This is a genomic window from Streptomyces barkulensis (genome assembly GCF_002843305.1).
Taxonomy (GTDB): Bacteria; Actinomycetota; Actinomycetes; order Streptomycetales; family Streptomycetaceae; genus Streptomyces; species Streptomyces barkulensis.
This window is the reverse complement of sequence record NZ_PGSG01000102.1, coordinates 1-52,691: the sequence shown is the minus strand read 5'-3', so window position 1 is coordinate 52,691 and position 52,691 is coordinate 1. Positions and strand designations below refer to the sequence as shown.

Annotated in this window: 44 protein-coding genes and 1 pseudogene; 12 read left to right on the top strand and 33 right to left on the bottom strand. The window is 73.2% G+C overall.

Annotated elements, in window-relative coordinates:
- Window positions 1-13: 13 nt before the first annotated feature.
- Complete coding sequence (locus CUT83_RS20735; RefSeq protein WP_439144991.1) at window positions 14-829, bottom strand: transposase family protein; 816 nt, start codon at window positions 827-829, stop codon at window positions 14-16.
- 178 nt (window positions 830-1,007) lie between these two features.
- Between CUT83_RS20735 and CUT83_RS20730 the strand changes: the two genes are divergently transcribed.
- The gene (locus CUT83_RS20730; RefSeq protein ID WP_338104271.1) at window positions 1,008-3,818 is read left to right on the top strand and encodes an RNaseH domain-containing protein; all 2,811 of its coding nucleotides are present in this window, start codon (window positions 1,008-1,010) and stop codon (window positions 3,816-3,818) included.
- 398 nt (window positions 3,819-4,216) lie between these two features.
- On the opposite strand, the gene CUT83_RS31095 is transcribed toward CUT83_RS20730, so the two are convergent.
- A complete protein-coding gene (locus CUT83_RS31095; protein ID WP_101257341.1) occupies window positions 4,217-4,453 on the bottom strand; it encodes a hypothetical protein in 237 nt (78 codons plus the stop codon).
- A gap of 252 nt (window positions 4,454-4,705) precedes the next feature.
- Here CUT83_RS31095 and CUT83_RS20720 point away from each other — a divergent pair, with 252 nt between their 5' ends.
- Window positions 4,706-5,884: a Cmx/CmrA family chloramphenicol efflux MFS transporter gene (locus CUT83_RS20720; protein WP_101257340.1), complete on the top strand. Its 1,179-nt coding sequence runs from the start codon at window positions 4,706-4,708 to the stop codon at window positions 5,882-5,884.
- Between the two features lie 477 nt (window positions 5,885-6,361).
- Window positions 6,362-8,257: an ATP-binding cassette domain-containing protein gene (locus tag CUT83_RS20715; RefSeq protein ID WP_101257339.1), complete on the top strand. Its 1,896-nt coding sequence runs from the start codon at window positions 6,362-6,364 to the stop codon at window positions 8,255-8,257.
- 92 nt (window positions 8,258-8,349) lie between these two features.
- Here CUT83_RS20715 and CUT83_RS30155 read toward each other — a convergent pair whose 3' ends face one another.
- The 5 genes and pseudogenes from CUT83_RS30155 to CUT83_RS20690 all read right to left on the bottom strand — a co-directional run bounded on the left by CUT83_RS30155 (window position 8,350) and on the right by CUT83_RS20690 (window position 11,453).
- Entirely contained in the window at window positions 8,350-8,490 is a 141-nt protein-coding gene (locus CUT83_RS30155; RefSeq protein WP_158239039.1) for a hypothetical protein, read from the bottom strand.
- A gap of 249 nt (window positions 8,491-8,739) precedes the next feature.
- Window positions 8,740-9,432, bottom strand: coding sequence for an SMI1/KNR4 family protein (locus tag CUT83_RS20710; protein WP_101257338.1), 693 nt, complete (start codon window positions 9,430-9,432; stop codon window positions 8,740-8,742).
- Between the two features lie 593 nt (window positions 9,433-10,025).
- The gene (locus CUT83_RS20700; RefSeq protein ID WP_101257337.1) at window positions 10,026-10,589 is read right to left on the bottom strand and encodes a dihydrofolate reductase family protein; all 564 of its coding nucleotides are present in this window, start codon (window positions 10,587-10,589) and stop codon (window positions 10,026-10,028) included.
- A 171-nt stretch (window positions 10,590-10,760) separates the two neighbouring features.
- Window positions 10,761-10,996: pseudogene (locus tag CUT83_RS20695) on the bottom strand (thioredoxin-disulfide reductase); the annotation flags it as partial.
- Window positions 10,997-11,027: 31 nt separating this feature from the next.
- On the bottom strand, window positions 11,028-11,453 hold the full coding sequence (locus CUT83_RS20690; RefSeq protein ID WP_101257336.1) for an arsenate reductase ArsC: 426 nt from the start codon (window positions 11,451-11,453) through the stop codon (window positions 11,028-11,030).
- A 72-nt stretch (window positions 11,454-11,525) separates the two neighbouring features.
- On the opposite strand from CUT83_RS20690, the gene CUT83_RS20685 reads away from it, so the two are divergent.
- Genes CUT83_RS20685 through CUT83_RS20675 form a run of 3 tightly spaced genes read left to right on the top strand, consistent with a single transcriptional unit; the run spans window position 11,526 to window position 14,016 of the window.
- Complete coding sequence (locus CUT83_RS20685; RefSeq protein ID WP_093852454.1) at window positions 11,526-11,840, top strand: ArsR/SmtB family transcription factor; 315 nt, start codon at window positions 11,526-11,528, stop codon at window positions 11,838-11,840.
- On the top strand, window positions 11,837-12,961 hold the full coding sequence (gene arsB, locus CUT83_RS20680; protein WP_101257335.1) for an ACR3 family arsenite efflux transporter: 1,125 nt from the start codon (window positions 11,837-11,839) through the stop codon (window positions 12,959-12,961). The genes CUT83_RS20685 and arsB overlap by 4 nt, the downstream gene beginning before the upstream one ends.
- On the top strand, window positions 12,958-14,016 hold the full coding sequence (locus CUT83_RS20675; protein WP_101257334.1) for an ArsO family NAD(P)H-dependent flavin-containing monooxygenase: 1,059 nt from the start codon (window positions 12,958-12,960) through the stop codon (window positions 14,014-14,016). Before arsB ends, CUT83_RS20675 begins: the two co-directional genes overlap by 4 nt.
- Before the next feature lie 87 nt (window positions 14,017-14,103).
- Here CUT83_RS20675 and CUT83_RS20670 read toward each other — a convergent pair whose 3' ends face one another.
- Complete coding sequence (locus CUT83_RS20670; protein WP_101257333.1) at window positions 14,104-14,472, bottom strand: ArsR/SmtB family transcription factor; 369 nt, start codon at window positions 14,470-14,472, stop codon at window positions 14,104-14,106.
- Between the two features lie 225 nt (window positions 14,473-14,697).
- On the opposite strand from CUT83_RS20670, the gene CUT83_RS20665 reads away from it, so the two are divergent.
- Complete coding sequence (locus tag CUT83_RS20665; protein WP_101257332.1) at window positions 14,698-16,188, top strand: NAD(P)-binding domain-containing protein; 1,491 nt, start codon at window positions 14,698-14,700, stop codon at window positions 16,186-16,188.
- A gap of 261 nt (window positions 16,189-16,449) precedes the next feature.
- Here the strand turns inward: CUT83_RS20665 and CUT83_RS20660 are convergent, their stop codons facing one another.
- Complete coding sequence (locus tag CUT83_RS20660; RefSeq protein ID WP_101257331.1) at window positions 16,450-17,748, bottom strand: zinc-dependent alcohol dehydrogenase; 1,299 nt, start codon at window positions 17,746-17,748, stop codon at window positions 16,450-16,452.
- Window positions 17,749-18,057: 309 nt separating this feature from the next.
- Between CUT83_RS20660 and ctaD the strand changes: the two genes are divergently transcribed.
- Both ctaD and ctaF read left to right on the top strand, forming a co-directional pair.
- Window positions 18,058-19,758 (top strand): aa3-type cytochrome oxidase subunit I, encoded by a 1,701-nt coding sequence (gene ctaD, locus CUT83_RS20655; protein WP_101257330.1) that lies wholly within the window; start codon window positions 18,058-18,060, stop codon window positions 19,756-19,758.
- Complete coding sequence (gene ctaF / locus CUT83_RS20650) at window positions 19,755-20,141, top strand: aa3-type cytochrome oxidase subunit IV (protein WP_101257329.1); 387 nt, start codon at window positions 19,755-19,757, stop codon at window positions 20,139-20,141. Before ctaD ends, ctaF begins: the two co-directional genes overlap by 4 nt.
- A 5-nt stretch (window positions 20,142-20,146) precedes the next feature.
- Here the strand turns inward: ctaF and qcrB are convergent, their stop codons facing one another.
- Both qcrB and CUT83_RS20640 read right to left on the bottom strand, forming a co-directional pair.
- Window positions 20,147-21,778, bottom strand: a complete 1,632-nt coding sequence (gene qcrB / locus CUT83_RS20645) for a cytochrome bc1 complex cytochrome b subunit (protein ID WP_101257328.1) — start codon at window positions 21,776-21,778, stop codon at window positions 20,147-20,149.
- Between the two features lie 217 nt (window positions 21,779-21,995).
- Window positions 21,996-23,000, bottom strand: a complete 1,005-nt coding sequence (locus tag CUT83_RS20640) for an SDR family oxidoreductase (RefSeq protein ID WP_101257327.1) — start codon at window positions 22,998-23,000, stop codon at window positions 21,996-21,998.
- Between the two features lie 314 nt (window positions 23,001-23,314).
- Between CUT83_RS20640 and CUT83_RS20635 the strand changes: the two genes are divergently transcribed.
- The gene (locus tag CUT83_RS20635; protein ID WP_101257326.1) at window positions 23,315-26,368 is read left to right on the top strand and encodes an FAD-binding and (Fe-S)-binding domain-containing protein; all 3,054 of its coding nucleotides are present in this window, start codon (window positions 23,315-23,317) and stop codon (window positions 26,366-26,368) included.
- Window positions 26,369-26,514: 146 nt separating this feature from the next.
- On the opposite strand, the gene CUT83_RS20630 is transcribed toward CUT83_RS20635, so the two are convergent.
- The 22 genes from CUT83_RS20630 to CUT83_RS20520 form a co-directional block, all read right to left on the bottom strand.
- On the bottom strand, window positions 26,515-27,654 hold the full coding sequence (locus CUT83_RS20630) for an enolase C-terminal domain-like protein (RefSeq protein WP_240958392.1): 1,140 nt from the start codon (window positions 27,652-27,654) through the stop codon (window positions 26,515-26,517).
- Window positions 27,651-29,456 carry a thiamine pyrophosphate-requiring protein gene (locus CUT83_RS20625; RefSeq protein ID WP_101257345.1) on the bottom strand — a complete coding sequence of 602 codons (1,806 nt, stop codon included), beginning with the start codon at window positions 29,454-29,456 and terminating at the stop codon, window positions 27,651-27,653. The genes CUT83_RS20630 and CUT83_RS20625 overlap by 4 nt, the downstream gene beginning before the upstream one ends.
- A gap of 225 nt (window positions 29,457-29,681) precedes the next feature.
- Window positions 29,682-31,475, bottom strand: coding sequence for a glycoside hydrolase family 15 protein (locus tag CUT83_RS20620; RefSeq protein WP_101257344.1), 1,794 nt, complete (start codon window positions 31,473-31,475; stop codon window positions 29,682-29,684).
- Between the two features lie 153 nt (window positions 31,476-31,628).
- Window positions 31,629-32,468: a hypothetical protein gene (locus CUT83_RS20615; protein ID WP_101257325.1), complete on the bottom strand. Its 840-nt coding sequence runs from the start codon at window positions 32,466-32,468 to the stop codon at window positions 31,629-31,631.
- Window positions 32,468-33,757, bottom strand: a complete 1,290-nt coding sequence (locus CUT83_RS20610; protein ID WP_101257324.1) for a VWA domain-containing protein — start codon at window positions 33,755-33,757, stop codon at window positions 32,468-32,470. Before CUT83_RS20610 ends, CUT83_RS20615 begins: the two co-directional genes overlap by 1 nt.
- Before the next feature lie 58 nt (window positions 33,758-33,815).
- The gene (locus tag CUT83_RS20605; RefSeq protein ID WP_420882493.1) at window positions 33,816-34,181 is read right to left on the bottom strand and encodes a nitroreductase family protein; all 366 of its coding nucleotides are present in this window, start codon (window positions 34,179-34,181) and stop codon (window positions 33,816-33,818) included.
- A gap of 219 nt (window positions 34,182-34,400) precedes the next feature.
- A complete protein-coding gene (locus CUT83_RS30150) occupies window positions 34,401-34,562 on the bottom strand; it encodes a hypothetical protein (RefSeq protein WP_158239038.1) in 162 nt (53 codons plus the stop codon).
- A complete protein-coding gene (locus tag CUT83_RS20600; RefSeq protein WP_093852437.1) occupies window positions 34,559-34,831 on the bottom strand; it encodes a glutaredoxin family protein in 273 nt (90 codons plus the stop codon). The genes CUT83_RS30150 and CUT83_RS20600 overlap by 4 nt, the downstream gene beginning before the upstream one ends.
- 88 nt (window positions 34,832-34,919) lie before the next feature.
- Window positions 34,920-36,383 carry an MFS transporter gene (locus tag CUT83_RS20595; RefSeq protein ID WP_101257323.1) on the bottom strand — a complete coding sequence of 488 codons (1,464 nt, stop codon included), beginning with the start codon at window positions 36,381-36,383 and terminating at the stop codon, window positions 34,920-34,922.
- 254 nt (window positions 36,384-36,637) lie between these two features.
- Window positions 36,638-38,107: an NADH-quinone oxidoreductase subunit N gene (locus tag CUT83_RS20590; protein ID WP_101257322.1), complete on the bottom strand. Its 1,470-nt coding sequence runs from the start codon at window positions 38,105-38,107 to the stop codon at window positions 36,638-36,640.
- 60 nt (window positions 38,108-38,167) lie between these two features.
- Window positions 38,168-39,664, bottom strand: coding sequence for a complex I subunit 4 family protein (locus CUT83_RS20585; protein ID WP_101257321.1), 1,497 nt, complete (start codon window positions 39,662-39,664; stop codon window positions 38,168-38,170).
- A 2-nt stretch (window positions 39,665-39,666) separates the two neighbouring features.
- A complete protein-coding gene (locus CUT83_RS20580) occupies window positions 39,667-41,568 on the bottom strand; it encodes a proton-conducting transporter transmembrane domain-containing protein (RefSeq protein ID WP_101257320.1) in 1,902 nt (633 codons plus the stop codon).
- Entirely contained in the window at window positions 41,565-41,870 is a 306-nt protein-coding gene (locus CUT83_RS20575; protein ID WP_093852432.1) for an NADH-quinone oxidoreductase subunit NuoK, read from the bottom strand. The genes CUT83_RS20580 and CUT83_RS20575 overlap by 4 nt, the downstream gene beginning before the upstream one ends.
- On the bottom strand, window positions 41,867-42,517 hold the full coding sequence (locus CUT83_RS20570; protein ID WP_101257319.1) for an NADH-quinone oxidoreductase subunit J: 651 nt from the start codon (window positions 42,515-42,517) through the stop codon (window positions 41,867-41,869). The genes CUT83_RS20575 and CUT83_RS20570 overlap by 4 nt, the downstream gene beginning before the upstream one ends.
- A gap of 6 nt (window positions 42,518-42,523) precedes the next feature.
- Entirely contained in the window at window positions 42,524-43,477 is a 954-nt protein-coding gene (locus CUT83_RS20565; RefSeq protein ID WP_240958390.1) for a complex I subunit 1 family protein, read from the bottom strand.
- A complete protein-coding gene (locus CUT83_RS20560) occupies window positions 43,474-44,895 on the bottom strand; it encodes a hypothetical protein (protein ID WP_194074721.1) in 1,422 nt (473 codons plus the stop codon). The genes CUT83_RS20565 and CUT83_RS20560 overlap by 4 nt, the downstream gene beginning before the upstream one ends.
- Entirely contained in the window at window positions 44,886-45,236 is a 351-nt protein-coding gene (locus tag CUT83_RS20555; RefSeq protein WP_412719150.1) for an NADH-quinone oxidoreductase subunit A, read from the bottom strand. Before CUT83_RS20555 ends, CUT83_RS20560 begins: the two co-directional genes overlap by 10 nt.
- Before the next feature lie 322 nt (window positions 45,237-45,558).
- Complete coding sequence (locus tag CUT83_RS20550) at window positions 45,559-45,843, bottom strand: SHOCT domain-containing protein (RefSeq protein ID WP_101257318.1); 285 nt, start codon at window positions 45,841-45,843, stop codon at window positions 45,559-45,561.
- A 492-nt stretch (window positions 45,844-46,335) separates the two neighbouring features.
- Complete coding sequence (locus tag CUT83_RS20540; RefSeq protein WP_101257316.1) at window positions 46,336-47,625, bottom strand: MFS transporter; 1,290 nt, start codon at window positions 47,623-47,625, stop codon at window positions 46,336-46,338.
- Window positions 47,622-48,821: a PLP-dependent cysteine synthase family protein gene (locus CUT83_RS20535; protein ID WP_101257315.1), complete on the bottom strand. Its 1,200-nt coding sequence runs from the start codon at window positions 48,819-48,821 to the stop codon at window positions 47,622-47,624. Before CUT83_RS20535 ends, CUT83_RS20540 begins: the two co-directional genes overlap by 4 nt.
- A 133-nt stretch (window positions 48,822-48,954) precedes the next feature.
- Window positions 48,955-49,392 carry a hypothetical protein gene (locus tag CUT83_RS20530; RefSeq protein WP_101257314.1) on the bottom strand — a complete coding sequence of 146 codons (438 nt, stop codon included), beginning with the start codon at window positions 49,390-49,392 and terminating at the stop codon, window positions 48,955-48,957.
- A 336-nt stretch (window positions 49,393-49,728) separates the two neighbouring features.
- Window positions 49,729-50,712, bottom strand: a complete 984-nt coding sequence (locus CUT83_RS20520) for a DUF8832 domain-containing protein (protein ID WP_240958389.1) — start codon at window positions 50,710-50,712, stop codon at window positions 49,729-49,731.
- Window positions 50,713-50,892: 180 nt separating this feature from the next.
- Here CUT83_RS20520 and CUT83_RS20515 point away from each other — a divergent pair, with 180 nt between their 5' ends.
- Together CUT83_RS20515 and CUT83_RS20510 are read left to right on the top strand one after the other, a co-directional pair.
- On the top strand, window positions 50,893-51,174 hold the full coding sequence (locus CUT83_RS20515) for a heavy-metal-associated domain-containing protein (RefSeq protein ID WP_093852456.1): 282 nt from the start codon (window positions 50,893-50,895) through the stop codon (window positions 51,172-51,174).
- 196 nt (window positions 51,175-51,370) lie between these two features.
- Window positions 51,371-52,691, top strand: a 1,321-nt coding sequence (locus tag CUT83_RS20510; RefSeq protein ID WP_173915118.1) for a heavy metal translocating P-type ATPase, incomplete at its 3' end; no start/stop codon positions are given.

Genomic DNA, 52,691 nt, shown 5'->3' with positions numbered 1-52,691 from the left:
CACTGAGGTTTTCTCAACGCCTTTCGTGCCATGCATTGTTGAGGACGAGGGCGGCCTGGGCGATGGCTCCGATCCGGCTGGGGCTGACCGTCACATGCTGCAGCGTGCGCCAGCGCTGTTTGAGCTCGGCCGCCGCACGCTCGCCGATCGCGCGGATGCCGCGCAGCAGCCGGTTGTGGGCGCGGGTGTCTGCCGCCAGGGGTGAGGCGATGTCGGGATGCGGGCGGAAGGGGGTGTGCACGCCGCTGCCGGCGCCGGTGTAACCCGCGTCAGCCAGGGTCGGCAGCCCGTGGCGGGCCGCGGCGTACAGCGCCGGCAGCACATGGGTCCGCGCGGCGCGCAGGTCGTGCACCGAGCCGGGCTCGATGTCGGAGACCCACAGCAGCGAGCCGTCGGAAGCGGCGAGGAACTGCAGGTTTCCGGCGAAGCGTCGTCCCTTGCCGGAGTACCACAGGTCGTTGCCCCGCTCGGTGGTGCCGGCCACCCGGTCGCAGGCGATGAGCGTGCCGTCCAGGACCACATGGCTCAGGCCCTGCTCACGGCAGCGCTCCAGCACTTGGTGCAGGTCCGGGGCGCGCTCGGCGAGGACGTCGATGCCCTCGTGCAGATACCGGTAGCCGGTGGCCTGGGAGATCCCGGCGTCGCGGGCCAGGCAGTGCACGCAGGTGCGGTGGCGGAACCAGCGCAGCACCAGGACCGCCTGGCGGAACGGGCCCAGCGCCCGCGAGCCGCGCGGAGTGCCGATCTTCCGCCGGTGGGCGGCCAGCAGGCGGGCGAGGAAGGCCACCACCGGGCGGGGGATGTCGAGCATGGCAACATAGGGGACCAACGTGAAGCCTCTGGTGTCGCAGGACGATCTTGTGAGAGAGAACCGTCCTACCAGGGGCTTTACGTCTGCCCGCCACCGGGGCAGGGCTGCCCGAATCGTCCGGACACCAGAGCCTCATCCGGCTTCGCGTAGATCATTTCGCTGAGAAAACCTCACTGCCTCACAGAACGGAAAATGGATCAGGGGTGTCCAGGAATCCGACCCCTTCCTGGTCCCCTACTCCATCGCTGTCACCGTGCTCCAACAGATCACCGATGGCTACGTCTACCTGGACAAGAACCTGGCCTTCATGGTGACGCTCAACCCTGTGGAGCCCGACACCCTCAGGACGGTCTTCACCTACCTGGAAGGCATCGTCCGACGCGTCCCTCTGGACGAGATCCCCTTCATGGATCCACCCACCTTGGCCCGACTGGTCACGGACGTCGCTCCTGAGCACCGCAGCCTTGCGAAGAACATCCTCCAGGAGGAAGACGGCAAGCCCGCCAGCCCGGACAGCTGGGCCTATGAGGCGGTGAAGTGGCACATCGCCAAGAAGCTGGCGTCAAAGCCCTTCCTGGACCGGGAAGTCGAGCCGGTCCGTGAGGCGTACGAGGCGGCGAACGGCCAGGTGAAACACAGGACCATCGCCTGGCAGCCCTCCGACAACGTCGCGGCCGTGCAGTACCGGCCCATCAGTAATGGCGATCTGATCGCCTGGGAACAGCCCATCGGCCCGGTCTTCGCCACCCTCGCTCACCCGGTCGACCTCGCCGAAGCGATCAAGGCCCGTCCCGAGAACCCCACCCGCAGTGAAGCCCAGTACGCGCTGTCCCGCCTGTCGGTGAAGATGGCCACCTACACGGCCGAGCCGAACCCCGTCCTGAACCTTGACACCCACATCCGGCGCATCAACAACACGGTGATCCACGCCAGCACCGTTCTCGTCGACCAGGGAACAGACCGGCCGATCATGTCTGTGACCTTGAATGGGCGCGGTCTGCGACAGACGAACAAGCATGCGCTGGAAATCCTGGCGAAGATGGACGCCGACCGGTCATCGCTCAACGCCATCGAAGAACGCGTCGCTGATGAGCGCAGCCGCCTGAACGCCAGGGACGAGAATGGCAAGAAGATCGACACCCTGACTCCTCCTCCTGGAGCGATCAGGCCGACCATGCCGAAGGCGGACTCCTTCGCTGTGGGTACCGGCGCCGGTATCTACCATCTCTCGCTGCTGCGGGAACATATCCAGCGAGTCTTCGGTGAGGCCGCCTCTCTGCTCGACCTGAAGTCGAAGGGAAATGTCTTCGGTAAGCGTTCCCACGAGCCCGCCACCGCCGCCCAGGAGAAAGAGAAGAAACAGAAGAAACAGGATGGCGAATATGTCGATCTCATCGGCAAGCCCTCCCCTGAGGGTATCCGCCGTTCCATCGAAGCGGCCGGATACAAGAAACTCCGCATCCTGTGCCTGTGGTACCGCGACGCGACCCTCACGCGAATGATCCACGGCCTCGCCCACCCCTACGGACTCGACCCGGAAGATATCGATCCCGACCCCGACGGAAAGCAATCATTCCCACTCACGGACGGCATCGAAGCTGTCTTCTGCAACGCCGAATCCCTACTGGAGCACGGCCCCGGAACTCAGCGCGCCACCGACGTCCAAAGGATCATCGGCACGTTCGCAGAACCCGGCGTTCTGCTCGCCGCCTGGTGCGAAACAGAGATCCCAGTGCGCGGCGAGGAACACCAGGGCATGAAGCCCGCCGAAGTGAAGAGCGCCCTCGCAGAGAACGACGCCAAGCATCAAGTCGTACGGGAACTCGCCAAGGCCGCGGTGCCGTCCCAATTCCTCATTGGTCGCGAGTACGATCCGTTCACCAAGACCTTCAGCATCATCAAGAAACCCGCGAAAGCCTTCGAAGACCACCGCGTCTACATGGGGCTGCTCGACCTCTACCGCTCTTGCGGGGTCGTGGACGACCGCTTCGAGCGTGCCCTCTACCCCGACGACAACCCCTACCCGCTGCCCCGCATGGCCTTCTGCGGCATCCACATCCGCAAGCAGGCCACGGACCGCAAGTACAAAGGCCAGCCCAAAAGGATCATCACCGCCAGCGTGATCATCCCCTCCCCCGAACCCGGCGATCCGTGGCGCATGATCGGCTGGAGCAACATCCACCCGCAGTGGGAGCACTACGCCCTCGCACAGAGCAACTTCCACGCCGCCAACTACCCGCTTCACACTGAAAACGGCGACGGCGAAATCCAGCGCTGGGCGCAGGCAGGCGAGGACGTCCGCACCGCCCTCCAAGACCTCCACGACGAACTCGACGGTCTGCCCTACGTCTTGATGATCGACGGCCACGCCAGCCGCCGCGTATGGCCTGGCCTTCACAACAACAAGCAGGGCCTCGGAAAAGATCCCGACGACCCGCGCCTCTGGCTCCCCGCAAGCGGACTACCCCCGTCCTGGAACCCGGTCAGCATCATCCGCATGAACTGCGCGCAGGCGGAAATGCCCCGCCTGGTCGCCGTCACCGAGAAACAAAAGAACGGCAAGACCGTCCCGCTCAAGACCTCCAGCGACCTCTACTACCCGGAAGCCCGGCCCGAAGGCCACCCCTGGTTCCTGTTCACCGAACCTCGCAACTACGGCAAGAAACGCCACGGGCAGTGGAAGACCCGCTGGCGCGCCGACCCCGGGAAGGCATCGAAGAATGCCGACGAACGTAAGGAGAACGAGCTGAACGCACCGTGGTACAGCATGACCACACGCGAGATCACCCCCATGCACACGCAGGACGGCTACGATCGAGAGACTCTCGCGGTCGCTGCAGCCCGGCTCAGCCACCAAGCCCTGTCCTGGTCAGACCGAACCCGGTACCCTGCCCCGCTCCACGCCGCGCTCCAGATGGACCTCGGCCATCCCCAGTACCGACGCTCCGCCCCAAAGGACACAGAAAGCGTCGGCATCTTGAAAGAAGCCAGCGGCACCGATCTGTAGACACGGGGATACCGCTCCCGAGCTGCAGAGGCCATTTGTGGAATCCACGCAGGTGGATGCATGCTGGGGATGTGGCCCCGACCGCCCCACAGGCCGGTTTCTTGGGGACCACCTGGGGACCACACGGTGTGCGCGCACCCGAACGGCCGGGGCGTTCTTCACGCGGCACCGGGTCGGTAAGCACCGATTGCCCCGAGAACGGCTGCCTTCGGCTGGACTGGGGGTCAAGGGGTCGCAGGTTCAAATCCTGTCGTCCCGACAGTGCCGGAAGGCGCTTCGGCCGGGGAGAAATCCCAGGTCGGAGCGCCTTTCGTCGTCTGACGGCACACCAGACCGACCGATGCGCCGCCGCCCCCTCGGGGACCACCTGGGGACCACTCGCGGGAAGAAACCGCAGATCAGAGCACGTCTCCTTGGGGACCAAGATCGCCGGGGTTCTCCAGCCGATTGTGGGATGCCTGCAACACCCGGCGCACCGCCTCCGGCGGCTTCGGCGGGCCGGCCGCCACCGACAGGTGGGCGCTGAGCGAGCGGCCCGCCTCGGTGATCGACCGCGGATCCGGGTGCGGACAGCGCTGGGTGGTGGCCAGTGATCCGGACTTGGAGCAGACCCTGGTTGTCGCAGGCCATGACATCGGTGGCACGGGCCTGCGGCGGTGAAACCGGGGTGCTCCGGCGGGCGCCGACCGGGTAACGTGCGGGCCATGTCGAGTCCTGAGTCGGACAGGGTGGGGGCTTTCGGTCACGCCGTCAGCCCCCTGCACCACTGAGTCCGCAGCTCTCCGCCGTCCCGCCGCGTTCCGCGGCCGGGCGCGCGCGTGCCTTGGGGGCGGCCGCGGTGACGAGATGACCTCCTCTCGTACCTCTCCTCACCCCGGAGCCACTCGATGCCTCTCGCGCTGTATCTGCTCGCCCTGGCCGTCTTCGCCATGGGCACCTCCGAATTCATGCTCGTCGGCCTCCTGCCGGACCTCGCCGCCGATCTCGGCGTCACGGTCGGGGCGGCGGGCACGCTCACCTCGGCCTTCGCGGTCGGCATGGCCGTCGGCGCCCCCCTGATGGCCGCGCTGGCCCGCGCCTGGCCCCGGCGCGCCACCCTGCTCGGGTTCACCCTCACCTTCGCGGCGGCCCACGCCGTGGGCGCCGTCACCGCCAGCTTCCCGGTGCTGTTCGCCACCCGGATCGTCGCCGCGCTGGCGAACGCCGGATTCCTGGCCGTTGCCCTGACGGCCGCCGCCGCACTGGTCCCGGCCGACCGGAAGGGGCGGGCGCTGGCCGTGCTGCTGTCCGGCACCACGCTGGCCACCGTCGCCGGTGTCCCCGGCGGATCGGTGCTGGGCACGCTGCTGGGCTGGCGGGCCGCGTTCTGGGCCGTGGCCGTGCTCTGCCTGCCCGCGGCCCTCGGTATCCTCACCGGCGTCCCGGCCGGCCACGGACGGCGGCAGACCGGTGACGGCCCGGCACTGCGGGTGGAGTTCGCCCAGCTCACCGGGGTGCCGCTGCTGCGGGCGATGCTGCTGGGCGCGCTGGTCAACGCCGCCACGTTCGCCGGTTTCACCTTCCTCGCCCCGGTGGTGACCGGTCCCGCCGGGCTGGGCGAGTGGTGGGTAACGGTCGCCCTGGTGCTCTTCGGCGCCGGCTCCTTCGCCGGGGTCACCGTCGCCGGACGGCTGGCCGACCGGCGCCCCGGCCCGGTCCTCGCCGTCGGCGGCCCACTGCTGATGCTCGGCTGGCCGACCCTGGCGCTGCTGGCCGAGCGGCCGGCCGTGCTGCTCGCCCTGGTGTTCGTGCAGGGCGCGCTGTCGTTCACGCTGGGCGCCACCTTGATCACCCGGGTTCTGTACGAGGCCGCGGCCGCTCCCACCCTGGCCGGGGCGTACGCCACCGCCGCCCTCAACGCCGGCGCCGTCGTCGGGCCTCTGATCGCCGCGGTCGCCCTCACCACCGCCGCCGGGGTCCTCGGACCGCTGTGGACGAGCGGGCTGCTGGTCGCGGTCGCGCTGCTCATCGCCCTCCCCGCGCGGGCCGCGACCACGCCCGGCCGAAACGCCGAAGTGGCCCGCTGAGCGGCACACGCACACGCGTCCTCGCCGAGGGACCGAAAAGGCCGGGGGCGTGGTCAGCGGTGGGCAGCCACACACTTCCGGACCGGAACCGTGCCCACCCGGTCCGAAGGCACCCGTGTCATCCGAATCGGACCGGCGCCCGACGGCCGAGCACGGAAGCACGCGGCGAGCACCAGAGCCCGCCACGCGCACCCGGAACGGTCCCGTGAGGAGCATGAGTGGCTCGGCCCGGGCCGCCGACGCGCTCCGCCGGCCATCGGGGACCTCATCGGCCTCTTGCGTTTCGGGTACCGGCGATTCGGCCAACTCCCGCCGCAAGGCGAGGGCTTCTGCACGGCGGTCGCATGGCCGCACCCCTTGCCGCACAAGGGGTGCGGCACGTCCGGAATCGAGCGCGTTCGGTTCCGTCGCCGCGTCGTTATGCCGTACATCGCCGAGCCACCCGGGTGCGGTGCCGACCCGCAAGGAGAGACGCAGATGACGGTGACCAACGCCCCGACCGCGCACACGGATACGGATACGCCTCCTCCGCCACCACCGGCCACCATCACCTTCGAGGGCAAGCACGGCAAGAACCCCCTGGCCCAGGCCAGTTTCGGGGCGATGTGCCGGCGTCTGCCCGCCGTGCTCGGACACACCGCGCGCATGGCCTGGGCCGTCGACAGATCCTGCGTCGCACTCCTGCTGGCCTGCCAGCTGCTGGCCGGCGCCACGGCCGCGACCGTCCTGGCGTTCACCGCGCAGGCCATGACCCATCTCCTGGGTACCGGCACCGCGTCCGAACGCCTGCACGGCGCGCTGCCCGCCCTGGCCGTGGTCACGGCCGCCGCGGGACTCGGCCGGGTCAGCGGCGCCCTGGCCTCCTACGCCGACGGACGGATCACCCCGCGGCTGATGACCGAGGCGGACATCGCGCTGGTGGCCGCCGTATGCCGCGTGGAGGCCTCCGCGTACGGCGAGGACGGGTTCGCCGACCGGCAGGAGGCCGCCGAGGTCGGAGTCACCCGCACCCGGCTGATGGTGCAGGACGGCCAGCGGTTCATGGCCGCCCTCATCCGCATGACCGCCGCCGGCGGCGTCATCACCGCCCTGCACCCGATGATGCTGCCCCTGCTCCTGCTGGCCGTGGTCCCCGCCGGCGTCGGCGCCGTGCTGTCCGCCCGCGTCGACTACGAGACCCACTACCTCAACGTCGGCGACCGCAACGTGCGCTCCATGATGCGCTGGTGGGCCACCTACCCCCGCCACGGCGACGAGGTCCGCGCCAACGGCATGACCGGCTACCTCGTCTACTGGTACCGCGCCCTGTCGGACCGCATCGACCGACGCACCCTGACCGCCGCGCCCCGCATGCTGCGCATCACCCTGGCCAGCAGCGCCCTGGGCGGCGTGTTCCTGTTGGGCACCTGGGCCGCCCTCGCCTGGCTGGCCACCACCGGACGGGTGGCCCTGCCCGTCGCCGCCACCGCGGTCGTCGCCGTCCAGACCACCCTGGCCGCGCTCTCCCAGTTCGTCGTCCACGGCGCCGCGATGTTCCACACCTCGCTCTACCTGGCCGACATGCGCTCCTTCCTCGATCTGGCCGCCGACCGCGCACCCCGGCGCGGCCGGGCAACCATCCCCGACCGGGTGGAGGAGATCCGGCTGGAGGAGGTCCGCTACCAGTACCCCGGCAAGGACGAGCCGGCCGTCGCCGGCGTCTCCCTCACCCTGCGCCGCGGCGAGATCCTGGCCGTCGTCGGCGAGAACGGCTCGGGCAAGTCCACCCTGGCCAAGCTCATCACCGGCATCCTCCTGCCCGACGAGGGACACGTCCGGTGGGACGGCACCGACCTCGCCGCCGCCGACCCCGACGCGGTGTGGAAACGCACCGCCCTCGTCCCGCAGAACTTCGCCTGCTGGCCCCTGCGCACCCGCGAGAACATCACCCTCGGCCAGCCCAGGACGTACGACGACGCCCCCGTGTGGAAGGCCGTCGACGCCGTCGGCATGCGCGAGACGGTCGAGAAACTGCCCCGCCGGCTCGACACCCTCCTGGCCAGGGAGCTGTGGGGCGGCGCCGAACTGTCCGGTGGCCAGTGGCAGCGCCTGGCCTGCGGCCGGGCCCTGTACCGGCAGACCCCCCTGCTGATCCTGGACGAACCGACCTCCCAGATGGACGCGCGCGGCGAGCACCGGATCTTCCTGGAGATCAAACGCATCGCCGCCGAGCGCATGACCATCGTCGTCACCCACCAACTGGAGAACACCCGCCTGGCCGACCGCATCATCGTCATGCGCGAGGGGCGCGTGATCGAGCAGGGCCGGTACGAGGAACTGGTCGGCTCCGGCGGCCTGTTCGCCGAACTCGTCGCCCTCTCCCAGGACCGGTGAGGAACACGGCACCCCCGGCCTGACCTCCACCGGACCACCGCGGCCGGGGGAGACACCACCGCTCCCCTGGCCGCACCACCCGGACCGCCCGGTCACGGCCCGGCGGACGGCCCGCCCTCCGTCTCCCATGTCCGGCCCAGCTGGGTGTCGATGAACGTCTCCAGGGCGCGAACATCTTCGTGCGTGAGGTCGGCGGCGTAGACGAAGGCACGCTCGGGCTGCGGGCTCGTCACACGAACGGGTCCTCCCCTTCAGGCGGAGTCGGCTCAACTGGTCGGCTCCACCTCGACGTTTCAACGATCAGCACCAGGGGCCGCCGCTGAAGTCACGCCAGGGGGCCGAGGTGGCCCTCCAGGACGGTCCGTGTGATCGGGGGGCGGTCCCAGGTGATCGTGCAGAGCGTTTCGGAAGCGGCCGGACCCGTCGGCCGGCGCACCGCCGGGACGCCGGTGCCGGCGCTCGCGCGGGAGCGGGAACCGGTGTCAGGCATTCGAGGACACCCGGTGTACCGCGAGTTCGGCCTTCTCCAGCCAGTCGAGGTACCAGCGGGCGAACGTCACCGGCTGCCCGTCGGCACCGAGGAGCGGCGCCAGATCGGCGTCGTCCGCCCGCTCGTCCGACCAGACCGTGCCGCGGTGTTCGCCGCTGACGACCAGCCACTGCCGCAGGGCACAGCCCAGATGGCAGATCACGATCGCGCCGGCGGTGCGCTCGGGAGCGAACATGACGGCGCCCCACCGCTCGTCCCACGCCTCGAACGCGTCGTCGAACTCCTCGATCTCCTCGAAGTCCTCCTCCTCGGGACGCTCGGCGAGGAGAGCCTCGACGATCTCGGGATCCGGCCCCTGCTCGGGAAACGGCCGGGCGAGCCCGGACAGGTCCGCCAGATCGGCGCCGTCGCCCTCCCAGCACCACCGCCCCTGCACGCGCCGCACCGGGAACAGGCCGTACGCGGGGCCCGCACCGCCCGCGCCGACACAGGTCAGGAACGTGCGGTACTCCTCCGGCAGCCGCACACCCAGCTGCGCCTCGACCTCGGCGAGCTCGTCCTCACGCAGCGGCTCCTCCAAGGCCCATCCATGCCCGTGCGCCCCGAACACCTCGCTGCCGGCCGCCGGGTGGGCGCCCAACGCCATGACGCGCCGACGTACACCCGTCCACCTCTGATCCACCATGCGCAGACCGTACGCGGCGCCACTGACACCGAGCCCACCCGGTACGCCCCCTCCGCACCGACAAATCGGCAACACTCGGTCAGGACAGCCGACGCCTCGGTGACGCAACGCCGTCCGCGGCCGTGGCCGACGTCAGGACACGGGGTTGCCGGAGCGACCCTTGTTCGCCGACGAACACCGTGGGCGTGGAGAGGAACACATCGGCCTCGACCGGGCCGTGGGCGATGGTGAACGTGTCCAGCCAGTACGACCAGCCCCGGATACCCGTCGCACCGCTGAAGCGGTGGTTGAGCTGCCGGCGCACCCACCGGCCGGGACCGAGCCGCACCGCCGGGGGACGCCGCGGCCGAGGCGGCAGGGCGAACAGAGGCCGCACCCGCGGGAAGACCCGCAGCCTTCCGCCGGCCTCCCGAAACCGGACACCGCCCCTGCCCCGGTCTTCCCACGTGGCATGGGGGCGTGAAGCCGTCACGCTCAGGCATGCGCACCACGTGTGCGCAGGCGCCGGCCTCAGCGGAAGGGGGAGCGAAGCCGACCGGGGCCGCGTTCCCGCGCGAGGCGACCCGTGGTTTCCAGAGCGGCGGACGAACCGGCTAACGCACCACGCGATAGCGGAGGTGGACGACTCCCGAGTCGAAGGTGCGGGTCTCGACGAGTTGGAGGTCCACCCGGCGCTCGCGTCGGGGAAAGAACGGAATGCCACCGCCGACCAGCACCGGGTAGACCACGGTCCGGTACTCGTCGATCAGACCCGACGCGGCCGCCTCGGCGGCGAGAGTCGCGCCGCCGATCGCGATGTCACCCTCCCCCGGCTCGGCGCGCAACCGCTCGATCTCCCCCGCCAGGCCGCCGGAGGCCAGGCGGGCGTTGCCCTGCACCGCCGACAGCGTGGTCGAGAACACCACCTTCGGGAGCGGCTTCCAGAGCGCGGCCCACTCGAGCATTGAGTCGTCCAGCGACGGGTCCTGGTCGGCGGTCTCCCAGTACAGCATCGTCTCGTACAGTCGCCGCCCCAACAGGTGAACGCCGACCTCTCGGATCTCGTCGATCCAGAAGCGGAAGACCTCCTCGTCGGGTGCCGCCCAGTCGAAGTCGCCGTCCGGCCCGACGATGTAGCCGTCAAGTGAGACGCTCATCGAATAGGTCACGCTGCGCATCGGAAGCCCTCCTCGGTAACGGGTTCGACAGTACGACCGCCGAACGCCGCAGGACTCATCGCGGCTCGCAAAATCCCCTGGGCCGAGTCACCCAACGAGGACATTTCGCCGGGAGAACCTCCGTGCCGTCGGCGGCGGTGTCGCGCAGGGTCAGCCGGACGGCTTGCCGCCGTCGGCGAGCGGTTCGGCGCCGGACCGCTCGGCCTGGGCGCGCATGTCGTCCATCAGGTCCGGGCCCATGACGCCGTCGCAGAAGCCGGGGAAGTTCTCCACCTCGGTGGTGTTCATCAGCGCGCCGCCGGCGGTCACCGAGCCTTCGAAGACCAGCGGACCAGCGGCTGCAGGGCGGCGCGGGCGGTATGGAGCGCCGCGGTGTATCCCGCCGGCCCGGAGCCGTCGACGATCATATTGCGGACGCCGGTGTCCGTCGTGGGGCGTTCACGCCTTCCGCCCGGTGTCGGTTCCGGCGTCGATCTCGGTGATCAGGGCCTCGATCCGGGCGCGGATCTCGTCGCGGATGGGGCGGACGGCGTCCACGCCCTGCCCGGCCGGGTCGTCCAGCTTCCAGTCGAGGTACTTCTTGCCGGGGAAGACCGGGCAGGTGTCGCCGCAGCCCATGGTGATGACGTAGTCGGCAGTCCGGACGGCCTCGACGGTGAGCACCTTGGGCACCTCGGCGGACATGTCGACGCCGGCCTCCCGCATGGCCTCGACGGCGGCGGGGTTGATCCGGTCGGCGGGTGCGGATCCGGCGGAGCGGACCTCCACGCGGTCGCCGGCCAGGTGGGTCAGCCAGGCGGCGGCCATCTGGGAGCGGCCGGCGTTGTGGACGCAGACGAACAGCACGGACGGCTTGTCGGACATGAGGGCTCTCTCTTCGGCTCGTCGAAGGGGGCCGGGTGGTACCACCCCGGGCCGATGTGACAGTATCAGCGCATGCTGACGTCAGTCGACACTGACCTGATCCGGGTGCTCGCCGATCCGCTCAGGATGCGCATCGTGACCCTGCTGGCCACCGAGACCCTGTGCACCACCCACCTGGTGGCCGAGACCGGGGCCAAGCAGACCAATCTCTCCAACCACCTGCGCGTGCTGCGCGAGGCCGGCGTCGTGGAGACCGAACCGTGCGGCCGGTACACCTACTACCGGCTGCGCCCCGACGTCATCGAGTGTCTGGGACGCTCCTTCACCGAGCTGGCCCGCACCGCCCGCACCACCCGCGCCGCCGAGACGAAAAGGGCCTGCCCGTGACCGCGACCGACCCCACCCCCCGGCCCCCCGCCGCGGGGCCCGCCGCAGGATCCGCCGCCACAGACGACTCGATCGCCGGAAGACTCTCCACACTCGACCGTTTCCTGGCGGTGTGGATCCTGGCCGCCATGGCCGCCGGCCTGGGTCTGGGCCGGCTGGTCCCCGGCCTGAACGACACTCTGAGCAAGGTCGAGATCGGCGGCATCTCCCTGCCCATCGCCCTCGGTCTGCTGATCATGATGTACCCGGTGCTGGCCAAGGTCCGCTACGACCGCCTGGACGCCGTCACCGGCGACCGCCGTCTGATGGTCTCCTCCCTGGTGGTCAACTGGATCGTCGGTCCGGCGGTGATGTTCGCCCTGGCCTGGATCTTCCTGCCCGACCTGCCCGAGTACCGCACCGGCCTGATCATCGTCGGCCTGGCCCGCTGCATCGCCATGGTCATCATCTGGAACGACCTGGCCTGCGGCGACCGCGAGGCCGCCGCCGTCCTGGTCGCGCTGAACTCCGTCTTCCAGGTCCTGGCCTTCGGCCTGCTGGGCTGGTTCTACCTCGATCTGCTGCCCGGCTGGCTCGGCCTGGGCGACGGCGCGGCCCTGGACGTCTCCGCCTGGGAGATCGCCGCCAACGTCGCCGTCTTCCTCGGCGTCCCCCTGCTGGCCGGCTACCTCACCCGCCGCCTGGGCGAGCGGAGGACGGGCCGCGAGAACTACGAGCGGCGCTTCCTGCCGAAGATCGGTCCCTGGGCGCTGTACGGGCTGCTGTTCACCATCGTCGTCCTCTTCGCCCTCCAGGGGAGGACGATCACCTCCCAGCCGCTCGACGTCGCCCGCATCGCGCTGCCGCTACTGGTCTACTTCGCGCTGATGTTCTTCGGCACCTTCGCCCTGGGCAAGGCCATCGGCCTGGCCTACGAGCGCACCACCACCCTGGCCTTCACCGCCGCCGGCAACAACTTCGAGCTGGCCATCGCGGTGGCCATCGCCACCTTCGGCGTCACCTCCGGCCAGGCCCTGGCCGGCGTCGTCGGCCCGCTCATCGAGGTCCCCGTCCTCATCGCCCTGGTCTACGTCGCCCTCGCCTGGCGCAGGAAGTTCACCGCGGCACGGCCGGGGTCATGACGGAGCGCACGGATGTGGTGGTGGTCGGCGGCGGCCAGGCAGGGCTCGCCGTCGGCTACCACCTGCGCCGCCAGGGCCTGGACTTCACCGTCCTCGACGCCCAGGAGGCGCCCGGTGGCGCCTGGCGGCACACCTGGGACTCCCTGCGCCTGTTCTCCCCCGCCGCGTACTCCTCGCTGCCCGGGTGGCCCATGCCCGCACAGCCCGGCGAGGCATACCCGGAGGCCGCCCACGTCGTGGGCTACCTCGCCGACTACGAGAAGCGCTACAGCCTGCCCGTGCTGCGGGGCGTCCGCGTTCGCGCCGTCCGCCGCGACGGGGAGCGACTGCGGGTGGAGACCGACTCCGGTGCCTGGTCGGCGCGGGCCGTGGTCTCGGCCACCGGCACCTGGTGGCGCCCCTTCCTCCCGGCCGTCCCCGGACACGAGGCGTTCCGGGGCGGGCAGTTGCACACCACCGGCTACCGGAACCCCGGACAGTTCGCCGGCCGGCGCGTCATCGTGGTCGGCGGCGGCAACTCCGGCGCCCAGATCGCCGCCGACCTCGCACTGGCCGGCGTGGAGGTGACGTGGGTGACCGCTCGCCCGCCGAGGTTCCTGGCCGACGACATCGACGGCCGGGCCCTGTTCGACACCGCCACCGCGCGGCGCCGCGCTCTGGACGAGGGCCGCGCCGACACCGGCGGTGTGGCCTCCCTGGGCGACATCGTCGCCGTGCCGCCCGTGCGCGAGGCCAGGGACGCCGGGCTGCTCAAGGCGTCCCCGATGTTCGCCCGCCTCACCGCCGGCGGTGTCGCCTGGGCCGACGGCACCACCGCCGGCGCGGACGCGGTCGTCTGGTGCACCGGCTTCCGCCCCGCCCTGTCCCACCTCTCCCCGCTCGCCCTGCGCGGAACACGCGGCCGCATCGCCGCCGACGGCACCCGGGCGGCGGCGGAACCACGCCTGCACCTGCTCGGCTACGGCGACTGGACCGGGCCCGCCTCGGCCACCCTCATCGGCGTCGGGCGCCCCGCACGGGAAGCGGCGCGGCAGATCTCGGACCTGCTGCGCTGACCTTCCTCGCCGGTCCTCACCCGCGCTTTCCGGTCCTCGCCGGTGCCTTCCGGCGGGCCGCCGGGACCTCACCGGCGTCCGCGGCGGTCAGGCCACCGCGGACGCGCTCGTCAGGAGCCGGCTCATCGCGGCGAGCACGGACGGCTCGACGCGGTAGTACACCCAGGTGCCGCGCCGCTCGGAGGTGAGCAGACCGGCTTCCCTGAGCTTCTTCAGGTGGTGGGAGACGGTCGGCTGCGAGACGCCGACATCGGAGATGTCGCACACGCACGCCTCCCCGCCCGGGTGGGAGGCGACCGCGGAGAACAGTCGCAGCCGGACCGGGTCGCCCAGCGCCTTGAACATCCTGGCCGCGCGCTCGGCCTCCTCGGCGGTGAAGGGGCGTTCGGTCAGCGGCGGGCAGCACGGCTCCACGGAACCGGTCTCCAGCAGCGGCAGCACCTTCGCATTCGACATACATCTATGTTGACACATGTCGAACCAGAGGGCGAGGGGCTGCCGGAGCAGCCTCTCGCCCGGCAGCTCGGAGCCCGGCCGCGGAAGAGGCCCTGCGGACGTGTGCGACCGGTGGCGGGATGACGCGACCCGCTTCGACAATCGTCTATGTTGACGGACGTCGAAGCAGGTGTCATGCTGGCCGCGCAAGCCATCGACAGATGTCGAAACACCCGAGGAGCCGCCGTGAACGCGCCCGCCACCGCCGAACCGCCCGTCGTCGTCATCGGAGCCGGCCCCGTCGGCCTGGCCGCCGCCGCCCATCTGACCGAACGCGGCATCGAACCGCTGGTCCTGGAGGCCGGGCTGGCCGCGGGCAGCGCGGTACGCCAGTGGGCCCACGTGCGGCTGTTCTCCCCCTGGGGCGAGGTCGTCGACCCGGCCGCCGAGAAGCTGCTCGCCCCCACCGGCTGGGTCCGGCCCGACGCCTCGGCCTACCCCTCCGGCGGCGACTGGGCCGAGCACTACCTGAAGCCGCTGGCCGACGCCCTCGGCCAGCGGGTGCGCTACGGCGCCACCGTCACCGGCGTCTCCCGGACGGGGCGCGACCGCGTCGTGGACGCCGACCGCGAGAACCAGCCCTTCACCGTCCACATCCGGTACGCCGACGGCCGCGAGGAGCGCACCCCGGCCCGCGCGGTCATCGACGCCTCCGGCACCTGGACCGCCCCGGGCCCGGCCGGCGGCGACGGCCTGCCCGCGCTCGGCGAGCACGCCGCGGCCGACCGCATCGCCTACCGCGTCCCCGACCTCGCCGACCCGGACGTGCGCGCCCGCTACGCGGGCAGGCGCACGGCCGTGATCGGCTCGGGCGCCTCCGCCTTCACCGCGCTGGCCTACCTGGCCGACCTCGCCCGCACCGACGACGGCGAGGGCACCCACGCCACCTGGATCCTGCGCCGGGGCATCTCCGGCTCCACCTTCGGCGGCGGCCAGGCCGACCAGCTCCCCGCCCGCGGCGCCCTCGGGCTCGCCGCCAAGGCCGCCGTGGACGACGGTTACGCCGACGCCGTCACCGGCTTCCGCACCCAGGCCATCGAACGCGACGGCGACGGGCGCCTGGTACTGGTCGGCGAGGACGGGCGGCGGCTGGAACCGGTCGACCAGCTCATCGTCCTCACCGGCTTCCGCCCCGACCTGTCCTTCCTGTCCGAACTGCGCCTGGGCCTGGACGAGCGCCTCCAGGCACCGGTGGAGCTGGCCCCGCTGATCGATCCCAACGTCCACTCCTGCGGCACCGTCTACCCCCACGGCCACCGCCAGCTGTCCCACCCCGAGCGGGGCGTGTACCTGGTGGGCATGAAGTCCTACGGCCGCGCCCCGACCTTCCTGGCCATGACCGGCTACGAGCAGGTCCGCTCGGTCGTCGCCGCCCTCGCCGGGGACCTGGAGTCGGCCGACCGGGTGGAACTGACGCTGCCGGAGACCGGGGTGTGCGGCGGCGCCGGACTCTTCGACGCTCCCGAGGCGACCGAAGACGACCAGGCCGGCGGAGGCTGCTGCGGTGCCCCCGCACCCGAACCGCAGCCCGTCCGGCTCGCCACCGCCGCAACGGCCACCGCGGCGGCCGCCACCCCGGCCACGGCTCCGGCTCCGGCTCCGGCTCCGGCCGCGCAGACCGAACAGGCCGCACCGGCCGACCAGACCCAGACCGGCGGAGGCTGCTGCGGCGCATGACCGCCCCTCCCGGCAGCGGGGCCGCGACCGGATCGGGGGACCGGTCGCGGCCCCGCACTTCCCGCCCTCTGCATCACCCGGATCACCGGCTGGGGGGCGTCTACTACGCCCTGTGAAACGGCGGCCTTCGGCTGGACCGGGGGGCGAGGGGCGCACCTTCCGGCCCTGTCGTCCCGGCAGGGCCGGAAGGTGCTTCGGCCGGGAGAAAACCCAGTTCGGAGCGTCTTCCGTCGTCTGGCGGCACGCCCGCCGCCAGGGCGGTCACCTCCTCCCGGTCCCACCGCTCCCCGCAGTGGTGGCCGCCCCGGTACCGGCCGCCTCGCCGAGGCCGGGGGCGACCGAGCCGCGGCCTTCCACGCCGAGGGCCGCCTTCGTCCAACCCGACTCCCGGCGGTCGAACGTCCGGTACGCCTCCACCGCGTCCGGCACCTCGGCCCAGCGGGTGAGCAGCGGGGTCGGGTCCAGCTCGCCGGAGGCGACCATGGACACCAGTCGGGGCAGGTAGCGGCGGTGGTTGCAGTTGCCCATCCGCAGGGTGAGGTTCTTCATGAACGCCTCGCCGAACGGATAGTGCTCCACCTGCGGCGGATAGACCCCGATGGTTCCCACCGTGCCGGCCTTCGCCGCCATCCGCACCGCCCAGCGGGCCGCCAGCGACGGCGCGTCGCCGGGGACCCAGGTGTCGCCGTCGGGCCGCTGCTCGGGGGCGGCCTCGTCGCGCTCGCGGTCGAACTCCTCCGCCCGCCCGGCCAGGGATTCGGCGGCCGGGCCGTGGGCGGGGCGCTGCGCGTCGACGCCGACGGCGTCGATCACCCGGTCCACGCCGATCCCGCCGGTCAGGTCCAGGATCGCCTCGACGGGTTCCTCGGCGTTGAAGTCGACCGTCTCGGCGTGCTGGTCGCGGGCCAGGTCCAGACGGTCGGAGACGCCGTCCACCACGATGATCCGCCCGGCGCCCTGGAGCCGGGCACAGGCGATCGCGGACTGGCCCACGGGGCCGGCGCCGAGGACCGCGACCGTGTCGCCGGAGCCGATCTCCGCCAGCCGCGCGCCGAACCACGCCGTGGGGTAGATGTCGGACAGCAGGATCGCCTGCGCGTCGTCGACGGTGTCCGGCAGCGGCACCAGCCCGACGTGCGCGTACGGGATCCGGGCGTACTCCGCCTGCAGCCCGTCCAGGCCGCCGGCCGCCTCGGGGCCGCCGAAGAACACCGTGCCCGCCCGGCGTCCGCCGGGGTTGGCGTTGTCGCACTGGGCGTAGTAGCCGGCCCGGCAGTAGCTGCACGTCCCGCAGGCGACCGTGGAGGGCACCACCACCCGGTCACCCGGGCGGAAGTTCCGCACGCCCGCGCCGACCTCCTCCACGACCCCGACGGCCTCGTGGCCCAGGATCCGGCCCTCCTTCATGCCCGGCATCGTGCCGCGTACGAAGTGCAGGTCGGTCCCGCAGATCGCCGAGGAGGTGATCCGCACGATCGCGTCGTACGGTTCGTGGATCTTCGGTTCCGGCACCTCGTCCACCCTGATGTCGCCGACGCCGTGCCACACCACAGCCTTCATGAGCCCTCCTCGTCCTCGATCGGCTCGTGTACGCCGAACGGGTCGCGGGTGCCCTGGGCCGCACCGCCGAAACAGCCGTGCGTGTCCCCTCGAAACGGTCCGGCGTTGCGGCGCCTCGCTCCGGCCGGACCGCTCCCGGGCACCGGGCACCAGGCACCGGCGTGGACGCCGGAGCGCCGCTCTCCGCGCGGCTCCGCCGTACGTACCCGTTTCACCGCCCGCACGCGCGGTTACGCGGTATCAGGCCGCCTGTGTCCCACATGCGCGGCCGTGCGGGTGACGAGAGTGGGCAGGAGGGCGCCTGGCGCCATGACCGATGTGAACGAGGAGTCGCACGCCCATCGCGCGCCCCCGCCCGCGGGAGGCGGGGCGGGGCTGGGCCGGCCGCTGCTGCGCTGGCTGACCACCACCGACCACAAGGTGATCGGCAATCTGTACATCGCCACCGCCTTCGGATTCTTCCTGGCCGCCGGGGCGCTGGCCCTGGTGATGCGGGCCGAACTGGCCGCACCGGGGCTGCAGCTGGTGAACAACCACCAGTACAACCAGCTCGTCACCATCCACGGCACGATCATGATGCTGCTGTTCGCGACCCCGATGTTCGCCGGGTTCGCCAACGCGGTGATGCCGCTGCAGATCGGCGCGCCCGACGTGGCGTTCCCCCGGCTGAACGCCTTCACCTACTGGGTGTTCCTGCTCGGCGGTCTGATGGTGGTCTCCGGCTTCCTCACCCCCACCGGCGCCGCGTCCTTCGGCTGGTTCGCCTACGCCCCCCTCAACAACGAGGCGTACTCACCCGGTCTGGGCGCCGATCTGTGGACGATGGGTCTGGTGGTGGCGGGGCTCGGCACGATCCTGGGCGCGGTCAACTTCATCGCCACGATCATCTGTCTGCGCGCACCCGGTATGACGATGTTCCGGATGCCGATCTTCACCTGGAACGTCCTGTTCACCTCGATCCTGGTGCTGATCGCCTTCCCGCCGCTGAGCGCCGCGCTGCTGGCCCTCCAGTCCGACCGCACCTTCGGCTCCCACATCTTCGACGCCTCCAACGGCGGCGCGCTGCTGTGGCAGCACCTGTTCTGGTTCTTCGGCCATCCGGAGGTCTACATCGTCGCGCTGCCGTTCTTCGGCATCATCACGGAGATCATCCCGGTCTTCAGCCGCAAACCGGTCTTCGGCTACATCGGCCTGATCGGCGCCACCATCGCCATCACCGTGCTGTCGGCGGTGGTCTGGGCGCACCACATGTTCGCCACCGGGGCGGTGCTGCTGCCGTTCTTCTCCCTGATGTCGTTCCTGATCGCGGTGCCCACCGGGGTGAAGTTCTTCAACTGGATCGGCACGATGTGGAAGGGCTCGCTGAGCTTCGAGACGCCGATGCTGTGGGCGATCGGCTTCCTGGTCACCTTCCTGCTCGGCGGTCTGACCGGTGTCGTCCTGGCCTCCCCGCCGCTGGACTGGCATGTGACCGACTCCTACTTCGTGGTGGCGCATCTGCACTACGTGCTGTTCGGCACGGTCGTCTTCGCGATGTTCGGCGGTTTCTACTTCTGGTGGCCGAAGTTCACCGGGAAGATGCTCGACGAGCGGCTGGGGAGGATCCACTTCGCGCTGACCCTGGTCGGGTTCCAGGTCACCTTCCTGGTCCAGCACTGGCTCGGCCAGTTCGGCATGCCGCGCCGCTACGCCGACTACCTGGAGGCCGACGGCTTCACCGCCCTCCACCTCGTCTCCACGGCAGGCTCGATGATCCTGGGGATCTCGACGCTGGTGTTCCTGTACAACCTCTGGTGGACCGCCCGGTACGGGAAGAGGGCGGAGGGGAACGACCCGTGGGGTTACGGCCGTTCGCTGGAGTGGGCGACCTCCTGCCCGCCGCCGCGGCACAACTTCACCGCCCTGCCGCGCATCCGCAACGAGGGCCCGGCCTTCCGCCTGCACCACCCGGAGATCACGCCGCACGAGCAGCGCAAGCCGCTGGAGCCACCGGAGCCGGAGAAGCGATGAAGGTCGAGACCTACCTGTTCGGCGGGGTGGCGCTGTTCTTCGCGCTGACCGGCAGCGTGTACGCCGTCTTCGCCGACGACCCGGCCGGAACCGCCGCCCTGCTCGTCGCCTTCCTGATGGCCTCGCTGATCGCCTTCTTCCTCGCGGTGCAGCACCGCAGGGCGGGCGGCAGGCCGGAGGACCGGCGCGACGGCGAGATCGCCGACCGCGCCGGCCCGGTGGACTTCTTCCCGGACGGCAGCCCGTGGCCCCCCGTCACCGCGCTCGGCGTGACCCTGACGGCGGCCGGGGTGGTGCTGGGTATGTGGTTGTTCCTGATCGGCTTCGGCGTCCTGGCGGCGGGGGTGTCCGGCTTCGTCCTCCAGTACGCCCGGAGGGGCTGAACCGGTCACTCCCGGGTGCCGGCGTGCTCCAGTTCACCGGGGTCGCCGGGCTCGCCGGAGCGTTCGGGCATGGGCATCCGCGCCGCGTCCCGGTAGTACCAGCGGCTCAGCGCCGCCCGTACGCGCCGCGCCCGCCTTCCTTGCGGACCGGGCTCCAGCGGGCGCGGCACCTGCCGTGCCCGGGCCCGCAGCACACCGCGCTCGTGCGGGGACAGCTCCCGGTGGGAGGGCTGGAAGCCGCCCTCCACCGACTGCCGCACCTCTCCCGTCGGCTCGCCCTCGGCCAGGCGTTCGGTGTCCCGCTCCCGCAGGGCCAGGCACAGCCGCTTGGTGAGGGCGAAGACCAGCACGGGCGCGAGGAACAGGGCCGTCCGGAAGAACCAGAGCAGTGTGTTCAGCGGGATGTGCAGAACGTGGGAGAGCACGTCCTGGCCGCCCGCCGCCAGCAGGACCGCGTAGAAGGTGACGCCGGCCGCCCCCAGTCCGGTGCGGACCGGGTGGTCGCGGGGCCGGTCGCACAGGTGGTGTTCGCCGGGGTCGTGGGTGATCCACCGCTCGAAGAACGGATAGGCGTACAGCACCAGGAACATGGCCGCGGGCAGCAGCAGCGCGGGGACCAGGGGGTTCCACGCCACGGTGTGGCCGGCGACCGTCGTCTCCGCCCCGGGCATCAGCCGCAGCGAGCCCTCCAGGAAACCCACGTACCAGTCCGGCTGGGATCCGAAGGAGACCTTGTCGGGGCGGTAGGGGCCGTACGCCCAGACGGGGTTGATCTGGACCAGGCCGCCGGCGAGCACCAGGACGCCGGCGACCGCGAAGAACAGGCCGACCGACTTGGCGGTGTACTGGGGGAACAGCGGCTTCCCCGCCACGTTGCGGTTGGTGCGTCCCGGCGAGGCCCACTGGGTGTGCTTGTGGTAGACGATCAGGAACAGGTGGAGCACGATCAGGCCGACCAGCAGCCCCGGCACCAGCAGGATGTGCAGCGAGTACAGACGGGGGACGATGTCCTCACCGGGGTACTCGCCGCCGAAGACGAAGAAGGCGAGATAGGAACCGATCACCGGGACGGACAGCATGATGCCCTCGGTGATCCGCAGTCCCGTCCCCGACAGCAGGTCGTCGGGGAGGGAGTAGCCGCTGAACCCCTCCAGCGTCGCCAGCAGGAAGAGGGTGACCCCGACCGTCCAGTTGGCCTCGCGCGGCCTGCGGAACGCCCCGGTGAAGAAGATCCGCAGCATGTGCACGGCGATCGCGGCGAGGAACACCAGCGCGGCCCAGTGGTGCGTCTGGCGGACCAGCAGACCGCCGCGCACGTCGAAGCTGATGTCCAGGGTGGAGGCGTACGCCTCGGACATCGACGCCCCCCGCAGCGGCGCGTACGAGCCGGTGTACACCGTCTGGGCCATGCTCGGTTCGAAGAACAGCGTCAGGTAGACACCGGTCAGCAGCAGTACCGCGAAGCTGTACAGGGCCAACTCGCCCAGCAGGAACGACCAGTGGTCGGGGAAGACCTTGCGCAGCAGTTCGCGGCCGGCCTCGGACACCGGCAGCCGCCGGTCCAGTGTGCGGTAGCCGTACCGCGCCGCCTCCTGCGCCTCGTTCCTCCACCGCGCTCGTCTTCTCGACAGCAACATCGACCGCCCTCTCTCGCCTCCACCGCGCGAAGCACGCCAGTGCCCGCCGATCCGTGTGCCAAACGCCGGACGCGCGGCGTTCCGGCGGGAGGGGGCCGCGATCTCGGCGGACGGGGCGTCCGGGGGACCACCGGCCGGGTCCGCGCCCTCGGCCGCCCGGAGTCCCGCCCCGGCGGCCGGTACCGGGGTCTCGCCGACGAGGAGGGGCGGGCCGCGGTCACCCGGTGGCCCGGCGCAGGAGGGCGTACCCGGCGCCGGTGAGCCCGGCCGCGGCGCCGGCCGTCACGGCGGGGTGGCGGGCGGCCCACTGCTGGGGGCTGAAGCCGTGGGCCTGGCCGTCGAAGGCGCCGTGGGTGCCGTGGTCGGTCCTCTCGTCCGCCGGCTCCCACAGGTTTCCCGGTCCCGGCCGCGTGGGCGTGCCGGTCTGCTGGGAGTCGAATCCGGTGCGGGCGAGATAGCGGTCCAGCAGGCCCGGTGCGACGGCGTTGGCCAGCAGGGTGAGCACGGTGGACGTTCCCACCCAGTACTCCCGGCGCCGGGGGCGGTCGGCGGCGTGCAGGACGGCGCGGGCGGCCACCTCCGGCTGGTAGATCGGCGGCACCGGCTGGGCGTGCCGGGGCAGGCGGGAGAGCAGCCAGCCGAACTGGGGGGTGTTGACGGCCGGCATCTGCACCATGGTGATCCGCACGCGGGATCGGTCGTGCAGCAGTTCGCAGCGCACCGACTCGGTGAATCCCTGGATGGCGTGCTTCGCGCCGCAGTAGGCGCTCTGCAGCGGGATGCCGCGGTAGGCGAGCGCGGAGCCGACCTGGACGACGGTGCCGCGGTCGCGCGGCAGCATGCGCCGCAGGGCGGCCCGGGTGCCGTTGACGTATCCCAGGTAGGTGGCATGGGTCGCCTGCCGGAACTCATCCGGGGTGATGTCGGTGAACCTGGCGAACACGGAGGTGAAGGCGTTGTTGACCCATACGTCCAGGGGGCCGAACTCCTCCTCCGCCCGCCGGGCCGCCTCCTCGGTCTGCTCCGGGTCCGCGACGTCGGCCCGGACGGTCAGGGCCTGCCCGCCCGCCTCCCGGACCTCCCGTGCCGCGGCCTCCAGGCCGGCGGCGCCCCTGGCAACGAGCGTCACGCGGGCGCCCCGGGCGGCGAAGGCCACCGCGGTCGCCCGGCCGATGCCCGCGCTCGCCCCCGTCACCAGGACCGTCTGTTCCCTGTTCACCATGCGCTCCTCACTTCGCGGCTCTGCCCGGTCCGGTGGGACGCGGCCCGCCCGGGCGGGCCCGCAGGGGTGCGGGTAACCGGTTCGGCGCGGAGGTAACCGGGGCCGGGGCGAGGGCGCCCCGCGGCCGTGGGCGGCCGGTATGGCGGTGCCGGAGGGGGTTTCGTTTCCGTTCTCCCGGTTACCGGGGCGGAGTTCGGCCGTCGGCCGGTGGAGCGGCGGGCGCCTTCCGCACCTCGGCGGCGGACGCCCGCGCACCGTACGGAACCGCCGGCCGGCACCGCGTTCAGCAGCTCCGGAAACCGGAAAGGCGTCACATGGCTCCGACCGACCTCCCCCTGCCCGTCGTCCGCCGGCCCGATCCCGACCCCGGTGTCGACGTCCAGGCTCTGGAGAGCGCCCTGCGCGAACGGGTCGACGGCGAGGTCCGCTTCGACACCGGTACCCGGGCGGCCTACTCCACCGACGCCTCCAACTACCGGCAGGTGCCGATCGGGGTGGTGCTGCCGCGCACCCCCGAGGCGGCCGAGGAGGCGGTGGCGGTGTGCCGGGAGCTCGGGGCTCCGCTGCTGTCGCGCGGCGGTGGCACCAGCCTGGCCGGGGAGTGCTGCAACACCGCGGTCGTGCTGGACTGGAGCAAGTACTGCGACCGCCTGGTCTCCGTCGACCCCGAGCGGCGCACCTGCGTGGTGGAGCCGGGCATCGTGCTGGACGAGCTGAACCGGCGGCTGGCCCCCCACGGCCTTCAGTACGGCCCCCGGCCGGCGACCCACCCGAACTGCACGATCGGCGGGATGATCGGCAACAACTCCTGCGGGTCCACGGCGCAGGCGTACGGCAAGGTGGTCGACAACGTCCGCCGGCTGGAGGTGCTCACCTACGACGGTCTGCGGATGTGGGTGGGGTCCGCCGGCGAGGAGGGGCCGGAGCGGCCGGCCGCCGGCGAGGGCCGCGCCGCGGAGATCCACCGGCGGCTGGCCGCGCTGCGCGACCGCTACGCCGGCCTGATCCGGGAGCGCTACCCCGACATCCCCAGGCGGGTGTCCGGCTACAACCTCGACTCCCTGCTGCCCGAACACGGCTTCGACGTCGCCGGGCTGCTCGTCGGCTCGGAGTCCACCCTGGTGACCGTGGTGCGGGCCGAGCTGGACCTGGTCCCCTCCCCCGCGCACACCTCGCTCGTCGTCCTGGGCTATCCCGACATCGCCACGGCCGCCGACCACGTCCCCGCCGTCCTCCGGCACGAGCCGCTCGCGCTGGAGGGCGTGGACCGCCGGCTGGTGCACTTCCAGCGCGTCAAGAACCTCAACCCCGACGCGCTGGAGGAACTCCCCGAGGGGGACGCCTATCTGATGGTCCAGTTCGCCGGCGACACCCGCGAGGAGGCGAGGGACAGGGCCCGCGCCCTCATCGACGCGGGGCCCGGGAACGTGGGCCACACCTGGTACGGCGATCCGGAGCGCATCGGCGAGCTGTGGATGGTGCGCGAGTCCGGCCTGGGCGCCACCGCCCACGTCCCCGGTGAGCACGAGACCTGGCCGGGCTGGGAGGACTCCGCCGTCCCCGTCGAAAGGCTCGGCGACTATCTGCGCGATCTGAAGGCGCTGTTCGAGGAGTTCGGCTACGGCCGGCCGTCCGTCTACGGCCACTTCGGGCAGGGCTGCGTGCACACCCGCATCCCCTTCCACCTGCGTTCGGCCGACGGCGTCGCCCGCATGCGGGCTTTCGTGGAGCGTGCCGCCGATCTGGTGACCTCCTACGGCGGCTCGCTGTCCGGGGAGCACGGGGACGGCCAGGCCCGGGGCGAGCTGCTGGGGAAGATGTTCGGGCCCGAACTGGTCGAGGCGTTCGGGCGGCTGAAGGCCGTCTTCGACCCCGGCAACCGGATGAACCCCGGCAAGGTCGTCGCCCCCTACCGGCTGGACGAGAACCTGCGCCTGGGCGCGGACTACCGGCCCTGGGAGCCGGAGACCGCCTTCGCCTACCCGCACGACGACGGGAGGTTCAGCAAGGCCGCCGCCCGCTGCGTCGGGGTGGGCAAGTGCCGCTCGCTGGAGGGCGGCGTGATGTGCCCCAGCTACCGCGTCACCCGCGAGGAGGAGCACTCCACGCGCGGCCGGGCCAGGCTGCTGTTCGAGATGGTCCGCAACGGCTCCCCGGTGGACGACGGCTGGCGCTCGAAGGAGGTCCACGACGCGCTCGATCTGTGCCTGGCCTGCAAGGGCTGCAAGAACGACTGCCCGGTCAGTGTCGACATGGCCACCTACAAGGCCGAGTTCCTCCACCACCACTACGCGGGCCGGCCGCGTCCGGCGGCGCACTACTCGATGGGCTGGCTGCCCGCCGTCGCCCGGCTGGCCGCGCCGGTGGCACGGACGGTCAACGCCCTCCTGCGGGTTCCGGCCCTGGCCCGGGCCGCCAAGGCCGTCGGCGGCATCGCCCCCGAGCGGCAGATGCCGGTCTTCGCCGAGCAGCGCTTCACCGACTGGTGGCGCGAGCGCGGCGGGCCGCGCGGGGACGGCCGGCGCGGCGAGGTGGTGGTGTGGCCGGACACCTTCACCGACCACTTCCACCCCTCGGTCGGACGGGCCGCGGTGGAGGTCCTGGAGGCCGCCGGTTTCCGGGTGAAGGTGCCCGGGGGCGCCGTGTGCTGCGGACTGACATGGATCTCCACCGGGCAGCTGGGCGTCGCCCGGCGCGTGCTGGGGCACACCCTGGACGTGCTCCGCGAGGACCTGCGGCGCGGCACCCCGGTCGTCGGCCTGGAGCCCAGCTGCACCGCCGTCTTCCGCGCCGACGCCGTCGAGCTGATGCCGGACGACCCGGATGTGGAGCGGCTGCGGGAACAGACCCGCACCCTGGCCGAGCTCCTGGCCGAGCGTGCGCGGGACTGGCGGCCGCCGGCCGTGGAGGCCCGTGCGGTGGTGCAGCGCCACTGCCACCAGTACGCGGTCATGGGCTTCGACGCCGACCGGGAGCTGATGGAGCGGGCCGGTATCGAGACCGACGTGCTCGACGCCGGGTGCTGCGGACTGGCCGGCAACTTCGGTTTCGAGCGCGGCCACTACGAGGTGTCCATGGCCTGCGCCGAGCAGGGACTGCTGCCCGCCGTCCGCGAGGCCGGCCCCGGCACCCTGGTGCTGGCCGACGGGTTCAGCTGCCGCACCCAGGTCGAACAGGCCGGCACCGGGCGTACCCCGCTGCATCTGGCGGAGGTGCTGGCCGCCGCGCTGCGCGGCGAGGACGCCGTGCCGCGGCGCCCGGCGGCGCCGGGCCCGCGGGCGCTGCTCGCGCCCGCCGCTGCGGCCGGGGCGGCTGTCCTGGCTCTCCTCACGGCCGTCCGGCGCGGACGCCGCCGGGGCGGCGGATGACGCACGGGCACGACGGCGGCGACCGCCACCGCGCCCCGGGGGCCGCAGGGCCGCCGGGGCGCGGTGCTGCCGCGGTGATGTCGCGGTGATGTCGCGGTGATGTCCGGGCGTGTCCCGGGGCGGTGCCCCGAGGCCGGTCGGCCCGGTCAGCCGGCCCGGTAGGTCTCGGCCGTCTCCCGGCGCAGCTCCAGCCCGTGCCCCGGGGCGCCGGAGGCTCCCGGCGCGACGGCGCCGCCCCGGGGGTCGAGGGTGCCGCGGAAGAACATCTCCTCGATGCGGACGTGGTCGTGGAACCACTCCAGGTGCCGCGCATTGGGCACCGCGGCGGCGGCGTGCGCGTGCAGGTGCGGGGCGCAGTGCCCGGAGATCTCCAGGCCGAGGGACTCGGCGACGGCCGCGGCGCGCAGCCACACGGTGACGCCCCCGCAGCGGGTGACGTCCGCCTGGAGGCAGTCCACCGCCCCCGAGCGGGCCATCCGGGCGAAGTACGGCAGGTCGTAGCCGTACTCGCCCGCCGCGACGTCGGCCAGGACGAGGTCGCGGACCTCCCGCAGGCCGTCGAGGTCGTCGGAGGAGACGGGTTCCTCCAGCCAGGTCACCCCGGCGTCGGCGAAGGCGGCGGCGACACGGACCGCCTGCTTGCGGCCGTAGCCGCCGTTGGCGTCGGCGTACAGTTCCGTGTCGTCGCCGACGGTGTCCCGGGCCAGGGCGATCCGCTGGAGGTCGCGGGCCTCCCGCCGCCCCCAGGACTCGGCGATCTTGATCTTCACCCGGGGGATGCCCTGCTCCTGGGTCCAGCCGAGCAACTGCCGCCGCATCCGCTCGTCGTCGTAGGTGGTGAACCCGCCGCTGCCGTACACCGGGACCCCGGCGCGCACCGCGCCGAGCAGGCGGACCAGCGGCAGGCCCAGCAGACGGGCCTTGAGGTCCCACAGGGCGGTGTCCACCGCGGAGATCGCGCACGCGGCGATGCCCGGGCGGCCGGTGTTGCGCACCGCCCGTGCCATGGCCTCGTTGGCGCCGGGGACGTCGAGGGCGTCGTGCCCGGTCACGATCCCCGCCAGCTTCCCGGAGACCACCCGGGCGGCGGCCGGGGAACCGTAGGTCCATCCCAGGCCTGTGGTCCGGCCGGCGACCGCCTCGACCAGCACCATGGTGGTGGAGTCCCAGGTGAGGGTGCCGTCGCCGCCGGGCAGGTCGGTGGGGACGGTGAAGACCGACACCTCCAGGCGCTCCACGGCCGGGCCGGTGCCGGTGCCGTGGAGCGCGGCGGGCGGGGCGCTCACTCGCCCTGCTCCTCCTCGGGGCGCTTGCCTCCGGGGAGGAACTCCTGCACCTTGGCCTTGACCCCCTGCCGGACCATCGAGCCCCGGTCGCTGTCGCCGCGCAGGATCGCGGAGGCGGTGGCCTCCATCTGGTCCCAGGTGGCGTGCGGGGGGATCGGCGGCACGGCGGGGTCGGTGCGCACGTCGATGACGAAGGGACGGTCGGCGGCCAGCGCCCGCTCCCAGGCGGTCCGGACGTCGTCCGGCTTCTCCACGCGCGCCCCGTCCAGGCCGAACCGGGTGGCGATCTCGGCGTAGGGCAGGTCGGGGATGTGCTGGGACTCCTCGAACTGCGGAGCGCCGCTCATCGACCGCATCTCCCAGGTGACCTGGTTGAGGTCCCGGTTGTTCAGCACGCACACGATCAGCCGCGGATCGGACCACCGGGAGTGGTACTTGGCGGCGGTGACCATCTCCATCAGGCCGTTCATCTGCATCGCCCCGTCACCGACCAGGGCGATGACCGGCCGGTCGGGGTGGGCGAACTTCGCCCCGATGGCGTAGGGCACGCCCGGCCCCATGGTCGCCAGCGTGCCCGACAGCGAGCCGCGCATCTCGCCCCTGAACCGCAGGTGGCGGGCGTACCAGTTGGCGGACGAGCCGGAGTCGGCGGTGACGATGGCGTTCTCGGGCAGCAGTCCGTCCAGCGCGTGCACCACGTACTCGGGGTTGACCGGGTCGGCCTCCAGCGCGGCGCGCCGCTGCATCACCTCCCACCAGCGGGAGACGTTCCCCTCGACGGTGTGCCGCCAGGAACGGTCCTCCTTGCGGTGCAGCAGCGGCAGCAGCCGCTCCAGGGTGGCGCGCGCGTCACCGACGAGGTTCACCTCGAAGGGGTAGCGCATGCCGACCATGTGCGGGTCGATGTCGATCTGCACCGCGCGCGCCTGGTCGAGGTCGGGCATGAACTGGGTGTACGGGAAGTTGGAACCGACCACCAGCAGGGTGTCGCAGTCGCGCATCAGCTCGTGGCTGGGCCGGGTGCCGAGCAGGCCGATGGCGCCGGTGACGTAGGGCAGCGTGTCGGGCAGGACGTCCTTGCCCAGCAGCGCCTTGGCCACCCCGGCGCCGAGCACGTCGGCGGTCCGCTCGACCTCGCTCCGCGCGCCCCGGGCGCCCTGGCCGATCAGCACGGCGACCTTCTCGCCGGCGTTGAGCACCTGCGCCGCCCGCGCGAGGTCCTCGTCCGCCGGGACCGGCGCGGACCTGCCCAGGCCGAGGCTGGAGGGCACCATCTTGAACTCGTGGCCCGGCGGGGTGTAGTCCAGTTCCTGCACGTCGGCCGGGATGATGACCGCGGTCACCGTGCGCCGGCCGTAGGCGGTGCGGATCGCCCGGTCGATGAGGTTGGGCAGCTGCTCGGGCACCGTCGCCGTCTCGCAGAAGTCGGAGGCGACGTCCTTGTACAGGCTGTTCAGGTCGACTTCCTGCTGGTAGGAGCCGCCCATCGCGCTGCGGTTGGTCTGGCCGACGATCGCCACCACCGGGACGTGGTCGAGCTTGGCGTCGTACAGGCCGTTGAGCAGGTGGATCGCCCCGGGGCCGGAGGTCGCCGCGCACACCCCCACCCTGCCGGAGAACTTCGCGTACCCCACCGCCTGGAAGGCCGACATCTCCTCGTGCCGGGACTGGACGAACTTGGGCTTGTCCCCCGCCCGGCCCCACGCGGCCAGCAGACCGTTGATGCCGTCCCCCGCGTAGCCGAAGACATGGTCCACCCCCCACTCGCGCAACCGCAGCAGGACGTAGTCGGCCACCTTCATGTTCGCCACTCGTCTCTCCGTTCCCTGTGTCGTGGAAGTGCCCGGCCGCCGCATCGCCGTGGACGCCCTTCCCCCGCGGTCGGTGGCGGAGCCGGCGCCTGTCCGTTCCACGGGCGGCGGGCCAACCGCTTGGGTAACCGTGCCGCCCGGCGCGAAACATCGCCCGCTTCCGTTCACCCGGTACCGGCGCCCGCGGCGGAGGGGCCGTGCCGCCGCGGGCGCCGGTCAGGGGCGTCCGGCCGGAACGAGGCCGTCATCGCCGCCGAGGGGCGGGCCGAGGCGGGCCGCGCACTCCAGCAGCAGGGCGTGGACGAAGGCCTGCGGCAGATTGCCGCGCAACTGCCGCTGGGAGACGTCCCACTCCTCGGCGAACAGGCCCGGCGACCCGCATGCCGACCGGGTGCGTTCGAACCAGCGCATCGCCTCGACGGGCGCGCCCTCGGCGTGGGCGGCCAGGGCCATCATGAACCCGCACAGCAGGAAGGAGCCCTCCGCGTCTCCCAGCGGCCGCCCGCCGTGACGGAACCGGTAGACGTAGCCGTCCTTGGTCAGGTGCCGCATCACCGCCTGCCGGGTGAGGGCGGGGCTCGCCTCCCCGTGCGGCACGGCTCCCCGTGCGAGGGGGAGCAGCAGTGCCGCCTCCACGCCGGTGTCGTCCGCGGCGCGCTGCCAGTGGCCGTCACGGTGCAGACAGCGGCGGCGGGTGGTCCTCAGCATCCGGTCGGCCAGCCGTGACCAGTCGTCGGACGGGGCGTCCCCCAGCCGGTGGGCGAGGTCGCGCAGGCCGACGACGCAGGCCAGCCGTGAATGCGTCCACCAGCGCCTCTCCAGCTCCCACAGGCCCGCGTCCGGCTCCTCCCAGCGGTCCCTCACCGCCCGGGCGGCGACGCGGGCGGCGCGGACCGCCTGGCCGTCCAGCATCCCGTGGCGGTCCGCCGCGGCGAAGAGCTGCAGCACCTCGCCGAAGACGTCGAGTTGGAACTGCCGTCCGGCGTGGTTGCCCGCCCGGTTCGTGCCGCCGGGGTAGCCGGTGAGCGGCAGGAGCCGCTCCGCCGGGAGCGGCCGGCCGTCGACGGTGTAGGCGGGGCGCAGGTCGGGGCCGTCGTCCAGCACCCGCTCGGTGACGAACCGCACCGTGCGCTCCAGCAGTGGATGGGGGCCGTGGGCGGCGACGGCCGTTCCGGCGTAGGCCTGATCACGGATCCACGCGTAGCGGTAGTCGTAGTCGCGGCCGGTGTCGGCCCGCTCGGGCAGGGACGTGGTGGCCGCCGCGACCATGCCGCCGGTGGTGCTGGTCAGACCGTTCAGCACGGCGTACGCCATCCGGGCGTCGCGGGGGGCGGCCGTGGTCGCGCAGTCGGGCACCGCGTCCGCCCACCACCTGCCGGTGGCCTCCCACAGGGCCGACGGGTCGGGCGGGGCGGCGTCCGCCCGCGTCCCCGCACCGATCTCCAGGACGAGATCGTGGACGCCGCCCTCCGGCAGACGCAGCTCCGCGCACAGCCCGTCGGAGGAGGCCCTCGCGTGTCCGGCGCCGGTCAGCCGCAGCCACGACCGGCCGCTGACCGCCTGCCACACGCCGCCGTCGCGGCGCAGACCGGTCATGGAGTGCCGCCCGTAGTCGGCGCGCACATCCAGGTCCATCAGGACGCGGGCCTCACCGCGTACCGCGCGGATCTGCCGCAGCAGCACGGCCCGTCCGGGTTCGGCCGGGGCGGCCAGCGCCTCCCGGCAGGAGATGACGGCGTCGCGCGTCACCCACCGGCTGACGCGGATCAGCGTGCCGTCCTCGTAGTACCCGCCCCACACGTTCCACCGGTCACGGGGGCGGACCCGGAACCCGCCGGGACCGCCGAGCAGCCCCGAGAAGACGGCGTCGCTGTGCCAGGAGGGGGCGCACATCCAGGCCACGTCTCCGCGCGGGCCGATCAGGGCCCCCCTCTCCCCGTCGGCGACCAGCGCGTAGTCACGCAGGACCCACGGCTCGGCCACAGGTGCTTCGGTTGCGGAACTCTCCATCCAGCCCCCGCTTCCCAGCCGTTCGGGCGCCAAACGGACTTCACCGCGCCCCGTCGTCTCCGGGCTCGGCGGCCGCCCGTGCGAAACGCCCGGCCGGGAAACCCCGGCCGGGCGCACGCGCGAGCCACCGGTGAGCGGCGGGCCCGGGCGGTCTCAGGCGTTCGGCGGCACGTGCCGCGGGCGCCCCGAGCCCCGCGTCAGTGCGTGTCCCCCGATACCCGCGAGCGCCGCCAGCACCGCGCCGGACGCCGTCCACACCCAGCGGTCGGACCACCAACCCGACGACCAGCCGTCGTCCGGCTCGATGGCCGACAGCACCGCCGAAGCCCCGGACTCCTCCTCGGCCTCGTCAGCGGCACCGGCACCGGCACCGGCCTCGGCCTGCCGCCGCTCCATCGCGACGCCCGGTATCAGCGGCTCGGCCAGCCGGCCGTCCACGGCCGCCGCCCCGCCCATGTCCTTCGACTCCACCCGTACCTCGGCGGCCATCGGCTGCCCGAGGTCGGCCGTCCGTACGCCCACCGCCGTCAGCCGGAGGTAGTACGTGCCCGGCAGCGGATCGTTGGCCCACGGCTCCGACCAGGCCCGCACCGAGCGCAGCACGCACGCCAGCTCCACCGACTCGGTGCCCGCGGCTGCCGTGCGGGTCTGCGCGCCGTACTGGCATGCCTGACGGCGCCTCAGACCGTCGTAGACGTCGATCTGCCAGGTCTGCGCCGCGTGCTGCGCGGGGAGTTTCACCGTCGCCCGCACCGTGGGGCGCTGACCGGTGTCGGCCGGGAACGACCAGTACAGGTAGTCACCGGCCGAGGCGTTCGCCGTCGCCGTGCGCCCCTGGTCGATCTCCGTCGCCGTACGGAACGACGTGCCCGCCGACGTGGGCGCCGCATCACCGTCGGACGGGCTCGCCGACGGTGTCGAGTCGGCCGCGGCGGGCCCCGCCGCGAGGCCGAGCGTCAGCAGCGCGGCGCTCACCACACGTGTGATCCACATCAGTTGGTCCTCCACACCGCGACACGCCAACGCGACAGCCAGCCCCACACCATGCCCGCGAGGAAACCGGCCACCACCAGGACACCGAGCAGCCACCAGCCGCGGCCGAGCCCGAAGGAGGCCACGTCAGCGGCCTGCGACGGGCCGTCGACCACGTCCACGGTCAGCTCCAGCGGCAGACCGGGGCTGGTCTTGACCCCGGACGCCGCCGAGAAGGAGTTCGTCACCCGCAGACACACCGTCTCCGCCTCGGCCTCCGCCTCCTCGTCGTCGTCGCCGCCGCCGTCGCCGTCGCTTTCCGGTTTCGGGTAGCGCAGACCCGTGGAGATCACGTCGGTGCGGCCGTTGCCGGCCGCCTCGCCGCGCACGATCTCCCGGCCGTGCACCGTGACCGCGCGCAGCAGCACCCCGTAGTCCGGGTTCACCGCCCGGTCCGCCGCCACGCTCACCGAGGCGCGCAGCTCCTGGCCGGGCGCCACGTCCACCCGGTACCAGCGCTCCTGGCCGAACTCCTCGCGGTCGGTGTACAGGCCGGACTTCAGGACCGGCGCGTCGGCGCACCGCTCCGCGCCCTCCACGGCCACCGGCGTCACCACCGGGTCGGCCGCCCGTTCCACCAGCTGGTTGACCTTCTCGGTGAGCTCGTCGGTGTGCTCCACCGAGGTGTAGGTGCCACCGGTGGCCTCGGCGATGCAGCTCAGCTGCCGCCGCATCTTGGTGTTCGGCACCAGGCCGAGGGTGTCGATGGTCAGGCCGATGCCCTTGGCCGCGATCTCCCGGGCGACCTCGCACGGGTCGAGCGGGGCGCAGGTGTCCTCGCCGTCGCTGATCAGCACGATCCGCTTGGAGCCGGTGCCGCCGTCGAGGTCGTCGGCGGCCTTCAGCAGGGCCGGCCCGATCGGTGTCCAGCCGGTCGGCGTCAGCGTGGCCACCGCCGTCTTGGCCTCGGTGCGGTCCAGCGGGCCGACCGGGTACAGCTGCGCGGTGTCCTTGCAGCCCGTCTTCCGGTCGTCGCCGGGGTAGTCGGCGCCGAGTGTGCGGATGCCGAGCCGTACCTCCTCGGGGGTGGCGTCCAGCACCTCGTTGAACGCCTGCTTGGCCGCGGCCATGCGCGACTGTCCGTCGATGTCCCGCTCGCGCATCGAGCCGCTGACGTCGATCACCAGGTTGACCTTCGGCGCGTCCGCGGTGGTCTCGTCGGCGGCCGCCCCGGCCGGGAACGCCAGCCCGGCGGCGAGTACGGCGAGCAGGGCTCCGAGGCCCATCGCCGACCGTTGTTTTCTGATCATCGGCGGATCCTATTGATCCTCACCGCCGCGGGCCAAAACACGTTCGGGGGCGCAGCGTTCAGCCCGGCCCGGTGCCGGTCGCGGGCGGTGTCGCGGTGCGGGCCGCCGGGTGTCCGGGGGCCCGCGGCGTGAGGGCGCCGTCCGGGCCGTAGCCGAACCGGATCAGCACCTGGGGGTGGCACCGCCTGTGCCGGGGAAGGGCCGTCGCGGCCCGCAGGTCGGGCCACTCCGTGGCCTGGTGCAGGAGTGATGTGCGCAGGCCGGCGGCGGTCGCCGTGAGGAGGACGTACTGCAGGGCCTGGCCGGCTCGCAGCCAGTCCTCCCGCCGGGCGTGGGGCGTCCACAGGAGGGCGAGCTGGACATGGCGTTCGAACCACAGGGCGGGCAGGCGGAGGGCGGACAGCGCGCCGGTGAAGTCGCGCATCGGCATCCGCCCGCCCGCGGCCGGCCTTCCTGACGGGGGCCGGGGCACGTTCCGCGGCGGCCCGGGGAGCGTGTCGGGATCGCCGGGTGGGCCTTCGGGGCCGCGGATGTCGACCATCACGTCATCACCGCGGTCCGGCTCAGGCGGACCGGTGGCGTCGCGCAGGTACGTCCGCCGGCTGCATCCGTCGGCCTGTGCCCGCCCTCGGGTCGGTGGCGGTCAGGAGGAACAGCCGTTCTTCCGGGCGGGAGAGGGGGAGGGGGAGGGGGAGGCCTCCTGCACTCGGCGTGCCATGGCGGCCAGGAGGCAGGCCAGCAGGCAGCGGGTGGCCGGATGGTCCACCGCCCGGCGCAGGTCGGCGGCCGTCGGGGGGATCCTCACTCCGTCTCCCCCTTCCGCTCGGGGCCGGGCGCCGCGGTGAGGTGGTCGCGGAGCTGGTCGTCGGTGGGCTCGACGAGAACGGTGCCGTCGGGCAGGACGAGGGTGGGGACGCGGCGGGTCCCGCGCTGCAGGCGGTAGACGGCCTTGGCGGCTTTCTTGTCGGTGTCGATGTCGTGGTAGCGGTAGGCGGCGCCGGCGCCGGCGAGCCGGGCCAGGACCTCTTTCACCTGTGGGCACCAGTCGGTGCCGTAGACCTCGATCTGCTGCATCAGGAGCCTCCGGGGCAGGGGCGCCGCCGGGCACGGGGGTCTTCCGTGTCCGGCGGCACCGGCGGTCGGTTCGGACGGGGACGGTGCGTCAGCGGGCCTCCGCCGTACGGGGCTTGTCCCGCTCGGATCCGGCGGGCTCGGCGGCCGCCTCGGGCGCGGGTGCGGGGCGCAGGGTGAACCAGGCGATGACGGCTCCGGCCGCGGCGATGGCGGCGGCCCCCAGGAAGGCCGCGGAGAAGCCGTCCGTGAGGGCGGCCGGGTTGCCCAGCTCCTGTGCGCCGCGGGAGGCGGCCACCGCGGTCATGGCCGCCAGGCCGAGGGCGGAGCCCACCTGGTAGCTGGTGTTGACGATGCCGGAGGCCAGGCCGCCCTCCTCGGGACGGGCGCTGGAGACGGCGGTGCCCAGCGAGGGGATGAACGCCAGCGACATACCGCCCGCCGCCACCAGCGAGGCGGGCAGCACGTCCGCCCAGAAGGTGCCGTCGGGGCGGACCAGGGACAGCCAGAACATACCGGCCGCGAGCACCAGCATTCCCGCGACGACCAGCGGGTTGGGCCCGAAGCGGGCGATCAGCCGGGGCGCCAGCACGATCATCATGACCATGATGGCGACCGTCATCGGCAGCAGCGCCGATCCCGCGGCGAACTCCCCCAGCCCCAGCACCTGCTGGAGGTAGAGGTTGAGGAAGAACCACATGGGGATCCAGGCTGCGGCCAGCAGCAGCTGGGCGATGTTGGCGGCGGCCAGGTTGGGGGCGCGCCAGATCCGCAGGGGCATCAGCGGCTCCCTGCGGCGTGCCTGGAGTGCGACGAAGGCGACCAGCAGCAGGGCGCCGGCACCCAGCACCAGCCAGGTCCGCGCCGCGCCCCAGCCGGTCTCGGGAGCCCGGACGATGGCGTAGACGGCGACGGCCAGTCCCGCGGTGACGGCGGTCGCGCCCAGGAGGTCGACGGAGCCGCGGCGGGGCGGGGCGGAGGGCATCAGCGAGGGCGTGAGGGCCAGCACCAGCGCGGCGATGGGGATGTTGACGTAGAACACCCACGGCCAGCTGGCGTACTCGGTCAGAACGCCGCCGAGGAAGACGCCCGCGGTGCCGCCCGCCGGCGCCGCGGCCCCGTACAGGGCGAACGCCTTGGTGAGTTCCTTGGGGTTGCCGCCGAAGAGCATCATCAGCAGGGTCAGCGCGGCCGGGGCGATCAGGGCGGCGCCGGCGCCCTGTACGGCGCGGCCGGCCAGCTCGACCCACACCTCGCCGGCCAGGCCGGCGATCAGCGAGCCGACGGCCAGTACGGCCCATCCGGCGCTGAAGACGCGCTTGGCTCCGAGCAGGTCCGACAGCCGGCCGCCGAGCAGCAGCAGCCCGCCGAAGGCGATGACGTAGGCGTTGAAGACCCAGGAGAGGTTCTCCTGGGAGAAGCCCAGGTCGGTCTGCATCTGCGGCAGGGCCACCCCGATGATCGAGGTGTCCATGATCACCATGAACTGGGCCAGCGCGATCAGCCCGAGCGCCTTCCAGCGCCGGGGATTGGGTGAGGGCGGGGCAGAGGACATCACATACTCCTATACGGGAGGGGGGTATGTATCCGAGCACCGAAAAGGTACCCCCTAGGGGTATGCGTTGGCCAGTCCGGTCGCGGAAAAATCCCTCCCGGAGGATGCGAACGGGTGAAGAAGCGCCCCCTGGGCGCGCCCGTGCCCGGCAGGGCGGCGGATCCCCGTTCCGGGGCGCCCGCTGCGGCATGGGCCCGCCGTCCTCTAAGCCGCCGAGCCGCCCCGGCCGCCCCGGCCGCCCCCTTGCGGCGGCCTCACCGTACGAGGGTGTCGGAGAGGGCGCCGAGCACCCATCCCGCGCCGGCGCCGAGCACCAGGGTGGCCGAGGCGGCGGTCACCGCCGTGCCCGCCGCCCAGCGCTCGGGCCCGGGCCCGGCGGTGGCCGCCGTCGCCTCCCGCTGTCGCCCGTTCCCTCCGGACGGCCCGGCGTCCCGCGGGGACGGGCCGGGCCCGCGAATGGACAGGGCCGGCGCGATCCAGCGCAGGTAGTAGAAGAGGCTGGCGACGGTGTTGACGGCGGCGACGACGGCCAGCCAGGCCATGCCCCCGTCCCAGGTGGCGGAGAAGATTGTCAGCTTGCCCATGAACACCGCCGTGGGCGGGGTGCCCACCAGGCCCAGGAGGCAGACGGTGAGCGCGGCGGCGAGCAGGGGCCGGCGCCGCCCCAGACCGCGGTAAGCCTCCAGGGTGCGCGAGGTGGGCAGCGCGGCGGCCACGGCGAACGCGCCGAGGTTGGTGACGGCGTAGGCCGCGAGGTAGAGCAGCAGGGAGCGCAGGGCTTCGGCGCGCCCCGCGACGGCGACCGCCATCAGCAGATAGCCGGCCTGGCTGATGGTGGAGTAGCCCAGCAGCCGCAGCGGGTCCCTCTGGGCGAAGGCGGCGAGGTTGCCCAGCGTCATGGTCGCCACCGCCAGAACGGCCAGCAGCACCCGCCACTGCAGGGCCTGTTCGGGAAGGACGGTGAGCACCCGGTACAGGGCGACCAGCGCGCCGATCTTGGGAACCGTGGTGAGGAACGCGGCGGCCGGCACCGTCGCCCCCGACGCGGCGTCGGGCACCCAGAAGTGGGCGGGGACGGCACCGGCCTTGAACAGCGGACCGGCCAGCAGCGCCACCGTCCCCACCGCCAGAGCGGCTTTGGGCGCGCCGGGGAGCCCGTCGGCCAGGGCCGCGTAGTCGGTGGCGCCGCCCAGCCCGTACAGGACGGCGGTGCCCAGCAGCATGGTGATGCCCAGCAGCACACCGAGCAGGTAGAGCTTGAGGGCGGCCTCGGCTCCGCGCGCGTCGCGCCCCCAGCCGGCCAGTGCGTACAGGGGGATGGAGGCCAGCAGGTAGGCGACGGCCAGCAGCAGCAGGTCGGAGGTGCCCGCCAGGAGCACGGCGCCGAGCGAGCCGAGCAGCACCAGGACGCAGAACTCGGTCTCCCGCCGGTCGCCGCGCACCCGCCCCGAAGCCAGTGCCAGGACGGTCAGGGCCGCGGCGGGGACGATGACGCGGACCGCGTCGGTGGCGCCGTCCAGCGCGTAGGTGCCGGCGTAGACGGTGCGGTCGTCCCCGGGCGCGAGGACCACCGCGGCGGCCAGGGAGGCCGCGAGCGCGGCGGCGGCCCCGGCGCGGGCGGCCCACTGGCGACGGCGCGGCAGGAAGGAGCCGGCCAGCAGCGCGGCGACGGCGCCGAGCAGCAGCAGGATCTCCGGGAGGAGGGCCAGCGGTTCTTTGTGCATGTCAGTCACCGTCGCCTTCCCGGAGCGCCCTGCCCGAGGATCCCGCCCGCTCCACGCCGCTCACCGGGAGACCAGGTCGACGACCGTGCGGGCGGCGGGCTCGACCGTGTCCAGCAGCCACCGGGGCAGGACGCCGATGAGCAGGGACAGCGCCAGCAGCGGTGCCACGGACAGCAGTTCGGCCGGGCGCAGGTCCGCGCCGACCGGCCTCGGTTCGCGCCGGACCCCCAGGAGGAGCCGGTGCAGCGCCCACAGGAACAGCCCGGCGGTGACCAGGATGCCCAGCAGCGCCAGGGCGGTGGCCACCGGTACGGCCCCCAGGCTCCCGGCGAAGATCTGGAACTCGGCGACGAAACCGCTGAAGCCGGGCAGGCCCAGACTCGCGAAGGCGGCGACGGCCGTCAGTGCGGCGAACCGCGGCATGGGTCCGGCCAGCCCGCCCCAGGCGTCCATCTCATAGGTGCCGCCGCGTTCCATCAGCACCCCGGCCAGCAGGAACAGGGCCCCGGTGATCAGTCCGTGACTGACCATCTGGACCACCGCCCCGGTCACGGCCGTGGAGCGGGCGGCCTCGTCGGTGCCGGCGACCATTCCGGCCGCGCCCAGGGCCAGCAGGATGTAGCCCATGTGGTTGACGCTGGTGTAGGCGACCATCCGTTTGAAGTCGCTCTGCGCCAGGGCGACCAGGGCTCCGTAGAGGACGGAGACGACGCCGACGGCGACGAAGACCATCGCGTAGGTGCGCCAGTCCTCCGGCAGGATCGGCATGGCGATGCGCACGAAGCCGTAGGTGCCCATCTTCAGCAGGACCGCCGCCAGTACGGCCGACCCGGCGGCGGGCGCGTCGGTGTGGGCCGGGGGCAGCCAGGTGTGGAAGGGGAAGGTGGGGGTCTTGACCGCCAGTCCGACCGCGATGGCCAGCAGCACCAGCGGGCCCGCCGCACCGCCGCCCTGGAGCGGCGGGTCGGCGGTCAGTTCGGTGATGTCGAAGGTGTGCGGGTCGGAGGCCGCGTACAGGCCGATGAAGCCCAGCAGCAGCGCGAGGGAGCCGACGAAGGTGTAGAGGAAGAACTTCAGCGCCGAGCGGGCGGCCTGCTCCCCGTGCCCCCAGCCGGCGATGACGAGGTACATGCCGACGATGGACAGGTCGAAGAAGAGGAAGAACAGGATCAGGTCCAGGGCGGCGAACAGGCCCAGGCAGGTGGTCTCAAGGGCCAGGAAGAGGGCGGCGAAGCGGCGGATGCCGTGTTGTGCGCGGCCGTCCCGCAGCGAGTACACCGCGCAGGCGAGGAAGACGGTGGCGGTCAGGGCGAGCAGCGGCAGGGACAGCCCGTCGACGCCGATGTGGTAGCCCGCGCCCGCGCCGGGGATCCACGGCCGGTCGGTCTCGTGGCCGATGCCCGGGCCGTCGTAGGTGGCCCACAGCGCGGCCACCAGGCCCAGTTCCGCTGCCGAGACCGCCACCCACAGCCACCGCACGGCCGCGTCGGGCAGGCCGCGCCGGGCCGACAGGACCAGGGCGGCGGCCAGCGGCAGGAAGACGGTCAGCGAGAGCATGCTCACCTCAGCAACAGGAGCAGGACGGCGGCCGCGGTCAGCAGGACCAGGGCCTGGGCGTAGTACTGGTGGAGCTGTCCGGTCTGCGGGCGGCGCGCCAGCTCGCCCAGATACCGGGCGCCGTCGGCGACGCCCCGGACGGCCCGGTCCACCCCCGAGCGGTCGGCTGCCGACGCCCACGAGGCCAGGCGCCGCACCCCCGCGGCGGTCCCCGTGACGGCTCGGTCCAGCACGCTGTCGTCGAACCGGGCCAGGGCGCGGGCGGCGGCCAGCGCGGAGCGTACGGCGACGGTGTGCGCGGCCGTCTCCAGGTACAGCCAGGCGCGGGCCCAGGCCGGCTCCGGCAGCCTGGGCGCCGAGACGGCCGCGAAGGCGGCCGCGGCCAGGGCGAGTACGGCGGTGGCGACCATGGTGGCCGCGCCGGCCGAGGGCTCACCGGGCGCCCCGACCGCCCGTTTCAGCTCTCCGGCCAGCGGCGGCAGGGCCAGGGCGCCGAGCACGGCGGCTCCGGCGGCGAGGAGGATCAGGGGTGCGTTCCGAAGCGGGCCGGAGATCCCTCCCCCCGGTTTCCGTCCGGCCGTGGCGGGCGGTTCGGGGCCCGGTCCCAGCAGCAGGCCGATCGCCTTGCCCGCGTACAGGGCCGACAGGACGGCGGCGGCCAGCACCACCCCGTACAGGGCCGGGGAGTCCACGGCGGCCAGGATCTCGTCCTTGGTGGCCCACAGAGACAGCGGCGGCACCCCTGCCAGGGCGAGCGCGCCCACCACGAACGGCAGACCGGTCGCCCGGTCCCGGCGGGCGGCCCCGCGCAGGGCGCCCAGGTCCTCGGTGCCCAGCGTGGCCAGCCACACCCCGGCGGCCAGGAAGAGCAGCGACTTGACGGCCGCGTGGGCGACGAGGTGGGCGGTGCCGCCCGCGACGCTCCCGGCTCCGGCTGCCAGCACGACGAAGCCGAGCTGGGCGGCGGTGGACGCGGCCAGGAGCTGTTTGAGGTCCCGCTGGGCCAGGGCGACCGCGCCCAGGGCGAGCGCGGTGAGCGCACCTCCCCAGGCGGCGGCGCCGGACGCCCAGCCGGCGGACTCCAGCAGCGGGCGCAGCCGCAGCAGCAGATAGCCGCCCATGGCCACCATGGCGGCCGAGTGGAGCAGGGCGCTGACCGGGCTCGGGCCGAGCATCGCCTTCGACAGCCAGAAGGAGAAGGGCAGTTGGGCGGCCTTGCCGAAGGCGGCCAACAGCACCCCGGCGGCGGCCAGGTGCGGCCAGGCGCCGTCCAGGCCTGCCAGGGCGTCCAGGGCGAGCCGGTCGCCGGCGCCGGCTTCCCCGGCCGGGGCGGCGAGGGCGGCGCCCGCCGCCAGGTACAGCCCGAGATCGCCCGCGCGGGTGGTGAGGAAGGCGGTCGTCCCGGCCGCCGCGGGGGCGTCCTCGCGCCAGCGGAAGGCGATCAGCGCGTAGGAGGTGGCGCCCATCACCTCCCAGGCCAGCAGCAGGGCGGTCAGGGTGGTGGCGGTGGCGGTGACCAGGACGGCGGCGACGAACAGCAGCATCAGGCCGAAGAAGCGGGGCCGCTCGGCGCGGATGCCGCCCGCGGCGAAGACCAGTACGAGCAGACCGACCGCCGCCACCGTCACGACCACCGCGGCCGACAGCCCGTCCACCGCCAGCTCCAGCGGCCCGCCCGCCACGAAACCGGCCCGCGCGGTGGGCCGGACGAGGGCGGCGGCGACCGCCAGGGCGAGGGTGACCGCCGCGACGGCCACCGCGACGGCGGGCGCGGCACGGCCGGTGCCGCCGGGCCGGTCGTACGTCCCGGCGGTGCGGCGTCCGCCGCCGGACAGGGCGAGGACGCCTCCGGTCGCGGCGGGCAGCAGCACCAGGGACCACAGCAGCGCGCTCGGCCCGCTCACCGTTTCAGCTCCGCGGCCATGTCGGTCATGTCGGCGTCCCTCGCGCGGAACAGCAGTGTCACCACGGCGAAGCCCATGGCCATGTCGACGGTCATGGCCGCGATGACCACCAGCACCAGGACCTGTCCGTCCGGGGCCGCCGGGGCGAGGAAGTACCAGAAGGCGGCCGCCGCCACGATGACGCCGTTGACCATCAGTTCCAGGCCCATCATCACCATCACCACGGACTGCTGGCTCAGCGCCCCGTACACCCCGACGGCGAACAGGGCCGAGGCCAGCAGCAGGAACAGTTCCAGCGTCATGCGGCGCCCCCCTGCGGCGAGGGGGAGGTGTGCGTGCCGTGGCCGGCGTGATCGGCGTGATCGGTATGGCCGGCATCCGTGTCGTGTCCGTCGCCGTGGCCGCCGTGCGGGCCACGGTCTTCGCGGTGCCCGTCCTGCGCGCCCTCGTCGTCGCCGTACCGGCCGCGGGAGACGGCCAGGACGAGGGCCGACACGATGGTGGTGAACAGCACCGCGCCGACACCGGTCATCACCAGCATCTTCGAGCCCATGATCGCCTCGCCCGCCGCCCGGGTCGGATCGGCGGGCGCGGTGCCGCGCCGCTCCGGCCACGGGACGAGCAGCGCGACAGCGCCCAGGGCCAGGAAGACCCCGCCGGAGATGACCACCGCTCCGCGCTTGTTGTGCAGCATCGACATCGGCATGAGACCGGCCGGGTTCATCATGAACATGACCATGAAGACAGCCATGATCGCCATCTCCATGACCATCATCAGGATCGTCACCACACCGAGATAGGCCAGGTCCAGCAGCAGCAGCGAGACACCGGCGGCGACGAACGACAGGGCCAGGGCGTAGGTGGCCCGGGCCATGGAGTCCACCGTGAACACCGCGACACCCGACGCGACGGCCACCACCGCCAGCACACAGAACAGCGCGGTCTGCACCTCACCTCACCCCTTCGCCACCACGACGGCGGACACAACCAGGACCTGCAGCAGCACCGCAGGAAGCGCCACCAGCCAGCCGATCCGGGCGATCCGCTCGGGGCTGAGCACCGGCAGCCGGCGCCGAAGCACCACCAGCAGCGCGAGAACGGCCAGCGTCTTGATCAGCGACCACAGCCAGCCCGGCAGCCACGGCCCCGCGCCGCCGCCCAGGAACAGCGCGACCGCCATCCCCGACCCGGCCGCCGGCAGCGCGTACCGCCCGGCCAGCAGCAGCAGCCGGTCCACCCCGGCCGCCTCCGCCAGCACTCCCCCGGCCGCGTCACGGCCCACCGGGGAGGAGAACGGCCCCCACATGCCGAAGGCGGCCACAGCCCCCAGGAACACCACGAACGCCACCGGCATCCACACCGCGAACCACAGCCCCCGCTGGGCCTGGACCACCTCGCCCACGCTCAGGCTCCGCGCCGCCACCGCGGGCGCGGTCAGCGCGAACATCAGCGGCAGCTCGTAACCGAGCGCCTGGGCGACGAACCGGTAACCGCCCACCAGCGGATACACGCTGTTCGGCCCCCAGCCCGCCAGCCACACCACCGCCCAGAGGGTGACGTCCACCGCGTTGAACCAGACGATGCCCACCGGCAGGTCGGCCACCACCGTCCCGCCCACGGGCACCACCGCCGCCATCAGCAGGGCCGCCACCAGCGGTCCGGCCGTGCCGATCCGCCACAGCAGCCGGTCCGGCGCCACCGTGGTCCGGCCGCGCTGCCGCATCAGCCGCGCCGACTCGGTCAGCGGGCGGGACCACCTCCGGCCGCGAGCCGCCGCTGCGGTTCCGCCGCCTCCGCCGGTCCCGGCCGTGCCGAGGAGGGCGTCGAGCACGGCGGCGGCCAGCGCCATCGCCAGCAGCACCCCGGCCGCGGGCACCACCGCCCACACCGGTGCTCCGGTGACGGTCACCGCTCACCACCCCCGCCGCTGCCGTGCCCGTCGTGGCCGTGCCCGTCGTGGCCGTGCTCGCCGCTGCCGTGCCCGCCGCTGCCGTGGTGGTCCCGGTGCGAGCCCTCCTCCGTCCCCTCGCCCCGCGCCTCGTCCTCCCCGTGCTCCGACCCGTGCTCCGGCCCGGCCAGCTCGTCCGGGTCGGGGTCGAGGCTCGCCACCAGCAGCCGGGCGGTGAACAGCTCCAGACCCGGCATCAGCTCGACGGCCGCGTCCAGCAGACCGCGCGAGGGCGGGGAGCCGTCCGGGGCCCGGTGGCCGCGCGGGCCTCCGCCGGGCGCCTGCCCACCGGCCAGCGCCTCGTCCGTCTCCGCCAGCCACCGCAGCCACCGCGCGGTCGCGTCATGGGGCGGCCGGGACCGTACGGCGGGACCGCTCACACCCAGCCGTACCGCGTCGGCCGGGGTGAGCACGCCGATGCCGTCCGTCGCCCACCGCAGCGTGCGCGAGCGCTCCACCCGCCGCCGCCACGGTCCGAAGTCCGTGCGGACCGCCTCCGCCGGCTCGCCCGCGAGCAGCCGGTCGCGCAGTCGGCGGGCCCCGGCCGCGGCGTCCTCCCATTCGGCCAGAGTGAGCAGCCGTCCCAGCGAGTCCAGATGACAGGCGGCCGTACGGGCCCCGGGAGGCACGGGGTGATCGCCGTCGGCCTGCCAGAACGGCGGACCGCCCGGCCCAGCGAAGGGGAGCGCCCGGCCCCCGGCCCGCTGTACGACGTCCCCCTGCAGGACGGTGTCGACGACCAGACCGGCGGGCCAGCCGGGCAGCACCGGCCCCAGCGGTACGTGCAGCACGTCCAGTTTCAGGCCGTCGCGGTCCTCGGCGCGGTCGGCCATCATCAGTCCGCCGGGCATCCGCATCCCGCCGTGGTCTCCGTGACCACCGCCGTCACCACCCCCGTGTTCACCGTGGCCTTCGTGACCGCCCTCGTGACCACCACCGTGGCCTTCGTGGCCGCCCTCGTGACCACCGCCACCGTGCCCGCCGTGGCCGTCCTCTCCTCCACTCATCCCCCACTCGTCGTCCCGCCGCGCGGCCTCCGCCTCCTGCCCCGGGCCGGTGAGCGCGGGCAGGAGGCCGCGCAGTACCGCCCCGGCGTCCCGGGGCCGCGACACCTCCCCCCGCACGCGCGGTTCCGGCATCTGTCCCCACACCGTGTCGACGGCGGCCCGCATCTCCTCGGACGGTTCTCCCGCCACGAGCAGGACGTCCGCCTCCGCGGGCGAGCCGGCCGGACGGCCGCCGAGCCCGGCCACGGCCGCCTCCGCCGCCAGCCGTACGGCCGTGGCCCCGGGACAGGCCACCAGCAGGACGCGAGGGCTGCGGGCGGCCGGTGCGGCCAGGCGCTCCGACAGGTTCCGCAGAGCGGTGCTCAGGCCCATCGCAGGGCCCCCTCGCGCCAGGCGTACACCACGCCGCACATCAGCAGGCCGAGGAAGACGAACATCTCCACCACCGCCGCCATCCCGACCTCGGCGACGACGACCGCCCAGGGATACATGAAGAGCATCTCGACGTCGAAGGCGAGGAACAGCAGCGTCAGCGCGTACCAGCGGGCGTGGAAACGCGACAGCGCGTGCTCGCCGGGAGTGTTCCCGGAGAGGAAGGGCGCGGCGAGCAGCGGCTCCCCCCGGACGGCCGTCAGCCGGTGGAGCAGGCGCAGTGCGGCGACCGCACCGGCCGCGAGCAGCAGCATCGCCCCCAGGTCCAGGAACTCGCGCATGTTCTCCTCGCCCAACGTCCGTCCGGAGTCGTCCGCCCCGGCTCGCACGGGGCGCTTGCACGCCGGTACCCCGCGAGGAGTGATTCATTCCGTACGGCGACCGCTCCCGCACGGCCGGTGGCCGGCGGCGGTAGGGGAGCCGGCGGTGCGGGCGGTGCCGCCCGGAGGTCCGGGCGCGGTCGGCGGCCGGCCGCGCGATCCCTTGCCACGACGGGCCCTCGACCGCCCGTCCGGCCTCCGCGTCCCGCTGAGCCGGCCCGGCCGGCGGCGGGAGAACCGCCGCCGGCCGGGCCGGAATCCGGAGAGCGGGTCACCGCCCCGGTCAGGATTTGGCGGGTGGGCCGGAGGAGTGCAGGACGGCCAGACGGCCTCGGTACTCCTCCTCGTCGATCTCGCCGCGGGCGAACCTCTCGGCCAGAAGCCGCTCGGCGGAGGACCCCCCGGGCGTGCCGGGCCCCTGGGGTGCGCGGGGGCTCTGCCGGGGGCGGTCAAGGGCGCGGAAGAGCAGGACCGCCGCGGTGATGACCAGCACCCAGAACAGGATCATGCCGGCCGACATCGCGAACCACTCCCAGCCGCTGACGCCGTGGCCGTTCCAGAACATCATCGTCCGTCACCTCCCGGGCCGGCCGACGCGGTCGTCGCGTCCGTTCCGGCGTTCCGCCTACTGCCAGGATGCCTCCGCGCCGACCGCGGCGCAGGGGCCGATGGTCCCGGCCGCCGCACCCGGTCGGCCCAGGACCGGTACCGCCCGGCGATGTGGGCGCGCCCGTGCGCGAGTACGGCAGTACGGCCTGGAGCTGTTCCCGGGAGAGCGCCCTGATCGCCCCTCGGGTGACGGCCACCCGGCGGGACCGCCCGGGCAGGCGGTGGACGGCCGGGGTGTCGTGCTCGGCGATCACCGCGTCGTACTCGGAGGACGGGCGGCCGACCACCGCGAGCAGGTCCGGATGACGGCGCCGGGCGCGCCACACCGGGGCAGGAACCAGCCGGCCGGAAGCGGCACGACACGGCGGGGGAATCGACCGTGCCGCACGCCTGTAAGCCCGGGGGCGGGCACCGGCCGGTGCCCGCCCCCGGGCAGGTGGGGCGCGACCGCTCAGGCCGTGACGGGCTGCGCCCGCACGGCCTCCGGAGCCAGACGGCCCGTGCGGTGCAGGCGGAGCACGGCCAGTGCGCAGCCTCCGCCGACGGCGCCGAGGACGGCCCACGGCAGAGCCGGCGCACCGGCGGCACGCGCGGTGTCCAGGGCCGCGCCGGTGAGCAGGTTGCCCACGGCGATGCCGATCCCGCAGATGGTGTTGTACAGGCCGTAGTGGGTGGCCACGTACCGGTCGCCCGCCAGGGCCACGACGGTGTCCATCTCGAACGGATAGGCCAGCATCGTCCCCAGGGCCAGCAGCAGGGCCGACATCAGCGGTGGCAGGACGGCCAGGAGCCAGCGGGCAGGCCCGTCGGCGGGCGCCGTGATCGCGGTGGCGGCCGCCGGCGGCAGGAAGGCGGCTCCCAGACAGGCCAGTCCGGCCACGATGGACCGCCCGGCCCCGAGTCGCTTCCCGCACCAGGCGGTCAGCCGGGTCTGCCCGGCGATGGTGGCCAGACCCGAGGCGGCGAACAGCAACCCGACTCCGATGGTGCCGACCCGCTCGTCCCCGGCCACCCGGCGCACCTCCAGCGGCAGTGCCAGATAGACCTGGAAGGACAGCGCGTAGGAACCGATCATCGCTGCGGAGAACAGCAGGAACGGCCGGTTGGCCAGCACCGTGCGCCACTGGGACAGCACCCCGGCCACCGGTTGCCCGCCGCCGTGCCGGGCGGTACGGGCGGGCAGCGCGACGATCTGCACGGCCGACAGCACGGCGAACACACCGGCTGCCACCAGGCAGGTCAGGCGGAAGCTCACCCCGGTGAGGGCCACGCCCACCAGGGGACCGAACAGGATTCCGGCCTGGTAGTAGACGTTGAACAGGGCGAACGCCTCGACGCGCCGCTCACCGGCGTCATGGGCCAGGTAGGCCCGGGACGCCGGGTTGAACAGGGCGCCGGCCAGGCCGACGGCCGCCGACGCGGCCAGCAGGGCGGGCAGGGAGTCGACCAGCCCCAGTACGGCGAAGGCGGCGATCCTCAGCACCAGGCCGGCGATGATCATCGGCTTGTGGCCGAGCCGGTCGGCCAGGGTGCCGCCGAAGAAGAACATGCCCTGCTGGCTGAAGTTGCGTACCCCCAGGACCAGGCCGACGGCCCAGGCGGCCAGCCCGAGGGTTCCGGACAGGTGCTGGGCCAGGTAGGGCATGAGCATGTAGAAGCCGAGGTTGATGGTGAACTGGTTGACCATCAGCAGCCGTACGCCGCGGTCGAAGGTGCGGGTCCGGGCCAGGAGGTTGTTCATCGCTGGCCCCCGCCACCGTGGCCCTGTGCCGCCTGTGCCGCCTGTGCGGTCGGGGCCGCCTGTGCCGCCTGTGCGGTCGGGGCCGTCATGGGGTCGACGACGGTGGTGCACCTGGTCCAGCGGCCCACTTCGCGGACCCGGGGGTGGGCGATCTCGTCGGGCTCCTCCGCGGGCCTGACGCCCAGCAGGCCGTGGGCGGTGCAGTAGTCGTCGTCGTAGACGGTCCCGAGATACCGCTGCGGCCCGTCGGGGAAGACCGCCGCGATGCGGGTTCCCTCGGGCCGGCTGCGGGCCAGCCAGCCCGCGACCAGGGCCACCGCCCCCACGCTCCATCCCCCGGTCGCGTAGTGGGAGGCGGCCAGCCGCCGGCAGGTCCAGACCGCCTCGGCCGGGGCGACCCAGTGGACCTCGGCGAAGTGGTCGTAGGCGACGTTGCGGGGGTGGATGCTCGACCCCAGGCCCCGCATGATCCGGTTGCGGGCCGGCTGGCCGAAGATGGTGGAGCCGACGGTGTCCACGCCGACCATCCGCAGTTGCGGGTAGAGCCGGCGCAGAGTCCGGGAGATGCCCGCGGAGTGGCCGCCGGTGCCCACGCTGCACACCAGGATGTCGATGTGGCCCAGCTGGGACGCCAGTTCCAGGGCGAGCGGCGTGTAGGCGGCGACGTTGTCCGGGTTGTTGTACTGGTCCGGGCTCCAGGAGCCCGGGTGGCGCGCCAGCAGCCGGGCCACCCGGTCGCGGCGGGCCTGCTGCCAGCCGCCGGTCGGGTGCGGTTCGGGGACGACCTCGATCCGGGCGCCGTGGGCGGTCAGCAGTCGCGCCATGGACGGTTCCAGTCCGGGGTCGGTGACCAGGGTGACCGGATGGCCGTGGACCATTCCGGCCAGTGCCAGCCCCAGGCCGAGGGTGCCGCTGGTGGACTCGATGACCGTTCCGCCGGGACGCAGATCGCCGCGGGTGCGCGCCCGCTCGACCATGTGCAGAGCCGGGCGGTCCTTGATGCCGCCGGGGTTGAAGCCCTCGAGCTTGGCCCAGAAACCGCGCCCGGCCGGGGCGAGCGGCTCGGAGACGTACAGCAGAGGCGTGTTGCCGACCAGTCCGGACATGCGGTCGGCGGTCCGGCCGAGGCCCGGGAAGGCCGTGCCGGTCCGCGGCCGCCCGGCGGGGGTGGGGACCGTGATGGTCGTGGAGTGCATGGGATCGCTTCCGATCGGTGGGTCTGAACACGGAGGTTCGATCTCGCACCGCGGCGGTGCGCGGGAACGGAGGAGGTCCCGCGTCCGTGCGCGCCGTGCGGCGGCCGGTGCACACCGGCCGCACCGAAGCGGTCTAGATCCGCCATCTGCAGACGGCTGTGAGCGTCTGCCGGCCCGTCGGCCCGGCGGTTATGGCCCGTCTCCCCCGCGCCGCCAAAGGCCGGACGGCCTGCGCGGTCACGGGCTCTGCGTCGAAGGGCAGGGCGGGCGGCGGCGCGTGGACGGGGGGCTGCGGGAGCGGCGCGCCCGCCCGGGGGCGCAGGAGGTCGGCGCAGCCGGCGCCGGAGTGGGCGTGCCGGGGCGTGGCCGGCACGTCCCGGGCCACCTCGCCGTTCCGGGTGTGATACCCCGTCACGCCTCCCTGCGGCGTACCGGACTGATGACCGGCGAAGTGGACGGGGGCCGGGCAGTCGAAAGCCATCAGCGCAAGGGCGCCCAGCAGGAGGCCCCACAGCCACCTCGCGCGGTGCGGGCGCCACCGCGGCAGGTGGATGCGGGCAGCAGGGGTCACGCTTCCTCCGTGGGGTGATCGCTCGGCCGGGGTCCGGGAGGCGCGGTGCCGGAGCGGCCCGGGCATACGGAAACCGGAACTTACCGCATTCATCCGGTCACCTCACGTGTTCACCGTGGGGTGTGCGAGGGCCTTCGAACCGGGCGCCGAGGTCTCCGGCACCCGATCGGCGGAATCGGGGTTCCTCGGCCGCGTGGAGCACTCGCCCCGGAAGCCGGTGGAGCCGGTGGAGCCGGCCGGATCCGCCGGGCGGATCCGCCGGGCGGCGGACCCGGTGCCGCAACGATGAGCCCGCCGCCACCCGGTGAGCGGCCGCCCGCGGCCGGCGGCACCGGTTCAGTGCTGGTGTGCGCCGTCGTCGTGGCCCGCGTCCTTGCCGCCCTTCTCCTCTGCGGTCTTCGCCGTGCCGTCGGCGGCGACGGTGAAGGCGGCGGTGCGGACCTTCCCGTCGTGCTTGAAGTCCAGGAAGAGGCGGTAGGAGCCGCCGCTGGGGGCGGTGGTGGCGAAGGAGACGGTGGGACCGGGTTCGGTGGCGCCGTCGCCGGGCTCACCGTTCGGGTGGACGTGGAGGTAGGCGAGGTCGCCGGCGCGCAGGGCGACCAGATGGCCGTAGGCGCCGAGATAGGGCTGGAGGTCGGTGACGGGGCGGCCGTCCTTGGCGACCTTCAGGTCGAGGGTTCCGGTCGCGCCGGGGCGCAGGGTGCCGTCGAGGGTGACGGTGTAGCCGTCGACGGTGGCGGTGCGGGAGGGATCGGGGAGCTTCTTCGGCTCGTACTCGCCGACGGCGGCGAGGTCGGCACCCAGGGTGAGGGGCTTCGCGCCCTCGGCGGCCGGGACGAAGTCGGCGAAGACGCGGTAGTCGCCGGCGGCGGGGAGGTCCACCGGGACGCTCCAGGATCCGTCGGCCGCCCGCTTCGGGTGCAGGTGGCGGTAGACCGCCAGGTCCCGCGAGGCGAGGATCAGATGGAGCTGCTTGCCGTGCTCGGTGCGGTAGGAGGTGAGCGGTCGCCCGTCCTCGTCCCGGACGGTGAAGCTCAGCTCCGTCTCCTCGCCCGCCTTCACACGCGGGGTGTCCAGGTCCAGGGTGTAGCCGCCCTCGGAGATCTGCAGGCCGCCCGCCTGCGCCTCCCCGTGGCCGACCTCCTCTCCCCCGTGCCCCGGCGCGGCGTCCTCGCGTCCCGTGTCCGCCCCGTGGCCGGCGTGCGCCGCGGGGGCGGGTTCGGCGGAGACGGGGTCCACGGCGTTCCCCACGCCGTACGCGGCCCCGAACGCGGCCGCGAGCGCGGCGGTGAACGCGGTGATCTTCAGCGCGGTGTTCATGGTGCTCTCACCCTCCTTGGACGTGCCCTGCCCTAACAGGTCTCGACACGGAAGCATATACCCCCGAGGGGTATGCGCAAGCAGATGGCGAGGACTTGCCAAACATAGGGGCGGGGGGTATACATGACGACACCAGGGATACCCCCCTGGGGTATGAACGAGATCTCCCGGAGGAACACCATGTCGTCCTGCTGCACCCCTGACGGAAGCTGCTCGACCACCGCCACCCAGACCGCCACCGCCGAGGGCACCGCCACGGTCTACGCGGTCGCCGGCATGACCTGCGGCCACTGCAAGGCCACCCTCACCAAGGTCATCGGCGAACTGGACGGCGTACTGGACGTCGAGGTCGACGTCGCGGCCGGCCGGGTCACCGTCACCACCGCCGGCGCGCCCGACGACGCCCGGATCGCCGAGGTCGTCGACGAGGCCGGATACGAGCTCACCGGCCGGGCCGCCTGACCCGTCCTCTCCACGCGCCCCCGTGCCGGGCCCCCTGTCCGGCGGGCCCGGCACCCGTCCCTCCCGTCCGGCGGGGACGAGGAGCGCGACCGCGGCCGGTGAGATCACCGGCCGCGAACTCCCGGCCGAGCCGCCCGGCCTCTCTTGCGCACCCGCACCACACCCAGCACCTGTCACTTCTGCCCGAGGAGCAGTGATGACCACCACCGCCAGCGAAGCAGCTGAGGTCGAACTCGCCATCGGCGGCATGACCTGCGCCTCCTGCGCCGCCCGTATCGAGAAGAAGCTCAACCGGATGGACGGTGTGAGCGCCACCGTCAACTACGCCACCGAGAAGGCCAAGGTCGCCTTCGGCGAGGGCGTCGGCGTGGAGGACCTGATCGCCACCGTCGAGGCCACCGGCTACACCGCCACGCCCCCCGCCCCCGAGCGCGAGGCGGCCGGCGGGGGCTCCGGCGAGGCGGCCCCCGCCGCGGAGGAGGGGGACGAGCTGCGGCCGCTGCGGCAGCGCCTGGCCACCGCCGTGATCCTGGCCGTGCCCGTCATCGCGCTGGCCATGGTCCCGGCCTGGCAGTTCACCTACTGGCAGTGGCTGTCGCTGACCCTGGCCGCCCCGGTGATCACCTACGCCGCCTGGCCCTTCCACAAGGCGGCCTTCACCAACGCCCGGCACGGCGCGGCCACCATGGACACCCTGATCTCGGTGGGCACCTCGGCCGCTTTCCTCTGGTCCCTGTGGGCACTGTTCTTCGGCACCGCCGGAACGCCCGGCATGACCCACCCCTTCGAACTGACCATCGCCCGGACCGACGGCGCCGCCAACATCTATCTGGAGGCCGCCGCCGGAGTGACCGCCTTCATCCTGGCCGGCCGCTACTTCGAGGCCCGCTCCAAGCGCAAGGCCGGCGCCGCCCTGCGTGCCCTGCTGGAGCTGGGCGCCAAGGAGGTCACCGTCCTGCGCGACGGACGCGAGGAGCTCATCCCCGTGGCCGAGCTGGCCGTCGGGGACCGCTTCCTGGTCCGCCCCGGCGAGAAGATCGCCACCGACGGCACCGTGGTCGAGGGCTCCTCGGCCGTGGACGCCTCGATGCTGACCGGCGAGTCGGTGCCGGTGGACGTCTCGGCCGGTGACGCGGTCACCGGCGCGACCGTCAACACCTCCGGCCGGCTGGTCGTGCGGGCCACCCGTGTCGGCTCCGACACCCAGCTCGCCCGGATGGCCAAGCTGGTCGAGGACGCCCAGAGCGGCAAGGCCGAGGTGCAGCGGCTGGCCGACCAGGTCTCGGCCGTCTTCGTGCCGGTGGTGCTGCTGATCTCGCTGGGCACCCTGGGCTTCTGGCTCGGCACCGGCGGAGGGCCGGCCGCGGCCTTCACCGCGGCCGTCGCCGTCCTGATCATCGCCTGCCCCTGCGCCCTGGGCCTGGCCACCCCCACCGCCCTGATGGTCGGCACCGGACGCGGCGCCCAGCTCGGCATCCTCATCAAGGGCCCCGAGGTGCTGGAGACCACCCGGCGTG

What these genes read in the sequence shown, in the direction of transcription:
- CUT83_RS20610 (WP_101257324.1), bottom strand. Translation starts at nt 33,757, where the DNA reads ATGATCAGAAAACAACGGTCGGCGATGGGCCTCGGAGCCCTGCTCGCC.
- qcrB (WP_101257328.1), bottom strand. Translation starts at nt 21,778, where the DNA reads ATGTTGCTGTCGAGAAGACGAGCGCGGTGGAGGAACGAGGCGCAGGAG.
- CUT83_RS20575 (WP_093852432.1), bottom strand. Translation starts at nt 41,870, where the DNA reads ATGACGCTGGAACTGTTCCTGCTGCTGGCCTCGGCCCTGTTCGCCGTC.
- CUT83_RS20520 (WP_240958389.1), bottom strand. Translation starts at nt 50,712, where the DNA reads ATGAACACCGCGCTGAAGATCACCGCGTTCACCGCCGCGCTCGCGGCC.
- CUT83_RS20540 (WP_101257316.1), bottom strand. Translation starts at nt 47,625, where the DNA reads ATGAACAACCTCCTGGCCCGGACCCGCACCTTCGACCGCGGCGTACGG.
- CUT83_RS20625 (WP_101257345.1), bottom strand. Translation starts at nt 29,456, where the DNA reads ATGAAGGTGGCCGACTACGTCCTGCTGCGGTTGCGCGAGTGGGGGGTG.
- CUT83_RS20635 (WP_101257326.1), top strand. Translation starts at nt 23,315, where the DNA reads ATGGCTCCGACCGACCTCCCCCTGCCCGTCGTCCGCCGGCCCGATCCC.
- CUT83_RS20620 (WP_101257344.1), bottom strand. Translation starts at nt 31,475, where the DNA reads ATGGAGAGTTCCGCAACCGAAGCACCTGTGGCCGAGCCGTGGGTCCTG.
- CUT83_RS20690 (WP_101257336.1), bottom strand. Translation starts at nt 11,453, where the DNA reads ATGTCCGACAAGCCGTCCGTGCTGTTCGTCTGCGTCCACAACGCCGGC.
- CUT83_RS20615 (WP_101257325.1), bottom strand. Translation starts at nt 32,468, where the DNA reads ATGTGGATCACACGTGTGGTGAGCGCCGCGCTGCTGACGCTCGGCCTC.
- CUT83_RS20710 (WP_101257338.1), bottom strand. Translation starts at nt 9,432, where the DNA reads ATGGTGGATCAGAGGTGGACGGGTGTACGTCGGCGCGTCATGGCGTTG.
- CUT83_RS20675 (WP_101257334.1), top strand. Translation starts at nt 12,958, where the DNA reads ATGACGGAGCGCACGGATGTGGTGGTGGTCGGCGGCGGCCAGGCAGGG.
- CUT83_RS20600 (WP_093852437.1), bottom strand. Translation starts at nt 34,831, where the DNA reads ATGCAGCAGATCGAGGTCTACGGCACCGACTGGTGCCCACAGGTGAAA.
- CUT83_RS20595 (WP_101257323.1), bottom strand. Translation starts at nt 36,383, where the DNA reads ATGTCCTCTGCCCCGCCCTCACCCAATCCCCGGCGCTGGAAGGCGCTC.
- CUT83_RS20605 (WP_420882493.1), bottom strand. Translation starts at nt 34,181, where the DNA reads ATGCGCGACTTCACCGGCGCGCTGTCCGCCCTCCGCCTGCCCGCCCTG.
- CUT83_RS20535 (WP_101257315.1), bottom strand. Translation starts at nt 48,821, where the DNA reads ATGCACTCCACGACCATCACGGTCCCCACCCCCGCCGGGCGGCCGCGG.
- CUT83_RS20715 (WP_101257339.1), top strand. Translation starts at nt 6,362, where the DNA reads ATGACGGTGACCAACGCCCCGACCGCGCACACGGATACGGATACGCCT.
- CUT83_RS20700 (WP_101257337.1), bottom strand. Translation starts at nt 10,589, where the DNA reads ATGCGCAGCGTGACCTATTCGATGAGCGTCTCACTTGACGGCTACATC.
- CUT83_RS20585 (WP_101257321.1), bottom strand. Translation starts at nt 39,664, where the DNA reads ATGCTCTCGCTGACCGTCTTCCTGCCGCTGGCCGCCGCCCTGGTCCTG.
- CUT83_RS20660 (WP_101257331.1), bottom strand. Translation starts at nt 17,748, where the DNA reads ATGAAGGCTGTGGTGTGGCACGGCGTCGGCGACATCAGGGTGGACGAG.
- ctaD (WP_101257330.1), top strand. Translation starts at nt 18,058, where the DNA reads ATGACCGATGTGAACGAGGAGTCGCACGCCCATCGCGCGCCCCCGCCC.
- CUT83_RS20640 (WP_101257327.1), bottom strand. Translation starts at nt 23,000, where the DNA reads ATGGTGAACAGGGAACAGACGGTCCTGGTGACGGGGGCGAGCGCGGGC.
- CUT83_RS20550 (WP_101257318.1), bottom strand. Translation starts at nt 45,843, where the DNA reads ATGATGTTCTGGAACGGCCACGGCGTCAGCGGCTGGGAGTGGTTCGCG.
- CUT83_RS20590 (WP_101257322.1), bottom strand. Translation starts at nt 38,107, where the DNA reads ATGCACAAAGAACCGCTGGCCCTCCTCCCGGAGATCCTGCTGCTGCTC.
- CUT83_RS20515 (WP_093852456.1), top strand. Translation starts at nt 50,893, where the DNA reads ATGTCGTCCTGCTGCACCCCTGACGGAAGCTGCTCGACCACCGCCACC.
- CUT83_RS20720 (WP_101257340.1), top strand. Translation starts at nt 4,706, where the DNA reads ATGCCTCTCGCGCTGTATCTGCTCGCCCTGGCCGTCTTCGCCATGGGC.
- CUT83_RS31095 (WP_101257341.1), bottom strand. Translation starts at nt 4,453, where the DNA reads ATGTCATGGCCTGCGACAACCAGGGTCTGCTCCAAGTCCGGATCACTG.
- ctaF (WP_101257329.1), top strand. Translation starts at nt 19,755, where the DNA reads ATGAAGGTCGAGACCTACCTGTTCGGCGGGGTGGCGCTGTTCTTCGCG.
- CUT83_RS20670 (WP_101257333.1), bottom strand. Translation starts at nt 14,472, where the DNA reads ATGTCGAATGCGAAGGTGCTGCCGCTGCTGGAGACCGGTTCCGTGGAG.
- CUT83_RS20555 (WP_412719150.1), bottom strand. Translation starts at nt 45,236, where the DNA reads ATGCGCGAGTTCCTGGACCTGGGGGCGATGCTGCTGCTCGCGGCCGGT.
- CUT83_RS20560 (WP_194074721.1), bottom strand. Translation starts at nt 44,895, where the DNA reads ATGGGCCTGAGCACCGCTCTGCGGAACCTGTCGGAGCGCCTGGCCGCA.
- CUT83_RS20685 (WP_093852454.1), top strand. Translation starts at nt 11,526, where the DNA reads ATGCTGACGTCAGTCGACACTGACCTGATCCGGGTGCTCGCCGATCCG.